The following is a 57,671-nucleotide window of genomic DNA, read 5'->3' as shown; positions in this document are numbered from 1 at the left end:
CCAGCCACTCTATCTAAGGCAGACAAGAAGAATGAAAGCTTACGCCGTACCTTTCGAAAAGTTCGTCAACCTGGCCGACGCCCGCCTGGGCACCAAGATCATCTCGGTGACCGATGACTGGTTCGCTGACGCCAACCGCCTGTTCCAGCCGACCCCGGCCGTGTGGAAGGAGGGCGTTTTCGATGACAACGGCAAGTGGATGGACGGCTGGGAGTCACGCCGCAAGCGCTTCGAAGGCTACGACAGTGCGGTGATCCGCCTGGGCGTGCCGGGTTCGATCAAAGGCGTGGACATCGACACTTCATTCTTCACCGGCAACTTCCCGCCGTCGGCTTCCCTGGAAGCCTGCTTCCTGGCCTCGGGCGAGCCGGATGCCAACACCCAGTGGGTGGAAGTGCTGTCAGCCGTCGAGCTGCAAGGCAACAGCCACCACTACCACGAGATCAACAACGACCAGGCGTTCAGCCACCTGCGCTTCAACATCTACCCGGATGGCGGCGTGGCCCGTCTGCGTGTGTACGGCGTGCCGTTCCGCGACTGGTCTTCGGTGGGCGACAACGAACAGGTCGACCTGGCTGCCGCGCTCAATGGCGGTCGTGCCCTGGCCTGTTCCGACGAACACTTCGGCCGCATGAGCAACATCCTCAACCCGGGCCGCGGCATCAACATGGGCGATGGCTGGGAAACCGCACGTCGTCGCACGCCAGGCAATGACTGGGTGATCGTCGCCCTGGGTCACCCGGGCGAGATCGAGAAAATCGTGGTCGACACCCTGCACTTCAAGGGCAACTACCCGGACACCTGCTCGATCCAGGGCGCCTTCGTGAAAGGCGGCACCGACAGCCAGATCGAAACTCAGTCGCTGTTCTGGCGCGAACTGCTGCCGGCGCAGAAGCTGGAAATGCACGCCGAACACACCTTCGCCGAGCAGATCAAGGCGCTGGGGCCGATTACCCACATCCGCTTGAATGTGTTCCCGGATGGTGGTGTGAGTCGCCTGCGCGTCCTGGGCAAGGTCGCCAAATAACACCCGATCGTCCCCACGCTCTGCGTGGGGATGCATCCCGTGACGCTCCGCGTCACACAGCGGACGCAGAGCGTCCAGGGCAGCGTTCCCACGCAGAGCGTGGGAACGATCTATAGACAAGACAAGAAGACAGCCATGCGCACACTGATGATCGAACCCCTGACCAAAGAAGCCTTCGCCCCTTTCGGAGACGTTATCGAAACCGATGGCAGCGATCACTTCATGATCAACAACGGGTCGACCATGCGCTTTCACAAACTGGCCACGGTCGAAACCGCGAAGCCGGAAGACCACGCCATCATCAGCATCTTCCGCGCCGACGCGCAGGACATGCCGCTGACCGTGTGCATGCTGGAGAGACACCCGCTGGGCAGCCAGGCTTTCATTCCGCTGCTCGGCAACCCCTTTCTGATCGTGGTCGCGCCACTTGGCGATGAACCTGTATCGGGCTTGGTCCGCGCCTTCGTCACCAACGGCAGGCAGGGCATTAATTACCATCGCGGCGTCTGGCACCACCCGGTGCTGACGATCGAAAAGCGGGATGACTTCCTGGTGGTTGATCGCAGTGGCACAGGCAATAACTGCGATGAGCATTTTTTCAAAGAGGATGAGCGTTTGATCCTCGCCCCCCACCAATAAGAGAAGGTCTGATCACCCGACAACAAGGGTGACAGGCGAGAGGTAAAGACTGTGGAAGCACATCTGTTGGAATGGCTGAACCTGAGCGTGCGCTGGGTTCACATGATCACTGGCGTCGCCTGGATCGGCGCTTCTTTCTACTTCGTCTGGCTGGAAAACAACCTTAATCGCGTCAACCCCAAGAACGGCCTGGCCGGTGACTTGTGGGCGATCCACGGTGGCGGTATCTACCACCTGGAAAAATACAAACTGGCCCCGCCGACCATGCCGGACAACCTGCACTGGTTCAAATGGGAAGCCTATTTCACCTGGATGTCGGGCGTCGCGCTGCTGTGCGTGGTGTTCTACCTCAACCCGACGCTGTACCTGCTCGCCCCCGGCAGCAGCCTCAGCGGCACCGAAGGCGTGTTGCTGGGCATCGGTTCACTGTTCGCCGGCTGGTTCATCTACTCCTTCCTCTGCGACTCGGCCCTGGGCAAACGCCCTGCCCTGCTCGGCTTGATCCTGTTCGTGCTGTTGATTGCGGCGGCTTACGGCTTCAGCAAGGTGTTCAGCGGCCGCGGTGCCTACCTGCACGTGGGTGCGGTGATCGGCACGATCATGGTAGGTAACGTGTTCCGTATCATCATGCCGGCCCAACGCGCGCTGGTGGCGGCCATCGCCGAGAATCGCACGCCCGACCCGGCGCTGCCGGCCAAAGGTCTGCTGCGCTCACGCCACAACAACTACTTCACCTTGCCGGTGCTGTTCATCATGATCAGCAACCACTTCCCGAGCACCTATGGCAGCCAATACAACTGGCTGATCCTGGCCGGGATCGCGGTGGCGGCGGTGTTGGTGCGCCATTACTTCAACACCCGGCATGACAGCCAGAAGTATGCGTGGACCTTGCCCGTAGGCGCCTTGGCGATGATCAGCCTGGCCTACGTGACCGGGCCCAAGCCGGCTGAACCGATTGCCAAGGCACCGGCTGCCATCGAGTACCAACCCCTGCCAGAAACCGCACTGGGCGGTGGCTTGAAACCGGCCGCGCCTGCCGCACCCGCCGCTGAACCGGCACCGGCCCAGGCCACCACGGACTTCGGCCAGGTGCACCACGTGATCGAGCAACGCTGCACCGTGTGCCATTCGGCCAAGCCCACCAGCCCGCTGTTCAGTACGGCACCGGCTGGGGTGATGTTCGACACACCGGCACAGATCCAGCAGCAGGCGGCGCGGATTCAAGCGCAGGCCGTGGCCAGCCAGATCATGCCGCTGGGCAACATTACCCAGATGACCCAGCAGGAACGGGATTTGATCGGCACCTGGATTAATCAGGGGGCCCGTACCAACTGACTGTTTCACACCGTTCCCATGTGGGAGCTGGCTTGCCTGCGATAGCGGCAGATCACCAACATTTTCGGTGACTGACACACCGCCATCGCAGGCAAGCCAGCTCCCACAAGGGAGATCAGTGATGGTTTGAAGATTAAGTTTCATCCGGCAATTGAATGCCAAACAACACAAAAATAAAAAGATTCGAGGTGTTGCATGTCCCAGTTAGAAACGCAGACTCCTGCCGCGCCCGCCATGGTGCGGCTGCCCCTCTTGCAACTGATCCTGGTAGGCCTGCAACACGTCTTGCTGATGTACGGCGGTGCCGTCGCCGTGCCCCTGATCATTGGCCAGGCCGCCGGCTTGAGCCGTGAAGAAATCGCCTTTCTGATCAACGCCGACCTGCTGGTAGCCGGTATCGCCACCATGGTGCAGTCGTTCGGCATCGGCCCCATGGGCATCCGCATGCCGGTGATGATGGGCGCCAGTTTTGCCGCCGTGGGCAGCATGGTCGCCATGGCCGGCATGCCCGGCATCGGTTTGCAGGGCATCTTCGGCGCGACCATCGCCGCCGGGTTCTTCGGCATGCTCATCGCACCGTTCATGTCCAAGGTGGTGCGCTTTTTCCCGCCGCTGGTGACCGGTACGGTGATCACCGCCATCGGCCTTTCGCTGTTCCCCGTGGCGGTGAACTGGGCCGGCGGGGGCAGCGCCGCCGCCACGTTTGGCTCGCCGGTCTACCTGGCGATTGCCGCCCTGGTACTGGCCACGATCTTGCTGATCAACCGCTTCATGCGCGGCTTCTGGGTGAACATCTCGGTACTGATCGGCATGGGCCTGGGTTACGCGCTATGTGGTGTGATCGGCATGGTCGACCTCAGTGGCCTGGCCCAGGCGCCGTGGGTGCAGGTGGTGACGCCGTTGCACTTTGGCATGCCCAAGTTCGAGTTGGCGCCGATCCTGTCGATGTGCCTGGTGGTGGTGATCATTTTTGTCGAGTCCACCGGCATGTTCCTCGCCCTGGGCAAGATCACCGGCCAGGAGGTCACGCCGAAGATGCTGCGACGCGGCCTGTTGTGTGATGCCGGCGCGTCGTTCTTTGCCGGCTTCTTCAACACCTTTACCCACTCCTCCTTCGCGCAGAATATCGGCCTGGTGCAGATGACCGGCGTGCGCTGCCGCTCGGTCACGCTCATGGCCGGCGCGTTCTTGATCGTGCTCAGCCTGTTGCCCAAGGCGGCCTATCTGGTGGCTTCAATTCCACCTGCGGTACTCGGCGGCGCGGCGATTGCGATGTTCGGGATGGTGGCCGCAACCGGGATCAAGATTCTGCAGGAAGCCGACATCGCCGACCGCCGTAACCAGTTGCTGGTGGCGGTGAGCATCGGCATGGGCCTGATCCCCGTGGTACGCCCGGAGTTCTTCGCACAGCTGCCGTTGTGGATGAGCCCGATTACCCACAGCGGCATCGCCATGGCCACCCTCAGCGCGCTGTCGCTGAACATCCTGTTCAACATCCTCGGCGGCGCTGAGCGCCCCGAAGTCGCGCATACGCATTGATTCCTTTGTTAGTACAAAAATAACAACAAACAGGGAACCCCCACATGCACAACCTTGACATGGGGCCGGCCACACGCCGCGCCCCATTCTTGCCCCTCGCGCTCTGTTACAGCGCACTTGAGCCCAGGCCTGGGAGCCAGTATTCTCCGCGCCCGCTCGAATCGACTCAAAAAAAAACAGCGAATGTAAAAGCTGACCTAAAGGCCAACTTATCCCGGCCTGATGTTTGCTGCCAAAGTGCACAAAAGTCCCCTGAATTCGACTGCATCCGCTGCAGCCGACGGGGATTTTTTGGCTTTTTCAGCACCTTGGCGCAGCTCTTGCTAAAAGCATCAAAGCTGACCGAACAGACGATTTTTGCAGCGAACCAAAAGGCGCCACACCAGAGCGCCTGCGTAGAAGAAAAACCATAAAATTTTAACTCGGGAGCAACCGAATGAAACCTATGTTCAAAGGCCTGATGCTGGCTGGATCACTGTTGGCCGGTGGCCAGGCCGTAGCCGGTGACTTGTTGCAGTGGCAAAACAACAGCCTGACTTATCTGTGGGGCAAGAGCTTTACCGTCAACCCGCAGATCCAGCAAACCGTCACCTTCGAACATGCCGACGCATGGAAGTACGGCGACAACTTCTTCTTCCTCGACCGTATCTTTTACAACGGCAAGGAAGACGGCAATGTCGGCCCGAATACTTACTACGGCGAGTTCAGCCCGCGTTTGTCGTTCGGCAAGATCCTGGACAAAGACCTGTCGTTCGGCCCGATCAAGGACGTGCTGCTGGCCTTCACCTATGAGTTCGGCGAGGGCGATAACGAGTCCTACCTGCTGGGTCCGGCATTCGACTTGAACATTCCCGGTTTCGACTACTTCCAGCTGAACTTCTACCAGCGCCAGACTGAAGGCAATCGCCCGGGTGACGGCGTGTGGCAGATCACTCCGGTATGGTCGTACACCATTCCCGTGGGTAATTCCGACGTGCTGATCGACGGTTTCATGGACTGGGTGGTGGATAACGACAAGAACGCCCGCGGCACTTATCACGCCAACCTGCACTTCAACCCGCAGGTCAAATACGACTTGGGCAAGGCGCTGCATTGGGGCGACAAGCAGTTGTATGTGGGTTTTGAATACGACTACTGGAAGAACAAGTACGGGATTGAAGACAGCGGCGCCTTCAAGACAACCCAGGACACAGCAAGCTTCCTGGTCAAATACCACTTCTAAAGGTTGATCGCGGTTCCCTGTGGGAGCTGGCTTGCCTGCGATCGCGATGTGTCTGTGCCAGCAGTGTTGGCTGGCATACCGCTATCGCAGGCAAGCCAGCTCCCACATTCAGTTCGGCGTCAGGCCCAGGAAACGGGTGATTTCTTCGCGCTTGGCCAGCGCATCCTTGCGCCCCAGTTCGATCAACTCGCTGCAATACCCCGCCTCGAACAACAGATAACTCAACACCCCTGCCCCGCTGGTCTTGGTTGCCCCAGGCCCCCGTAAAAACACACGCAACGCCGCCGGCAATTCTTGGCGATGTCGCGCGGCGATTTCATCGATGGGCTGGCTGGGGGCAATCACCAACACCTCTACCGGCGCCAGGCCCTGCACCGCCGCATCCGCAGGCACGACGCGGCTGAACTGGTTCAAGCGCTCCAGCAGTTCGATATCGCTTTCCAGGCTGTCAATGAAGGTGCTGTTGAGCATGTGCCCGCCGATTTGCGCCAGGGTCGGTTGCTGGCCGGTGTAGGTGCGTTGCGTCGAGGCTTCATTGCCCCTTGGGTTGCCGCTCACACCGACGACCAATACGCGGCTGGCCCCCAGGTGCAAGGCCGGGCTGATGGGCGCGGACTGCCGCACTGCGCCATCGCCGAAGTACTCTTCGTCAAGTTTGATCGGAGCGAACAACAGCGGAATTGCGGAGCTTGCCAACAGGTGCTCTACCGTCAGTTGGGTCGGTACCCCAATGCGCCGATGACGCAGCCAGGCATCGATGGTGCCGCCGCCCTGATAGAAGGTCACCGCTTGCCCGGACTCATAACCAAAGGCCGTCACCGCCACCGCCTGCAAGTGCTTGCGGCGGATAGCCTCGTCGATGCCGTCCAGGTTCAAGCGCGCTTGCAGCAAGTCACGCAGGGGAGAGCTATTGAGCAACGCCACCGGCACCTGGGCACCCAGGCCCAACAGGCTGTGGATCAGGAAGCGACTGGCCTGGCGTATCACCCCCGGCCAATCGCTGCGCAGCACCTGATGACTGCGAAAGCCCTGCCAGAACGCTGTCAGCCGTTGAACAGCCGCGCAGAAGTCACTGGCCCCACTGGCCAGGCTCACCGCATTGATGGCGCCGGCGGAGGTGCCGACGATCACCGGAAAAGGATTCGGTGCCCCTGGCGGCAGCAATTCGGCAATCGCCGCCAGCACCCCCACCTGATAAGCCGCTCGCGCCCCGCCGCCGGAAAGAATCAAGCCTGTGACCGGTTCGGCTGGGCGCATTGCGTCACTCCATGATGAGAAGGGGTTGGGATTATCGACGGCGCTTTTCGTACAGCTTGGGCTCACCCGGCGGCCGACTCTTGAAGCGGCGATGGGTCCACAGGTATTGCTCGGGACATTCGCGCACCGAGGCTTCGACCCACTGGTTGATGCGCAGACAGTCGATCTCGTCGGTTTCACCCGGGAAGTCGGTCAGCGGCGGATGGATCACCAGGCGGTAACCGCTGCCGTCAGCCAGGCGCTCCTGGGTAAACGGCACCACCAGCGCCTTGCCCAGGCGAGCGAACTTGCTGGTGGCGGTGACGGTAGCCGCCTGGATACCGAACAGCGGCACAAAGATGCTTTGCTTGGCGCCGTAGTCCTGGTCTGGCGCGTACCAGATGGCGCGGCCGGCACGCAGCAGCTTGAGCATGCCGCGCACGTCGTCGCGCTCCACGGCCAGGGAATCGAGGTTATGGCGTTCACGGCCACGGCGCTGGATAAAGTCGAACAGCGGGTTGCCGTGTTCGCGGTACATGCCGTCAATGGTGTGCTTCTGCCCCAGCAGCGCCGCGCCGATTTCCAGGGTGGTGAAGTGCAGCGCCATGAGGATCACGCCCTTGCCGTCCAACTGTGCCTGCGTGAGGTGCTCCAGCCCTTCGACATGGGCCAGGCGCGCCAGTCGCGGCTTGGGCCACCACCAGCTCATGGCCATTTCAAAGAAGGCAATGCCGGTGGAGGCGAAATTTTCCTTGAGCAGGCGTTTGCGTTCCTTGGCGGATTTTTCCGGGAAGCACAGCTCTAGGTTGCGCGCCGCGATACGGCGACGATCACCTGCCACGCGGTACATGCCCGCGCCGAGCAGGCGACCAATGGTCAACAGCGCCCGATACGGCAACTGGGTGACCAGCCACAGCAGGCCGAGCCCCAGCCATAGCAGCCAAAAACGCGGGTGAAGAAATACAGCTCGAAAACGCGGGCGATCCATTACAGATTCCGGTAAAGACAAGGGCCGCGCATTCTACAACGGTTCGACTCGGCTTGCGGCGGGTGAGTGTTCTCGTTATAAGTCTCGACACTTTTCGTGACAAGCCGCTTTCGCCGACCATGAGCCAAACCGAACCGCTAGACCAAGATCCCGTGTTCCAGCTAAAAGGCAGCATGCTCGCCATTACCGTGCTGGAACTGGCCCGCAATGACCTCGACGCCCTGGACCGCCAACTGGCCGCCAAGGTCGCCCTGGCGCCGAACTTCTTCAACAACGCCCCGCTGGTGCTGGCGCTGGACAAGCTGCCGGCTGGCCAGGGCGTGATTGATTTGCCCGGCCTGATGCGCGTATGCCGTTCCCATGGCCTGCGCACACTGGCGATTCGCGCCAGCCGCATCGAAGACATAGCCGCCGCCATCGCCATTGAACTGCCAGTACTGCCACCGTCCGGTGCCCGCGAGCGTGCGCTGGAGCCATTGGTCGGCGAAGAAAAGAAAAAACCGGAAAAACCACCGGAGCCTGCGATCAGGCCTACAAAGATCATCACCTCGCCGGTACGCGGCGGGCAGCAGATTTACGCCCAGGGCGGCGACCTTGTGGTGGTCTCCTCGGTCAGCCCGGGGGCGGAACTTCTTGCCGATGGCAACATCCATGTATACGGCCCGATGCGCGGACGCGCCCTGGCCGGCATCAAGGGGGATACCAAGGCACGTATTTTCTGCCAGCAGTTGACCGCCGAGCTGGTTTCCATCGCGGGTCAGTACAAGGTTTCCGAAGATTTGCGCCGCGATCCACTGTGGGGCGCTTCGGTACAGGTCAACCTGTCGGGCGATGTGTTGAACATCATCCGTCTTTAACGGATACTGCCGCATTTTCCAAGCATCTCTAGACTCTGATAGCAAAGCGAAACCGGCAAGACTTGTGTAGGACTAATTGGAAGTTGGTGTTTCCCCATGGAAACTCCTTCTTTTCCTGCAAAGGCTGTCCGCCTGCAGCGAGTTTCAAGAGATGTTTTTCAGGGACCGAAAGTCCTTTTTCCTTAGGGGTGAAACACCTTGGCCAAGATTCTCGTGGTTACATCCGGCAAGGGTGGTGTGGGTAAGACCACCACCAGCGCCGCTATCGGTACCGGCCTCGCTCTGCGCGGCCACAAGACAGTCATCGTCGACTTCGACGTCGGTCTGCGTAACCTTGACCTGATCATGGGCTGCGAGCGTCGCGTGGTGTATGACTTCGTCAACGTGGTGAACGGCGAAGCCAACCTGCAACAGGCCCTGATCAAGGACAAGCGCCTTGAGAACCTGTACGTGCTGGCCGCCAGCCAGACCCGTGACAAAGACGCGCTGACCAAAGAGGGCGTCGGCAAAGTGCTCGCCGAGCTCAAGGAAACCTTCGAATACGTGGTCTGCGATTCCCCGGCTGGTATCGAAACCGGTGCTCACCTGGCGATGTACTTCGCCGACGAAGCCATCGTGGTGACCAACCCGGAAGTCTCCTCGGTACGTGACTCGGACCGCATGCTCGGCCTGTTGGCCAGCAAGTCCAAGCGCGCCGAAGAAGGCCAGGACCCGATCAAGGAGCACCTGCTGCTCACCCGCTACAACCCGGAGCGCGTCAACAACGGCGAAATGCTGGGTGTTGAAGACGTGAAGGAAATCCTCGCCGTGACCCTGCTGGGCGTGATTCCGGAATCCCAGGCCGTCCTGAAGGCATCCAACCAGGGCGTACCGGTGATTCTCGACGACCAGAGCGACGCCGGCCAGGCGTACAGCGATGCCGTGGATCGCTTGCTGGGCAAGACCGTGGAACACCGCTTCCTCGATGTCAAGAAGAAGGGATTCTTCGAGCGTATCTTTGGAGGCAACTAAACAATGAAATTTCTCGACTTCTTTCGCGCCAACAAAAAGCCAAGTACCGCGTCGGTAGCGAAAGAGCGTCTACAGATCATCGTGGCGCACGAACGCGGCCAACGCAGCACGCCGGATTACCTGCCAGCCTTGCAGAAGGAACTGGTCGAGGTGATCCGCAAGTACGTCAATATCGGCAACGATGACGTGCATGTCGCCCTGGAAAATGACGGCAGCTGCTCGATTCTGGAACTCAATATCACCCTGCCCGATCGTTGATCGAACGGGCGGTCGCCACGGCGGCTCCACTGACGGCCCCCTCGCTCCTACAGGGTGAGGGGGCCGTCAGTGGAGCCGCCGTTGGCGTTTGTTACGAGGCTGTTTAATGCCGCTGTCCAATATCCACATCCTGCATCAGGACGACGCTGTCCTGGTGGTGAACAAGCCGACCCTGCTGCTCTCGGTGCCTGGTCGCGCCGACGACAACAAGGACTGCCTGATCACTCGCCTGCAGGAAAACGGCTACCCAGAAGCCCGCATCGTCCATCGCCTGGACTGGGAAACCTCGGGGATCATCCTGCTGGCCCGGGACGCGGATACCCACCGCGAACTGTCCCGCCAGTTTCACGACCGCGAGACAGAAAAGGCCTACACCGCCCTGGCCTGGGGCCAACCGGCACTGGACAGCGGCAGCATCGACCTGCCCCTGCGCTACGACCCGCCGACCAAGCCCCGCCACGTTGTCGACCATGAGTTCGGCAAACATGCCCTGACCTTCTGGAAAGTGCTGGAGCGTTGCGGCGACTGGTGCCGCGTAGAGCTGACACCCATCACTGGGCGCTCACACCAGTTGCGCGTGCATATGTTGTCCATCGGGCATCCGTTGCTGGGCGATGGTCTGTACGCCCATGAACAAGCCCTGGCCGCCTGGCCGCGCCTGTGCCTGCATGCAAGCATGCTCAGCTTCACCCATCCGCAAAGCGGCGAGCGCCTGCGTTTCGAGTGCCCAGCCCCTTTTTGAAGGGCTGATGCGGTCAAATGTGGGAGCTGGCTTGCCTGCGATATCGGCGTGCCAGCCAATACATCTGGCACAGAAAGACCGCTATCGCAGGCAAGCCAGCTCCCACAGGGTTTGGTGTGGTTCTCGGCCCTGCACGCTCACTCCAAATATCTGGCCAATACGGTAAACTCTCGCCACTGCTGTCTGGAGCTATTTATGCGCGAAGCGTTGAATCAAGGCCTGATCGACTTCCTCAAGGCCTCCCCTACTCCTTTTCATGCCACTGCCGCCCTGGCCCAACGCCTGGAAGCGGCCGGTTACCAGCGCCTCGACGAGCGCGACACCTGGGCCACCGAGGCCAACGGTCGCTACTACGTGACCCGCAACGATTCCTCGATCATCGCCTTCAAGCTCGGCCGCCAATCGCCGCTGCAGGACGGTATCCGCATGGTCGGCGCCCACACCGACAGCCCGTGCCTGCGGGTCAAGCCCCAGCCGGAGCTGCAACGCCACGGCTTCTGGCAACTGGGCGTGGAAGTCTACGGCGGCGCGCTGCTGGCGCCCTGGTTCGACCGCGACCTGTCCCTGGCAGGCCGTGTTACCTTCCGCCGCGATGGCAAGGTCGAGAGCCAACTGATCGACTTCAAGCTGGCGATCGCCATCATTCCCAACCTGGCCATTCACCTCAACCGTGAAGCCAACCAGGGCTGGGCAATCAATGCCCAGACCGAGCTGCCGCCGATCCTGGCGCAGTTTGCCGGTGACGAGCGCGTGGACTTTCGCGCCGTGCTCACCGAACAGTTGGCCCGCGAGCATGGTTTGAATGCCGATGTGGTACTCGACTACGAGCTGAGTTTCTACGACACCCAAAGTGCTGCCGTGATCGGCCTCAATGGCGACTTCATTGCCGGTGCGCGCCTGGACAACCTGCTGTCGTGCTACGCCGGTTTGCAAGCATTGCTCACCAGCGACACCGATGAAACCTGCGTGCTGGTGTGCAACGACCACGAAGAAGTCGGCTCCTGCTCGGCCTGCGGTGCCGATGGCCCGATGCTGGAACAGACCCTGCGTCGCCTGCTGCCCGAAGGTGAAGAATTCGTACGCACCATTCAGAAATCCCTGCTGGTGTCGGCAGATAACGCTCACGGTGTGCACCCCAACTACGCCGAGAAACACGACGCCAACCACGGCCCGAAACTCAACGCCGGCCCGGTGATCAAGGTCAACAGCAACCAGCGCTACGCCACCAACAGCGAAACCGCCGGGTTCTTCCGCCACCTGTGCATGGCCCAGGAAGTGCCAGTGCAAAGCTTCGTGGTACGCAGCGACATGGGCTGCGGCTCGACCATCGGCCCCATCACCGCCAGCCACCTGGGCGTGCGCACCGTGGACATCGGCTTGCCGACCTTTGCCATGCACTCCATCCGCGAGCTGTGTGGCAGCCATGACCTGGCGCATCTGGTCAAGGTGCTGGGGGCGTTCTACGCCAGTCGCGATTTACCCTGAGACCGAGGCGCGCCCATCGCGGGCAAGCCCGCTCCCACATTTGATCTGTGAATGCATTTCAGTGTGGGAGCGGGCTTGCCCGCGATGGGTTTCCAAACAGATATAAGGCTATCTGACTCACATCAACTGCACTTCTGCCAATCCGGCCTAGACTTGTCAGAACTTCCAGTCCCACAAGGCCGCCCCTCGCCATGATCTCAATGTCCTCATTCCACGCCATGCTGATCCCCATCGTGATCGGTATGATCATGCTCGCGGTCGGCTTCAACTTTCGCGACAAGCCTCTGGGCGTGTTTGGCATGTGGATCGGCATGCTGTTGATCCTCGGCACCGTGCTCTACAAGATCCTCGCCAAACTGGCGCAGTGACAAATGCGCTCGCATTGGGCATAGCGGCCTCGTACACTCGGTCAATTCGTCGTTTTCAAGGTTGACCGCCTCGTGTTCTCCCGTCTGTTTGCCCTGCCCTGCTACCTGCTGATCGCCCTGCTCACGCTGCTGCCAGTGATGCCCGCCCAAGCCGTGGGCCTGCCCGGGATGCTGGGCGGTTCCAGCAAGACCCAACCCCAGGCGGAAGTGCCCCTGGGGCAGTCGCTGGACGAAGTGATCAAAACCCTGGAAAACGACCAGCAACGCACCCAGTTGCTCAGCGACCTGAAAAAACTGCGCGCCGCCACGCAAAAGGCCCAGCCCGCCGCCGAACTCGGGGTACTCGGGTTGATCGGCAGTACGCTGTCGGGCTTTGAGCAGCAGTTTTCCGGCGCCGACAGCCCGTTGGGGCGCTGGTCCAATGAAGTTGACCTGGCCAAGGATGAACTGGCCGCCCTGATGTTGCCGGCCAGCGAATGGCTGCCGATCATCTTCGGTTTTGCCGTGATCCTGGCCGTATGGAGCCTGCTGGCCGCTGCGCTGATCTGGCTCAGCCATCGGGTGCGCGAGCGTTTCGGCCTGCCCGAAGAGCTGCCGCAGCACCCGCGCACCTGGGACATGCTGCGCTTTGCCCTGCGCAAGCTGGGCCCCTGGCTGATCGCTTTGGTGATTACGGTTTACCTCAGTTACGCCCTGCCTTCCTCCCTGGGCAAATCCCTGGCCATGGTGCTGGCCTATGCCTTGGTGGTCGGCACCTGTTTCTCGGCAATCTGCGTGATTGCCTTCTCCGTACTCGACGGCCCGCACCGCCACCGCGCCTTGTATATCCTGCGCCACCAGGCGTTCCGCCCGCTGTGGTGGATCGGCAGTTTTGCCGCCTTCGGCGAAGCCTTGAGCGACCCGCGCCTGGTTGCCGCGCTCGGCCAGCATCTGGCCCACACCGCCGCGACCGTGGCCAATGTCATGGCGGCGTTGTCCACCGGGGTGTTTATCCTGCGTTTCCGCCGGCCCATCGCGCACCTGATCCGCAACCAACAGCTGTCGCGCCGACTGACGCGCCGCGCCCTCACCGATACTCTGTCGATCATCGGCACCTTCTGGTACATCCCGGCTCTTCTGCTGGTGGGCATCTCACTGTTCGCCACCTTCCTGTCGGCCGGCGACACCAGCACCGCCCTGCGCCAGTCGTTGCTGTGCACGGTGCTGCTGGTGTTGTGCATGGTGATCAACGGCCTGGTGCGCCGCCACGCTCTCAAGCCGCAACGCGGGCACAAACGCCACGCGCTGTACTCCGAACGCCTCAAAGGCTTTGTCTACACCCTGGTGCACCTGGTGGTGTGGCTGGTATTCATCGAACTAGGGCTGCGGGTCTGGGGCCTGTCGATGATTCGCTTTACCGAAGGTGAAGGCCATGAAATAGCCGTGAAGCTGTTCGGCCTCGGTGGGACCTTGTTGTTCGCCTGGCTGATCTGGATCCTCAGCGACACCGCGATTCACCACGCCCTGACCCGTTCGCGCAAAGGCCTGGCCAACGCGCGTGCACAAACCATGATGCCGCTGATCCGCAACGTGCTGTTCGTGACCATCTTCATCATCGCCGCCATCGTCGCCCTGGCGAACATGGGCATGAACGTCACGCCCTTGCTGGCCGGTGCGGGTGTGATCGGTATCGCCATCGGTTTTGGTGCACAGTCGCTGGTGGCGGACTTGATCACCGGCCTGTTCATCATCATCGAAGACTCCCTGGCCATCGACGACTACGTGGATGTGGGCGGCCACCTCGGCACGGTGGAAGGCCTGACCATCCGTACCGTGCGCCTGCGCGACATCGACGGCATCGTGCACACCATCCCGTTCAGCGAAATCAAGAGCATCAAAAACTACTCCCGGGAGTTCGGCTACGCGATCTTCCGCGTGGCGATCCCTTACAACATGGAAATCGACGACGCGATCAAACTGATGCGCGAGGTCGGCCATGCCATGCGCAACGACCCGCTGCAACGCCGCAATATCTGGTCGCCGCTGGAGATCCAGGGCGTGGAAAGCTTCGAGTCCGGCAGCGCGATCCTGCGCGCACGCTTCAAGACCGCGCCGATCAAGCAGTGGGAAGTGTCGCGGGCATTCAACCTGTCGCTCAAGCGGCACCTGGATGAAGCCGGGCTGGACCTGGCGACACCGCGCTTGAGCGTGCAGGTGCAGACTGCCGGCAGCGTGCAGGAGAAAGATCCACAACAATAAGCAAGGAGAGGTTGGTATGCGAATGAACGGTCTGACACACCAATGGGTTTTGGGTCTGCTCGGCGCGGTCGCGAGCAGTGCAGTGATCGCCGCCAGCAGCGGCCAGGACAGTGCCCGGGAAACCATTGCCGCCCAGGCAAAAATCCTCGAACCCAGCCTGTTGGAAACCCGCCGCGATATCCACGCCCATCCGGAACTGGGCAATACCGAAACCCGCACCGCCGAGTTGGTCGCCAAACAGTTGCGCGAACTCGGCCTTGAGGTGAAGACCGGGGTGGCCCGCACTGGCGTCGTCGCCATCTTGAAAGGCGCCCTGCCCGGCCCGACCGTGGCCCTGCGCGCCGACATGGATGCGCTGCCGGTCAAGGAAGTCGCCGACCTGCCCTTCGCCTCCAAAGCCAAGGGCACCTACCTGGGCAAAGAAGTCGACGTGATGCACGCCTGCGGCCACGACGCCCATACCGCTATCCTGCTGAGCACTGCGAAGATTCTCACCGGGATGCGCGAGCGCCTGCCCGGCACCGTGGTGTTTTATTTCCAACCGGCCGAAGAAGGCCCCAGCGACTTTATCCCCGACGGCAAGAACACCTGGGGTGCGAAGATGATGGTGCAGGAAGGCGTGATGAAAGCGCCCAAGCCCGATGCGGTATTTGGCCTGCATGTGTGGGCCGGTGTGCCTGCCGGGCAAATCGCCTACCGCCCGGGCCCAACCCTGGCCAGCTCCGATGACCTGCGCATCAGGATCCTCGGCAAACAGACCCACGCCGGCCGCCCCTGGGACGGTATCGACCCGATCACCGTTGGCGCTCAAACCATTGTCGGCCTGCAGACCGTGGTCAGCCGCCGTACCGATATTTCGTCATTCCCCTCTGTGGTGAGCATCGGCACCATCAACGGTGGCACCCGCTATAACATCATCCCCGAGTCGGTGGACATGAGCGGCACCATTCGCTCCTACGACTACGGTATCCGCCAGAAGCTGCATGCAGACGTGCGTCAAACCGTAGAGAAAATCGCCGAAAGCGGTGGCGCCAAGGCCGAAGTGACGATCATCGAGAAGTACGACCCCACCATCAACAATCCGGCGCTGACCGAGAAAATGCTGCCGAGCCTGCGCTGGGCGGCTCAGGATGATGTGGTGCAAGGCCCGTTGGTGGGTGGCGCCGAAGACTTCTCGTTCTATGCCAAGGAGGCGCCGGGGCTGTTTGTCTTCCTGGGGGTGACCCCAAGGGACCAGGACATGAGCAAGGCGGCGCCGAATCACAACCCAGGGTTCTTTGTGGATGAGTCGGCGTTGGTGGTGGGCGTGAGGACGCTGGCGTCGTTGGCGACGGATTACCTCTATACCCATACCCCCCTGTAGGAGCGAGCTTGCTCGCGAAAAACTTCAGAACGCCGCGTTTATTCAGGGTACACGCGGCGTTCTTGCGTTCTTCGCGAGCAAGCTCGCTCCTACAGTGTATTGGGGTGAATCAGTTGGCGAGGGCCGCGCCATCCATTTTCTGGCGCAGGCTCAACGGCCGCATGTCGGTCCACACTTCCTCGATATACGCCAGGCATTCCTTCTTCATGCCACTCTTGCCCACGGTGCGCCAGCCTTCCGGCACGGCCTTGTAGTCGGGCCAGATCGAATACTGTTCTTCATGGTTGACCACTACCTGAAAGAGGATGTCGTCGCGGTCAAATACTGAGGTCATTGCTGTTCTCCGTCGCTCAAAGGCTGGCTGCGCACCACGCGCAGCACTGATATCTGTAGAAACGTACCAAGGGCCTGGAAAATTACAGGCTGGCCACGGCCGCCGCCAAGGCGCGCCCGAAAATCTCAGCCACCTGGTCGACTTCGCCAGCGGTGATCACCAGCGGTGGCAGGAAACGCACCACACTGCCATGGCGCCCGCCCAGTTCCAGGATCAGCCCGCGCTTGAGGCATTCGCGCTGCACCAGCGGCGCCAACTGGCGATGCACCGGTGGGTGGCCCTGACTATCAGGCGTGCCAGTCGGGTCTACCAGCTCCACCCCCAGCATCAGCCCACGCCCACGGATATCCCCCAGGTGCGGGAAGTCGCGCTGCAGGATGCGCAGGTGTTCGCCCAGGCGCTCGCCCATGGTCGCCGCATGGCCTGCCAGGTCGTGATCCTTGAGGTAGCGCATCACCGCCGAGCCCGCCGCCATCGCCATCTGGTTGCCGCGGAACGTCCCGGCATGGGCGCCCGGCAGCCAGGTGTCGAGCCAGTCGCGATACACCACCACCGCCAACGGCAGGCTGCCGCCAATCGCCTTGGACATGACCACCACGTCCGGAATGATGCCGGCGTGTTCGAAGGCAAACATTTTGCCGGTACGCCCAAAACCGCTCTGGATCTCATCGACGATCAGCGCCACCCCCGCTTGCGCGGTGATACGGCGCAGGCCACGCAGCCAGTCGAGGTCCGCCGGGATTACGCCGCCCTCACCCTGGACCACTTCGACAATCACCGCCGCTGGCAACAGCACGCCGGCTTCCGGGTCGTTGAGCAGGTTTTCCAGGTAATGCAGGTTGACCCGCACACCTTCGGCGCCACCCAGCCCAAACGGGCAACGGTAGTCATACGGGAATGGCAGGAATTGCACGCCATTGCCGAGCAAGGCGCCCAAGGGTTTCTTTGGCCCCAGGCTGCCCATCAAACTCAGCGCGCCCTGGCTCATGCCGTGATAGCCGCCCTGGAACGACAGCACGGTGCTGCGCCCGGTAGCAGTGCGCACCAGCTTCAACGCGGCTTCCACCGCATCAGTGCCGGTGGGGCCGCAGAACTGGATTTTCGCTTCTCGCGCCAGTTCCGACGGGAGCAAACCGAACAGGTCCTGCACGAATTGATCCTTGACCGGCGTGGTCAGGTCCAGGGTATGCAGGGGCAGTTCGTCGCTCAGCACTTGCTGGATGGCCTGGATCACAACCGGGTGGTTATGCCCCAGCGCCAGGGTTCCGGCGCCGGCCAGGCAGTCGATAAACCGCCGCCCCTCCACGTCCTCCACGTAAATGCCCTTGGCGCGTTTGAGTGCCAGGGGGATGCGCCGTGGGTAGCTGCGGGCGTTGGATTCCTGCTGGCGCTGGCGGGCCAGCAGCGGGCTTTCGTCAAACTGATAGAGCGTTTCCGCGGCCTGCACCGGGGCGTCTTCGATACGGCTGGTAGCGACTGACATCTGTGGATCCCTCAATACGCTGATGATCGTGACCAAACTGCCGATCCGTTGGCGTCTGGCCCAAGGGCATGCGCACGGATTTCCTGTTGTGGAGACGCTTCAGCGTGAAAAGGATTTAGGGGACGAGGGTTGTTAACTGATGAATGAAGATCCAATTGTAGGAGCGAGCTTGCTCGCGAAAAACTCCCCGGCGCCGCGTTTATCCAGAAAGCCCGCGGTATCGTTGACGTTTTTCGCGAGCAAGCTCGCTCCTACATTTGAACAGTGCTCGGTATTAAATCCCGCGGTACTTTTCGTTCAGGGCATACAAGATCGCGCACGTCTCTGCATCCAGGAATCCACAATAATCCCGTGGCCGAAAGTGCATCTGGAACGCCCGGGTGCGCTGTTCAAAGGCCCGGCGATTCTGCGCGGGCTTGTAGCCATAACGCTGAAACGCCCGCTCCACTTCGACCTCCGGCGGCAAGCCGAGACAAAAGCGGCGCTGGTACATCGCCCGGCTCGATTCATCAAACCAGGCCCCGATGCCGGCCTCATGCAGCACACGCCAGGGCAACCGAGGCCCAGGGTCGCTCTTGCGCCAGTAGGCCACGTCCGAATGCCCGAGCCAGTCAGTGGGGCCCACCTGTGGATAGCGCTCCAGCAGGTCGCGAAGCAATTCAATCAGTAGGTCAATCTGTGCCGGTGCGTACTCCGGAAAGGTAAAGACCCCCGCTTCATCCCGCGCCAGGTTGACGATTTCAATGCCCACCGAGCGGCTGTTGAGATCGGCCTTCCCCGCCCAATAGCTCACGCCTGCGTGCCAGGCGCGCTGGTCCTCGCCCACCAGGCGAAACACCCGCAGCTCTTCATAACCGGCAGCGCGGTAGCTGGGTTCAGCGGGATCGGGCAGCAGATAGTGAGCGCTGACGCCATCTTGGGTGAGGGTGCGTAGCGATGAAGCAAAGGGCGCAGCGGTGTAGTGCACAATCACCTGTTGCACGGATTCGCCGCGGCGGTCGTTGAAATCCCTGGCAGGGAAACTGGTGTCGATTACCAACATAAGAACAGTCCTTTTCAATTCAGGCCGACTCATTCGGCCCGTTCAAGCGCAAAAAAATTACCGCCATCCTGAAGGCTTGAGCCTCAGGCGGGCGGTAATTATTTGCCACGTGAATAGGACTGCTCAGCGCCGCAACGGCATGCCCAGATCGACCCGCATACCATCGGGCTGGCTGTCGAAGTGCAACGAGCAGGAACAGCGCTGCACGATCGCCTGGACAATCGCCAGGCCCAGGCCACAGCCTTCGCTGCTGCCATTGCGCCAGAAGCGTTGGGTGAGGTATTGCAGGTCTTCGCTGGAGATCTGCTGGCCATGGTCACGCACGCGGAACACCACGTTATCCGGGGTAGAAAACACCTGCAGTTCCACGCGGGTATCGGCGGGGGTATGGCGCAAGGCGTTGTCCAGCAGGTTACGCAAGGCCGCGACGGCAAGACCCACAGGCATTGCCACTGGAACAGGGGAAAGATCCGGCGTCAGGATCAGATCAATGCGTGAATTGTCACCGGCGTTGGCATCCTGGATCGCCAACCGGGCGACTTCCTCGGCACTGGACTGCAGGCCATCGTCAAACGACAGGCTGCCCTCCACCCGCGCCAGCAACAACAGTTGCTCCAGGGTGCGATGCAAGCGATCGGCGCCCTCCTCGGCGTGCTCCAGGGACTGGTCGCGGGCCGCGCCCTCGGTCATGCGTGCGACTTGCAGGTGGGTCTTGATCGCGGTCAATGGGCTGCGCAGTTCATGGGCGGCGTCACCGGTCAGGCGACGTTCGCGCTCGATGGTCTTGGCGATGCGCTGCAGCAGTTGGTTCTGGGTGTCGAGCAACGGCTTGAGTTCACTGGGCAGAGGGTGAATCTGCAGAGGCTCGAGGGAGTCGACACTGCGCCGCATCAGGGCATCCCGCATACGGTTGAGCGGCACCAGGCTCTGGCCAATGCCCAGCCACAGCAGGCACAGGCAGCCCAGCAATGCCACGCCGACCGGCACCGACGCCGCCAGCAGGATCGACAGGTTGAGGGCTTCACGCTCCACCTGGCGGTCGGCGGTGGTGATCAGCAAGTCGCCACGGGACAGGGTAAAGCTGCGCCAGCCCACGCCGTCGATGATCTGGTCGCGAAAACCGCTGCGGCGCGACTCCAGCCCTTCCTCCGGCGTGGTATGGCTGCGCGCCAGGATCTCGCCGCGCAACGAACTGACCTGGCAGGCCATGCCGCCCGGCACATTCAGTTGTTCGGTACGCAAATGCGCGCCACCGCTGACGCTGGCCAGGCCCGGCATCTGCTCGGTGAGCCCGGCTACCATGCGCGCCGAAGCCACCAGGCGCTGGTCGAGGGAAAACATCATCTGGTTGCGCAAATCGTTGAGCATCCAGGCGGCCGCCAGCACCCAGATCAGTACAAAAGCGGCGCCCAGCTTGAACGTCAGGCGCAGACGCAAGCTCTTCACGGCGTGTTTTCTCCCCCATCAGCCGTGCCGAGGCGATAGCCCAGCCCCCTGACGGTTTCCACGATGCCATTGCCCAACTTGCGCCGCAGGTGGTGGATATGCACGTTGAGGGCGTTGCTTTCCAGTTCGTCGCTGAAGCCGTAGACGCTGTCCTTGAGCTGTTCGCTGGACAGTACGCGGCCCTTGTTGTGCAACAGCGCCTGCAACAACGCCTGTTCACGCCGGGACAGGTCCACCGGCTGGCCGCCGAGGAAGGTCTCGCGGCTGCTGGGGTCGTAGGCCAGGCGCCCATGTTCAATCAGGTTGACGCTGCGCCCCGCCACGCGGCGTAACAGGGTTTGCAGGCGAGCGGCGAGTTCACGCAAGTCGAAGGGCTTGAGCAGGTAATCGTCGGCGCCGGCTTGCAGGCCGTCGACGCGGTTGGTCACCGAGTCCCGCGCGGTGAGGATCAGCACCGGAATGTCCAACCCCTGGCTGCGCTGTTGTTGCAGCAGCTTGAGGCCGTCTTCGTCGGGCAGGCCAAGGTCGAGCACCATGATGTCGAAGGCCGCGGCCTTGAGCATCGCCCGCGCCGCCGAGGCCGTGGCCACGCGCTCCACGGTAAAGCCCTGGGCGGTCAGGCCGGCCACGATGCCACTGGCGATCAGTTCGTCGTCTTCACAGACCAGTACGTGCATGGTTAACCCTTCATGAAAGATGGCGCGATTAGAAAAGCCACGGATTAAGCGCGCATTATGCCGCTAAAGTTCGCAACACCGGACAATCCCTACGCTCTAGAATAGCGGCGGTTAATCATCGGTTAATCAACGCCACACATTGTGTGCCTCACTTGCATCGAACTAAGGCTTGACCATGCGGCATCTGTTTACCTTTCTGCTGGTGTTGTTCGCGGGATTCGCCCAGGCAGCGCCGGGCAGCCCCTTCGAAACCAAACCCGACTTCCTCCCGGTAGGCAAAGCCTTCGCCTTTACCTCCGAACGTCTTGAAAGCGGCGAAACCCAGCTGTTTTGGCAGATTGCCGACGGTTACTACCTGTACCAGCAGCGCATGAAGTTCGACGGCCTGGCCGAAAAACCCGTGCTGCCCGAGGGTGAAGCCCATAGCGACGAGTTCTTTGGTGAACAACAGGTGTATCGCCAGGGCCTGGAAGTGAAGATCCCCGCTGGCACCACCGGCCAGGTCAAGCTCGGCTGGCAGGGCTGCGCCGATGCGGGCCTGTGCTATCCGCCGCAGTCGATCACCGTGGACCTGGGCGGCAACCCGGCCGTCGCCGCGACCGCGCAAGCCCAGGATCAAAGCCTGGCCAGCGGCCTGCAGCAGCGCAGCCTGGGGTGGAGCTTGCTGGTGTTCTTCGGCCTGGGCCTGCTGTTGGCGTTTGCGCCCTGCTCGTTGCCGATGCTGCCGATCCTCGCTGGCCTGGTGGTCGGTAGCGGCGCCAGCCCGCGTCGCGGCTTTGCCCTGGCCGGCAGCTACGTGGTGTGCATGGCGCTGGTGTATGCCGCCCTGGGGGTGATGGCCGCGTTGCTCGGCGCCAACCTGGCGGCGTTACTGCAAACCCCGTGGATCCTCGGCAGCTTTGCGGCTTTGTTCGTGCTGCTCGCCCTGCCGATGTTCGGCTTCTTTGAACTGCAACTGCCCGCCTTCCTGCGCGACCGCCTCGATAACGTCAGCCGCCAGCAAAGCGGTGGCAGCCTGGTAGGTGCCGGTGTGCTCGGCGCGTTGTCCGGCCTGCTGGTGGGGCCGTGCATGACCGCGCCCCTGGCTGGCGCCCTGCTGTACATCGCCCAGAGCGGCAATGCGCTGCACGGGGGGCTGATCCTGTTTGCCATGGGCATCGGTATCGGCATCCCGCTGTTGCTGCTGGTGACTGTGGGCAATCGCTTCCTGCCCAAGCCGGGCACCTGGATGAACGTGCTCAAGGGCATCTTCGGCTTCCTGTTCCTGGGCACCGCGGTGCTGATGATTCGCCCGGTGGTCGGCGACAGCCTGTGGATCGGCCTGTGGGGCGCCTTGGCGCTGGTGATGGCGTACTGTGGCTGGGCGCTGGCCCGTGAGTCCGGCCTGGCGGCCAAGGTATTCGGCGCTGGTTCCCTGGTGCTGGGTCTGTGGGGCGCGGTGCTGGTGGTGGGGGCGGCCGGTGGCAGCGATGAGCTGTGGCAACCCTTGAAGGTTTACAGTGGCTCAAAGGTCGCCGGTGCACCGAGCGCCCACGATGCCTTCACCACGATCAACGACCCGGCCGTGCTGCAAAGCCAGCTCGACAGTGCCAAGGCCCAGGGCCAATGGGTGCTGCTGGACTACTACGCCGACTGGTGCGTGTCGTGCAAGATCATGGAGAAACAGGTGTTCGGCAAACCCGAGGTGATGGACGCGCTCAAAGACGTGCGCCTGTTACGCCTGGACGTCACCGCCGACAACGCCGCCAGCCGCGAGCTGCTGGGCCGCTACAAAGTGCCAGGGCCACCGAGCTTCGTGTGGATCGGCCCGGACGGTGAAGAACGCCGCGCCCAACGCATCACCGGCGAAGTAGACGCCGCCGCCTTCCTGCAACGCTGGACCCAGACGCGGGACGCTCTCTGATGCTGACCCTCACCATCGGCACCTTCGCCATCGCCCTGAATCACCTGCTGCTGATCAGCGCGCTGATTCTCGCCACCCTGGTGGGCTGGCGCGTGGCCAAGCGCGGCGGCGAAAACCCGGAGTCGGTGCTGTTCAGCCTGTTTCTGCTGGGCCTGCTCGCCGCCCGCGTCAGCTTTGTGCTGATGTACTGGAGTTATTACAGCCACGACTGGGTGGAGATGGTCGACCTGCGTGACGGCGGCTTTCTCGCCTGGCCCGGGATCATCGCGCTGATCCTCGGCGCGCTGGTCTACGGCTGGCGTCGCCCTGCCCTGCGCAAGCCGCTCAGCGCCGGGGTGATCACCGGCCTGGTGTTCTGGGGCATGACCAGCCTGTCCCTCAGTCTGTACGAAAAAGGCACGCGCCTGCCGGATATCACCCTGCGCAATGCCAATGGCGAGGTGGTGCAACTGGCGGATTATCAAGGCGGCCCGTTGGTGATCAACCTCTGGGCCACCTGGTGCCCGCCATGCCGACGCGAAATGCCGGTGCTGGAAAACGCCCAGCGCATGCGCCCCGATGTGACCTTCCTGTTCGTCAACCAGGCCGAAAGCATGCAGAGCGTCAGCACTTACCTGGCCACCCAGGGCCTGAACCTCGACAATGTGCTGTTCGACGCCAGCGGCCGCCTCGGCCAGGCTGTGGGTTCCATGGCGCTGCCGACTACGTTGTTCTACCAAGCCGATGGGCGCCTGATCAACAGCCACCTGGGCGAACTCTCCGAAGCCAGCCTGGCCCGTGCCATGGAACCCTTCGACAACACCACGACAAGGAAACCGACATGCCTCGCCTCCGCCACCTGCTGACCCTGCTGCCTTTGACGCTAGCCGCTACGCTGGCCCAGGCCGAAGACCTGCCGGCCCCGATCAAACAGATCGAAGCCAAAGGTGCCAAGATCATCGGCAAATTCGATGCCCCCAGCGGCCTCACCGGCTACGCCGCCCAGTACCAGAACCGTGGCATGGCCCTGTACCTGACCGCCGACGGCAAGCACGTGATCGCGGGCAACCTGTACGACGCCCAAGGCAATGACCTGAGCACCGCGCCCCTGGAAAAACTGGTGTACGCGCCGATGGCCAAGGAAGTCTGGGCCAAGATGGAAAACAGCAGTTGGATCCAGGATGGCGATAAAGACGCCCCGCGCACCGTCTACCTGTTCAGCGACCCCAACTGCCCGTACTGCAACATGTTCTGGGAACAGGCCCGCCCGTGGGTGAAGGCCGGCAAGGTGCAGTTGCGCCACATCATGGTCGGCATCATCCGCGAAGACAGCCCAGGCAAATCCGCCGCCCTGCTCGCCGCCAAAGACCCGCAAAAAGCCCTGCAAGAACACGAAGCCGCCGGCAAGGGCAGCAAGCTCAAGGCGCTGGAAAAGATCCCGGCCGAGGTTGAGGCCAAGCTTGATGCCAATATGAAGCTGATGGATGAACTGGAGTTGTCGGCGACGCCGGCGATCTTCTATCTGGATGACAAGGGTGGGTTGCAGCAGCAGCAAGGGGCGCCTTCGCCGGATAAGTTAGTGAAAATTCTCGGGCCAAAATAAGCGCCGCCCTCGCGGGCGCCATCGCAGGCAAGCCAGCTCCCACATTTGAATGTATTCACAACTCAAAATGTAGGAACTGGCTTACCTGCGATGAGCATAGGTATCTACACAACTTCGGCACGACGCTAAATCTGTGGCGAGGGAGCTTGCTCCCGTGACGGCCTGGCAGCCGACACAGATATAACTGATGCCCCGCGATCCAATGTGCGAGCTGGCTTGCCTGCGATGAGCATAGGTATCTACACAACTTTGTGGGTTGTAACAGCAGACGGTAACCACGATGCGAAGCGAGTCGCTCTTGATCTGCTTTTGATCTTGATCTCAGGCGCCCCGTTAAACCACGCTGGCCGGACGCAGGCTTGAATTCGTGGGTAACCCGGCAGGACGCCGGGTTAGCCGCCCCGCGCCATGGATGGCGCGTGGCGGCGGCCCACGGATTCAAGCCTGTGTTCGGGCACACCGAGCCTAAGCGAGGTGCCGAGTGGTGGGGCAAGAGCGTTTTGCTTACTTTTGCGCTTTTCAAAAGTGAGCCGCTGTAAAAGCGGAACCCTAAGTGGCCGTTACCGCAGGAATGGATATGTACTCGGTATAACTGCGTCGGCTGTCAGGCCGCCATCGCAGGCAAGCCAGCTCCCACATTTGGATCGCGGTGCACCAGCTCGATCAGCGTCGGCTGCCAGGCCGTCACGGGAGCAAGCTCCCTCGCCACAGGTCCAGCTGTGTAGATGCCTATGCTGCAATGAGGCCCTGATAGACAACGAAGATCAAAGCCCCTCCAACTCCGCCATCAAATCACTCAACCGATCCACCTTCTCGGCACTGATCTCATTGCCTGCCACCCCCTCGATATACTCGGCCAACTCCGCCACGGTGCTGCACTCGAACATCGCCCGCAACGGCACATCGCGCTGCAGTGTCTTCTGCACCCGCGAGGCAATCTGCGTGGCCAGCAGCGAGTGCCCGCCCAGTTCGAAGAAGTTGTCCTGCACCCCGACCCGCTCGACCTTCAGCACCTCGGCCCAGATACCCGCCAACGTGGTTTCCAGTTCAGTGCACGGCGCCACATAGTCCTGATTGTGCAACTGGCCGATCTCCAGGGCCGGCAGGGCCTTGCGGTCGAGCTTGCCGTTGGCATTCAGGGGCAGGCGGTCAAGCCATAGCCAATGCAGTGGCACCATGTATTCCGGCAGTTCGGCACGCAGGCGTTGCTTGATGCGCTCCAACTGCTCGCTCGGGTCGAGTGTGGCATCGGCGGCCACCAGGTAGCCGACCAGATGTTTGCCATTGGCCCCCTCTTGCACACCCACCGCCGCGTCGCGCACGAGGGGTTGTTCATGCAGGCGCGCTTCGATTTCACCCAGTTCGATGCGGTAGCCGCGAATCTTCACCTGGTGGTCGATACGCCCGACATACTCCAGCACCCCATCGCTGCGACGCCGTGCCAGGTCGCCGGTACGGTAGAGGCGCTCACCAGGCGCGCCAAAGGGGTTGGGTACAAACACCTGGGCGGTGCGCAGCGGATCGCTGACATAGCCACGACCGACACCGGTGCCGGCGACGCACAACTCGCCCACCGCCCCTTGAGGCACCAGCTCTAAAGCGCCGTCCAGCAGGTACAAGCGGTTGTTGTCGGTCGGCGTACCAATCGGCAGGTAAGTGCCACGGGTCGACGCCAGATCGACGCGGAAGAACGCCACATCATCGGAGCATTCCGCCGGGCCGTAAGCATTCACCAGGCCAATCTGCGGGTAACGCAGCAGCCACTGATGGGCCAGCTCAGGTGGCATGGCCTCCCCGGTCGGCAACATCCAGCGCAGGCCCTCGAGGCTGATACGCTCCTGGGCCAGCATGCCCTGGATCAGCGACGGCACACTCTCCAGCACGGTGATGCCCTGTGCTTGAACATGGGCCAGCAACCCTTGCGGATCATGGGCGATGGTATTGGGCACAATGTCCACCCGTGCGCCAAACAGCGGCGCGGCGAGGAACTGCCACACAGAAATATCGAAGCTTTGCGACGCGGTCTGGGCAATCACATCGGCATCGCTCAGGTTCAGGTACGGCACCTTGCTCAACTGGTTATTGAGCATGCCACGCTGTTCGACCATCACGCCCTTGGGCAAGCCGGTGGAACCCGAGGTGTAGATCACGTAGGCAAGATTGTCCGGGCCGCTGTAGACACCGGGGTTTTCGCCACGGGCGGGCACTTCCTCCCACACCAGCAGTTGGCAATCAACCCCTTGCAGCAACTCGACGGCCTGCTCGCGGCACGCCTCGGTGCACACCAGCAGCGGCGTGCGGCTCATGTCGATGATGCGGCTCAGGCGCGGGCCGGGCAGCCCTGGGTCCAGCGGCAGGTAACCGGCACCGGCCTTGAAGCTGCCGATGATCATGCCGAGCAAGTCCAACCCACGTTCAGCCAGCAACGCCACCGGTTGGTCCAGGCCCACACCGGCCGCAATCAACGCGTGGCCCAGGCCGTTACTGCGGCGGTTCAGTTCGTCGTAGCTCCATTGCTGGTCCAGGCAACTGGCGGCGATGCGCTGCGGATGCTCTGCCACCTGGGCCTCGAACAGCTCGATGTAGCTCGTCTCCAGCGGATAGGCTCGCTCACTCTGGTTACAGCCCGCCACCAGAAATTCACGTTCCTGCTCGCCAATCAGCGCCAGCTCGGCCATGTCGCCATGGAAGCCCTGCACCAGCGCCAGCAACAGGCGCTTGAACTCAGCGAGCATGCCTTGCACGGTGCTTTCGTCGAAATAACGCTGGTCGTAGGACAGGTGCAAACCGAGGTCATCGCCGGGGTAGCACACCGCCGTCAGCGGGAAGTTGGTGTGGGTACGCCCGGAATCCGAGGTGGCGTTCAGGCTTTGTGCACGGTCCAGCACCGAGACTTCCACTGGCGCGTTCTCAAACACAAACAGGCTGTCGAACAGCGGCTGGCCTTTGGGCAATTCGCTGTGTTCCTGGATCGTCACCAACGGCAAGTATTCGTACTCGCGCAGTTGCATATTGCTGTCGAGCAAGGCGCTCAACCACTGGCGCACGCTGCAGCGCTCGCCGTCCTCGGGCAGTTTCACCCGCAGCGCAATGCTGTTGATAAACAGGCCGACGGTGCGTTGCATCTCGGGCATGTCCACCGGACGCCCGGCCACGGTGACGCCGAACAGCACGTCGCGATCGCCACTCAAACGCCGCAGCACCAGGGCCCACGCCGCCTGGGCGAAGGTGTTGACGGTGAGCTGATGCGCCTGGGCCAGTTCGCGCAACTGCGCACCGTCGCTGGCATCCAGGCGGGTGTAACAGTCGCCCACCACCATGCCGCCGCTGCCACCGGCGTGTTCGCGCAGGAACGGGCGGTCACTCGGGATCGGCGTGGCGCGCTCGAAGCCTTGCAAGTTTTGCTGCCACCACTGGCGCGCCTCGTTGAGGTCCTGGCGTTGCAGCCAGGCAATGTAGTCGCGATAGCGCGGCGGCGTCGCCAGTTGCGCATCGCGGCCTTCGCCCAGGGCTGTGTAGATATCGAAGAAGTCATTCATCAGCAGCGAACGGCACCAGGCATCGATCAGGATGTGGTGGTTGCTCATCATGAACCAGTAGCGCGCCTCGCCCACGCGAATCAGGCGCAAGTGGAAAGGCGCCTGGTTGAGCAGGTCAAAACCGGCTTCGCGCTCGGCCTTGAGCAAGGCTTGCAGACGCGGCTCCTGCTGATCCTGCGGGTCGGCGCTCCAGTCCAGGTACTCGATCGGCGTACTGCCGGGCTTGTGGATCACTTGCAGCATGTCTTCGCCGACGTTCCAGCAGAACGAGGCGCGCAAGGCCTCGTGGCGGGCAATCACCGCTTGCCAGGCCTGGGCAAAACGCTCCGGGTCCAGGGCGCTGTTGATGCGATAGCGGTCCTGCATGTAATACAGGCCGGTGCCGGGCTCCAGCAGGGTGTGCAGCAGCAAGCCTTCCTGCATCGGAGTCAGCGGGTAGACGTCTTCGATGGCGCTGGCCGGTACTGGCAAGGCGTCCAGTTGCACCTGGGTCAGGCGCGCCAGGGGGAAGTCGGACGGCGTGAGGCCACCGGCATCGTCCTGCAGGCAATGGGCGATAAGGCTGTGCAATTCGCCCAGGTAGGCCTCGGCCAGATCGCGAATCACCTGCTGATCATGCCGCTCACGGCTGAACGTCCAGCGTAGCACCAGCTCGCCGCCGTAGACCTGGCTGTCGATGCTCAGTTCATTGGGCAACGGCGCATCCGGGTCATGGGCCAGGCCGGCGGATTCCTCCAGCGGGTGGAACAGCGCGTCAGTGCCAAAGCTCTGGTCGAACTGACCCAGGTAGTTGAAGGTGACCTGCGCGCTCGGCAATGCGGCCATGCTCTGCTTGCACAGGTCATCGGCCAGGTAACGCAGCACGCCATACCCCAAACCTTTATGGGGCACGCCACGCAGTTGCTCCTTGATCGCCTTGATCGAGTCGCCCTGCTCGGCCTGCGGCGTCAGACGCAACGGATAGGCACTGGTGAACCAGCCCACGCTGCGGGTCAGGTCGATATCATCGAACAAGGTTTCGCGGCCATGGCCTTCCAGTTGGATCAGTGCCGAGGCCTGCCCGCTCCAGCGGCACAGTACGCGGGCCAAGGCGGTCAGCAACAGGTCGTTGACCTGGGTGCGATAGGCACTCGGCGCCTGTTGCAGCAACTGCCGGGTGCGCTCGGCATCCAGGCGCACGCTGACCGTTTCGGCATCGCTATTGCGCCGTGCGCCTTGGGGACGCTGTACTGGCAAGGCCACGGTGGGGCCAGCTAGTTGCGCTTGCCACAGGCTCAGCTCTTCGCGCAGTGACTCACTGTGGGCATAGGCTTGCAAACGTGCAGCCCAATCACGCAGCGCGCTGGTTTTGGCCGGCAGGCTGACGGACTGGCCTTCACTGAGTTGGCGATAAACATTTTGTAGGTCTTCCAGCAGGACGCGCCACGACACGCCGTCCACCACCAGGTGATGGATGGCGATCAGCAAGCGCTGCTGGCCTTGCGGCCCGTCCACCAGCAAGGCGCGCAGCAGCGGCCCCTGTGCCAGGTCGAGGCTGCGCTGAGTGTCGGTGAACAACGCCGTGCACGCCTGCATGTCACGCACCTGCGCCTGCAGCAGCACGCCGCCTTCCGGCACGCCCAGGTGTTCGGCATGCCATTGCGCATCGCGCGGGGTAAAGCTCAAGCGCAGCGCGTCGTGGTGTTCCAGCACCGCCAGCAGCGCTTGCTCCAGGCGATGGGCATCGAGCAGTTGCAGTGGCTTGAGCACCAATGCCTGGTTCCAGTGCTGGCGCGCCGGGATATCGGTGTCGAAGAACCAGTGCTGAATCGGCGTGAGGCCCGAGGGGCCGGTCAGCAGCCCTTGCTCGGCGATGACGCGTTCCGAGCGGGTGGCCACGGCAGCCAGGCTCTGAACCGTCTGGTGCTGGAACAGGTCACGGGGGCTGAAATGAATCCCGGCCTGGCGCGCACGGCTCACCACCTGGATCGACAGGATCGAGTCGCCGCCCAGTTCAAAGAAGTTATCGTCGAGGCCCACTTGCTCCACGTTCAGCACCGCGCACCAGATGGCGGCCAGGCTGTGTTCCAGCTCGCTGCGCGGCGCCACGTAGGCTTGGCGATTGGCCTCTGGGTCCGGCTCAGGCAAGGCGCGGCGGTCGAGCTTGCCGTTGGCGGTCAGCGGCATGCTCTGCAGCACGATCAGATGCGCGGGCACCATGTAGTCCGGTAGTTGCGCCTTGAGGTGCGCCTTCAACGCGTCGCGCAAGGCGGCGTGCTCGGCATCGCTGACCAGGTACGCCACCAATTGCTTGCCGCTCGGCGCATCCAGTGCCAGCACCACCGCTTCGCGCACAGCGTCATGTTCGAGCAAGCGCGTTTCGATTTCGCCCAGTTCGATGCGAAAACCGCGGATCTTCACCTGATGATCGATGCGCCCCAGGTACTCCACCAGGCCATCGGCGCGTTGGCGTACCAGGTCGCCGGTGCGGTACAGGCGCCCGCCCTTGCCAGCAAACGGGTCTGCGACAAAACGCTCCGCCGTCATCCCCGGCCGCTGGTGATAACCCTGGGCCAGGCCGGCACCACCGATGTACAGCTCACCGCTGGCGCCCTGGGGCACCAGCGCCAGGTCGGCGTCGAGAATGTAAGCCACGCGCTCGCCGACGATGCTGCCGATCGGCACACTGCCAGCGCCCTCCTCCAACTGCTCGGGCGCCAGGCTGGCCAGGGGCATCACCACGGTTTCGGTGGGGCCGTAGGCGTTGAAGAACAGCTGGGGCGTGAACGCTGCGCGGATGCGTTGCAGGTGTTCGCCGGTCAAGGCTTCGCCACCGGTGATGCACATGCGCACCGGCAGCGTCTGTTGCTGGGTCGCCAGCCACTGCGCCAACTGGCTGCCGTAGCTCGGGGTGAAACCGAGCACATTGATGCGATGGGTACGGATCAGCGCGCAGATTTCTTCGGCATCCCACTGGCCCTGGGCGCGCAATACCACCCGCGCCCCGCACAGCAGCGGCACCAGCAAACGCTCGGTGGCAGCATCGAAGTTGATCGAGTAAAAGTGCAGCTCGCAGTCATCCGGGCGCATATCAAAGCGCTCGATCACCGCCTGGCAATGCATGGCGATCTCACCGTGGGACACCACCACGCCTTTGGGCTTGCCCGTGGAACCCGAGGTGTAGATGAGGTACGCCTGGTGTTGCGCCAGACTCACGAACGGCAGCGCTTCGGCGGGGTAATTCGCCAGCACCGGCGAGTCATCCTCCAGGCACCAGCACGCCACCGTCGCCGGCAATTCACCCAGGGCTTCGAACAGGGCCGCATCACTGAGCAGCAGGCCGATGCTACTGTCTTCGATCATGTAATGCAGGCGGTCCAGCGGATATTCGGGGTCCAGCGGCACATAGGCACCGCCGGCCTTGAGGATCGCCAGCAAACCGACGACCATTTCCAGCGAACGCGGCAGCGCCAGGCCCACGCGCACCTGCGGGCCCACGCCACGCTCGCGTAGCATCCAGGCCAGGCGGTTAGCGCGCTCATCCAGTTGCGCATACGAGAGGGTCACACCGGCAAAGGTCAGCGCCGGGGCATCCGGCCGCTGGCTGGCCTGCTGGCTGAACAGTTGATGGATGCACTGGTCGAGGCGATGCTCGCCCTTCTCCACCCCCAGGCTGTCTTGCAAGGCGCGTTGTTCATCTGCGCTCAGCAACGGCAATTCGCTCAGGCGCTGGCCAGGATCGGCGACCAACGCTTCAAGCAAGTTGCGCCAATGCTCGGCCATACGCGCAATACGCGGCTCGTCGAACAGGTCGGTGCTGTAGGTCAGGCAGCAACCCAGGCGATGGTCGAGGTCGGTGACTTCCAGGTTGAGGTCGAACTTGGTCGCCCGCGCATCGTTGGCCAGGTACTCCACGGTCATGCCAGCCAGTTGGCGGCTTTGCTGGAATTCCCAGCGCTGCACGTTGCACATCACCTGGAACAACGGGTTGTACGCCGCGCTGCGCGGCGGTTGCAGGGCTTCCACTAGATGGTCGAACGGCAGGTCCTGGTGGGACTGGCCCTCGATCACGGTATGGCGCACCTGCTCGAACAGCTCGCTGACCCGCATCTGCCCAGTGAGCTGGCAACGCAGCACCTGGGTATTGAGGAACGCGCCAATCAAGCCTTCGCTTTCCGGACGGATACGGTTGGCCACTGGCGCGCCGATGCGCAGGTCGGTCTGGCCGCTGTAGCGGTAGAGCAACACCGCCAGGGTCGCGGTCATGGTCATGAACAGCGTGAGGCCGTGCTGGGCGTTGAAGGCTCGCACGCGGGCGGCCAGCTCATCGCTCAAATCAAACCGGTACAGCTCGCCCCGATGGCTTTGCACCGGTGGCCGCGGACGGTCGCCGGGCAATTCCAGCAACGGGTGTTCGTTGCCCAGTTGGGCGGTCCAGTAGTCCAGCTGACGCTGGCGCTCACCGGCTTCCATCCACTGGCGTTGCCATACGCTGTAGTCGAGGTACTGCACCGGCAACGCTGGCAGCGGTGAGTCGCGCTCGTCGATAAAGGCTTCGTACAAGGCGCTGAGTTCACGGGCAAAGATGTCCATGGCCCAGCCTTCGGTGACGATATGGTGCAGGGTCAGCACCAGGTAATGTTCCTGCTCGCCGGCCTTGACCAGGCAGGCGCGCAAAAGCGGCCCGGTTTCCAGGTTGAACGGCGTGTGCGCCTCGACATCGGCCAGTTGCTGCAAACGCTGCTGGCGCTGCGGCTCATTCAGCGCGGAGAAATCCTGCCAGTCCATGCGCACATTGGTTTGCGCCGAGACCTTTTGACAGGCCACACCATCGACACTTGGGAAAGTGGTGCGCAGGGTTTCGTGACGCATGATCAAGGCCTGCAAGGCGGCCTCGAAACGCCCCACATCCAGCACGCCGCGCAGGCGCGCCATGCCGCCGACGTTGTAGGCCGGGCTGTCCGGTTCCATCTGCCAGAGGAACCACATGCGCTGCTGGGAATAGGACAAAGGGACCGGCTGGCTGCGGTCGACTTTGGCGATGGCAGTCTGTTGGTTGCGCTGGCCCGCCGCCTGCATCAGCCCGACCTGCTGGGCAAAATCGCCCAGCTCGCTGGCTTCGAACAGCGTGCGCAGGGGCAGTTCGACGTCGCAGGCCTGGCGGGTGCGGGAGATGATTTGCGTGGCCAGCAACGAGTGCCCGCCGAGTGCGAAAAAGTCATCGCGCAGGCCGATGCGTGGCAGGCCAAGCACCTCGCGCCAGATCGCGGCGATTTGCAGTTGCAAAGGTGTGTGCGGTTCGACGTGTTCGCGGGTTTGCCATACCGGCTCTGGCAAGGCACGCCGGTCGAGCTTGCCGCTGGGGCTCAGGGGCATGGCGTCAAGGCGCATCAGCAGCGCGGGCACCATGTACTCCGGCAACTCGGCGGCCAGGGCGGTTTTGACCCTTTGCTCATCCAGTTCGGTGTCGGCGGTGTAGTAGCCGATCAACTGTGCATCACGCTCCAGCACCACGGCCTGGGCAACGCCTACCTGGGCCAGCAGGCGCGCTTCGATTTCTTCCGGCTCCACCCGGAACCCCCGCAGTTTGACCTGCTGATCGAGGCGTCCGAGGTATTCGAGCACGCCATCGGCGTTCCAGCGCGCACGGTCACCGGTGCGATACAAGCGGGTGCCCGCCGCGCCCAGCGGGTCGGCGACAAAACGTTCGGCTGTCAGCCCGGCACGGCCCAGGTAACCCCGCGCCAGGCCGATACCGCCGATGCACAGTTCGCCCGGCACACCGGCCGGCAACGGGTTGAGCTGCTCGTCCAGTACGCGGCAGATCACATTGCCCAACGGCCGGCCAATCGGCGAGCGCTCGCCATCCGAGGCGGCGCACTGCCAGTGGGTGACGTTGATCGCGGTTTCGGTCGGGCCATAGCGGTTGTGCAACTGCACCGCTGGCAAGCGCGCCAGTACACGGTTACGCAGTTCGGCGGGCAAGGCTTCGCCGCCGGAGAACAGGTGACGCAGGCTGGTGCATTCGGCCACCAGCGGCTCGTCGATAAACAGCTGCAACAGCGGCGGCACGAAGTGCAGCGTGGTCACCCCATGTTCCTGCACAAGCTGCGCGATGCGGTGCGGGTCGCGATGTTCGCCCGGCCCGGCCAATACCAGGCGGCAGCCGGCAATCAATGGCCAGAAGCATTCCCACACCGACACGTCGAAACTGATCGGCGCCTTTTGCATCAGCACATCGGTTTCGTTCAGTTGATAGGTGGCCTGCATCCACTGCAAACGCTCGGCCAGGGCGCCGTGGGTGTTGCCCACGCCTTTGGGTTGGCCGGTGGAACCGGAGGTGTAGATCACGTAGGCGAGGTTATCGCCATGCAGGTGCAAGCCTGGCGCCTGGGTCGGCCAGCTGTCGAGGTGCAGGCTGTCCATGGCAATCACGCACACGCCTTCGGCGCTGGGCAGTTGGGGCAGCAACGCGGTCTGGGTGAGCAGCAGTTGCACGCCGCTGTCCTTGAGCATGTAGGCCAGGCGTTCGGCGGGGTAATCCGGGTCCAGCGGCACGTAGGCGCCACCGGCCTTGATGATGGCGAGCAGGCCGATCAGCAGTTGCGGCGAACGCTCGGCGGCGATGGCCACGCACACGTCCGGGCCGACGCCTTTGTCGCGCAGGTAATGGGCCAGGCGGTTGGCCTGGGTGTGCAATTGGGCGAATGTCAGGCTGCCGTCCTGCCAGACCAATGCGGTGGCGTCCGACGTCTGTTGGTTGAGCAGCTCGGGCAGCCAGTGCCGGGCCGGCGCGCAGGGGGCCTCGCTCCAGGGTTGCTGCTCGTCAGCCTGCATCAACGGCAGATCGCCGATGGCGTGTTGTGGTTGCGCGCACACAGCGTGAAGTAGATGGATGAAGTGCTCGGCCAGACGCTGGATGGTCGCGCAATCGAACAGCTCGTCGGCGTAGTCGAACGACAGGCTCAAGCGCCCATTGCGGTCTTCTTCGCTGTGCAGTTGCAGGTCGAACTTGGCTTCGCGGCTGTGCCAGGGCAACTCATCGGCCAGCAGGCCCGGCAGGCGGCGCAAGGCACTGAGGTCGCGCTGCTGGTGGTTGAACATGACCTGGAACAGGCCCTGCTCGCGGGCCTGGGGGAAGGCTTCCAGCAGTTGTTCGAAGGGCAGGTCCTGATGCGCCTGGGCGGCCAGTGTGGTCTCGCGGGTGGCGGCCAACAGCTGGTTGAACGGCAGGCGCCCGTCCAGCTCGGCGCGCAGCACCAGGGTGTTGATAAAGAAGCCGATCAGGCCCTGGGTTTCATGGCGTGGGCGGTTGGCATTGGGCACGCCGATACGGATGTCGCGCTGGCCGCTGTAGCGATAGAGCAAGGTCTGGAACGTCGCCAGCAGCAGCATGAACGGTGTTGAGTCATGGGCCTGGGCGGTCTGGCGGATCGCCGCACTGAGGCGCGCATCCAGGCGCTGGCTATGGCGCGAGGCGCTGTGCCGATGCTGGGCGGCACGCGGGTGATCGGTGGCCAGGTTCAGGGCCGGATGCTCGTCACCCAACTGCGCTTTCCAGTACGTCAGCTGTCGCTGGCCCTCGCCTTCGGCCAGCCATTGGCGCTGCCAGCTGCCGTAGTCGGCGTATTGCAAGGCCAGCGGCGGCAGCTCCAGAGACTGGCCTTGGGCGGCAGCGGCGTACAGGCGCGAGAACTCGTCGATCAGGATATTCAGCGACCAACCGTCAGCAATGATGTGGTGCAGCGTCACCAGCAGTTGGTGCTCTTCATCGCCCAGGCGCACCAGGGTAACCCGAAGCAACGGGCCTTTTTCCAGGTCGAACGGGCTGCGCGCCTGGTCTTCGCGAACCTCTTGCGCACGGGCTTCGCGCTCGGTGTTGGGCAGGTCACTGAGGTCGATGATCGGCAGTTCGAAATCCGCCGTAGCCTCGACACGCTGGAACGCCTGGCCGTCGCGCTCGCAGAAGCGCGTGCGCAGGGCTTCGTGACGCTGGATCAGTTGCTGGAAGCTGTGGCGCAGTGCGTCTTCATCCAGCTCGCCGCGCAGGTGCAAGGCGCCGGGAATGGTGTAGGCACTGCTGTGAGGGTCCAATTGCCAGGTGATCCACAGGCGGTTCTGTGCCAGGGATTGGGGCAGGTCTTCTTGACGTGACAGCACGTGGATTGCGCCTTGGGCCACGCCGCCATCCTGTTGCAGTTGCGCGACGGCCGTGGCGAAGGCGGCGAGGGTCGGCGCTTCGAACAGCAGGCGCAGGCTCAGTTCCAGCCCCAGGCTTTCGCGCAGGCGGGCGACCACTTGGGTCGCGGTGATGGAGTTGCCCCCCAGCAGGAAAAAGTGATCGTCGCCCGCCACATGAGCCAGTTGCAGTTGTTCGCACCAGATCGCCGCGATCTGCTGTTGCAGGTCCGATTCCAGCGCCACTTCGCTCGCCTGCCCCGGCTGCCCGGGGAACTGCGCGTAGCTGTCGAGGCTGCCATCGGCATGCCGAATCGCACAGGCCGCACGCTGCACTTTGCCGCTGGAGGTCTTCGGCAAAGCGCCTGGGTTGAGCAGCACCACCACGCTCGGAGCTTGCTGGCAGGCCTCGGCCACGGCTTGGCGGATCGCTTTGATCAGCGCTTCGGGCGGCAGGATTTTCTGCACGCTGCGGCTGATTTCCGCGGCGATGCCGATGCCTTCCAGGCCCTGGTCATTGACCGCAAACGCGGCGACCCGACCCTTGCGCACCACTTCCACTTCGCGCTCGATGGTCTGTTCGATGTCCTGGGGGTAAAGGTTGTGGCCGCGCACGATCAGCAGGTCTTTCAGGCGCCCGGTGATGTACACCTCACCGTCGCGGATAAAACCCAGGTCACCGGTGCGCAACCAGGTGCGGCCAGCATGCTGAACGAAGGTCTTGGCGCTGGCTTGCGGGTTGCGCCAGTAGCCGTGGGCGATGCTCGGGCCCGTGGCCCAGAGTTCGCCGACGCACTGGTCGGGCAGCTCGGTGAGGGTGTGCGGGTCGGCGATCAGCACGGCGTGGTCCGGCTGGCTGGTGCCGCAACTCATGATCGCAGGGCCCTGCCCCGGTTCGGCACGGTTGGCGGCCAGCGCCTGTTCGTCCAGGCGCAGGGCGGGAATGCCATGGCCACGGGTGCCGCCGGCGACAAACAGGGTGGCTTCGGCCAGGCCGTAGGAGGCGAAGAAATTATTCGGGGTGAAACCACAGGCCGCGAATTTTTCCGCGAAGCGTTCCAGGGTGTCGAGGCGGATCGGCTCGGAACCCGAATAGGCGACGCGCCAGCGACTCAAATCCAGGCGCTCCAGGGCCGACTCACTGACCCGTTCGCTGCACAGGCGGTAGGCGAAGTCCGGGCCACCGCTGATGGTGCCGCCGTATTCGCTGATCGCCTCCAGCCAGCGCAAAGGTCGGCCAAGGAAGTAGGCCGGCGACATCAACACGCAGGGCACGCCGCTGAAGATCGGTTGCAGCAGGCCGCCGATCAGGCCCATGTCGTGGTACAGCGGCAACCAACTGACGATCACGTCGTCGGGGTTGAGGTCGATGCCAAAACCACGGCGGATCAGCACTTCGTTGGCCACCAGGTTGCCGTGGCTGACTTGCACGCCTTTGGGCAATGCGGTGGAGCCAGAGGTGTATTGCAGGAACGCGATGTCGTCGGCCTTGAGGTCGGGCTCGACCCACTGGTCGGCCTGCTGCGCCTCCAGGGTGTCGACGCTCAACACCTTGGGCGCGTTTTCAATCTGCGCCAGGCCCTCGCTGAGGCTGGCAATGGTCAACAGCAGCCGCGGCTCGGCATCGCTGATGATCGACAGCAGGCGCTCCTGGTGATGACGACGCGTGGATTCCGGTGGATACGCCGGCACCGCGATCACCCCGGCGTACAGGCAACCAAAGAACGCCGCCACATAGTCCGGGCCGCTCGGGAACAGCAACACCGCACGCTCGCCCAGGCCAGCGTTGGCTTGCAAGGCAGCGGCGATGGTGCGGGCGCGTTGGTCGAGGTCGCGATAACTGAGCACCACACTGTGCTCGGCACTCTCGGCGAGGAAGCGCAACGCCACCTGGTCCGGCGTCTGCGCAGCACGCTGTTGAAGGGACTGGACCAGGGTGCGGGGGAGTTCGAAGGCGTCCATCATGGGGTTCCTGCCTGAAATCGGCTTACGGGAAATTCGGGAAGAAGTCGGTGGGGTTCAGCCGGCGACGAGCTGCCGCGTCGCACCAATGCGCCAGCGCGCCAAGTGCTCGTCGGCATAGCGACGCACGCAGCGCAGCACGGCGCTTTCGTGCTGCACGAGGAAGAAGTGATGGCCGTCAAACATGTCCAGGGAAAACCCACTGGCGGCGTCGAGTTGCCAGTCGAGCAACTGGTCGGCACGCACGCTGTCTTGCTTGCCACCGAACACGTGAATCGGCAGCGTCAGAGGCTGACGCTCGCCATAGGTGAAACTGCCGCACAGCAGGAAATCAGCGCGCAGGATCGGCAACATCAGTTGCATCAGCTCGGGGTTGGCCAGGGCTTCTTCGGCGGTGCCCTGCAATTCGCGCAGCCGGGCAATGAGTTGGGCATCGGTCTTTTCGACGGCGTACTCGCTCACATCACGACGCGCCGGGCCCGCCGTGCCGGACACGAACAACGCCAGGGGCGCGGGCAGATTGCGCGCGTTTAAAGCGTGAGCCAATTCAAACGCCAACAGCCCGCCAAGGCTGTGGCCGAACAAGGCATAGGGGCCATCCAGATCACGGCTGATTTCTTCAGCAAGCTGCGCGGCCAAGGCCTTGATATCGCGCTGCAATGGCTCGTCCATGCGCATGCCGCGTCCCGGCAATTCCAGCGGGCACACTTGCAGCCAGTCCGGCAGGACCCGGCGCCAGCGAGCGTAGACCGAGGCGCTGGCGCCTGAGTGGGGCAGGCAAAACAGGCGCAGCCGCAGGGACGTACTCATCCCGTGAGGACTCCGAACTGAAACACGCTGAATGCACGATAAAAACCCATCTGGTCCTCCTGCGGGTGCTGATCCTTGGCCGTTGTACTAACGAACCTGTCACCCATGAGAACGGACGGAGCCTTCAAATAATTAGTCGCCGGGGGCGAGCGAGACGTGGTTCACACCTTTGCCCAAGGCATAAGATTAGTTCGTCTTCTCATTTGACAATCATTATCATTAAGCATAATTTGTTGCCCGATATGTAGGAGGCCTCAGCAGGGATGCCCTCCCCTAACCTATTCGCAGCAAGGTGATTTCCATGACGGAACAAGTATCCACAGGCAGGTGCGATTCACCCCTTCTCCAGGCGTTCGTCGACAATCGACTGATTTTGGTGAAGATCGCGGCCCGTATCACCGGGTGCCGCTCCCGCGCCGAAGACGTGGTGCAGGACGCCTACTTCCGGCTGCAGTCGGCGCCGACCATCACCTCATCGTTCAAGGCCCAACTGAGTTATCTGTTTCAGATCGTGCGCAACCTGGCGATCGATCATTACCGCAAGCAGGCCCTGGAGCTCAAATACTCCGGGACCGAGGAGGAAGGCTTGAATGTGGTTATTCACGGCGCTTCACCGGAAACCTCGCACATCAATTTCAACACCCTGGAAAACATCGCCGACGCCCTGACGCAACTGCCCCAGCGCACCCGCTACGCGTTCGAGATGTACCGCTTGCATGGCGTGCCGCAAAAAGACATCGCCAAGGAGCTTGGGGTGTCTCCGACCTTGGTGAACTTCATGATTCGCGATGCGCTGGTGCATTGCCGCAAGGTGTCGGGCAGTCATAGCGATACGTTTGCGCGGCGGGTTTAATGCAGCGCCGACATATGTGGGTAAGGGCTCCACGGAAACTACGATGCGAAGCGAGCCGCTCTTGATCTTGATCTGCTTGTGATCTTGATCTGCTTGTGATCTTGATCTGGCTTTTGATCTTAGGCGCCCCGTTAAACCACGCTGGCCGGAATTCGACAGGGATTTGGGGGGTAAACCGGCAGGGATGCCGGTTTAGCCGCCCCGCGCCATGGATGGCGCGTGGCGGCGGCCCCCCAAATCACTGGCGGATTACGGGCACACCGAGCCTAGGCGAGGTGCCGAGTGGTGGGGCAAGAGCGTTTTGCTTACTTTTGCGCTTTTCAAAAGTGAGCCGCTGTAAAAGCGGAACCCTAAGTAGCCGTTACCGCAGGAATGGATATGTACACGGTCCAACTGTGTTGACTGTCAGGCCGTCTTCGCAGGCAAGCCAGCTCCCACAGTTGATCCCACTGAGCCCGAAGGATTTTACTTGCTAAGACCTCAGGGCAGCGCCGTCACATCAATACGATACGGCTCAAAAATCTTCAGCATCTGGCCACTGTCGCGCAGACGCTTGAGCAGTTCGGCAAACGCCGGACCAGTGATCGGTGCCTTGGGCCGCAACAACGCGTAGTGGTGATACACCTGGTCAATACGCTCCGACACCAAAAACTGCCCCGCCATGTCTGCGTTGCGCACCATGAAATCACTCAGGTACGAACGGGTAACCAGCGCAATATCCGCACGCCCACGAGCAACCATCAGCAGATTACTGTCATGGGAATAGGTCAACGTCGCATTGAAACGCTCGGCCATGTTCTTGGGATCGGGATTGAAGTCGGCAAAGGCATAGTGATACCCGCTGAATACCGCCAGGCGCTTACCGGTGAGGTCGGTGAAGTAGCTCTGGTCGCGCCCGGGTTGACGCTGGGCAACGAATATTTCCGCATCTTCCAGCCCCATATCAACACTGGTATGGGCAATATTCTGCCAACCCCAGGACGGGTTTTCGAAGATGGCCATGTCGACCCGGCCTTGCTCGAAGTCACGAAAACGCCGGGGGATGGAGGTAGGCACCACCACGAACTGGTAATCCGTTTGCGCAGCGTTCAACGCCTCGACCAATTGCGGCAGCAACCCGGTGTCGGCGCCTTGTTCAGGGCGTACGGTGTAGGGCGGAAAATGCGCCGCGCCGATTCTCACCAACTGCGCGGCACCGGCCTGCGTCCACGCGGCGGTGCCCAGTGCCCATAAAGTAAGTCCTGCAGCCAGCCGCCATGGCGAAAACATCGAGGCACGCACCGTTGAAGAGTTCAATGCCGATAAGCTAGGCGTTTTTACTGGGGGAGACAACTTTCGCCAGCAAATTAATAACTTGCGCCTCAGTCCGACTTCAGCACCATCAACAAGGCCTCTTCGGCCAACTCCTCAAGGGTCAGGCTGCCTTGGGCGCGAAACCAGGTGGTGGTCCAGGACAAGGCGCCAGTGAGGAAGCGCCGGGTGATAAACACATCGCCCCGGATGTAGCCAGCGGCCTTGGCCTCGCCCAGTACCTGCAACCAGATCTGCTCATACACGTCACGCAGGGCCAGCACGTGCGCCTGGCCTTCGGCCGACAGCGAGCGCCATTCGTAGACCAGCACCGCCATGGCCTCGCCACTGCCACCCATGATCGACTGCAACTCGCAGCGGATCAGCGCCAGCACGCGTTCGCGCACCGTGCTCGCCTCCTCCAGTGAAGCGCGCATCATCGCGGTGTTGTAATGGATGGTTTCCTCCATCACCGCACGCAATATCTCATCCTTGCTCTTGAAGTGATGAAAGATGCTGCCGGACTGGATGCCCACGGCGCTGGCCAGATCTCGCACAGTGGTGCGCTCGAAACCCTTGTTGCGAAACAGATGAGCTGCGGTTTGCAGCAACTTGCCGCGGGCGCTCTCGGGGTCGGTCAATTGGCCACCATCGACCATGGTGCGCATCACCCCCAGGGCTTTGTGCTCATCCATGCTGCTCTCCTTCACGTCTACTGTCGTCTTGGCCGGCAATTTAGGCCGTGACTGCCACCCAAGCAAGCGCTTGGGTAAAACTTGTGACTGGAGTTTACAAACCAAGCGCTTGCTTGGTAGTCTCGGCACCAGCCCTTGGAGGAAGGATTTCTCATGAGCAAGACGGTACGTATCGGCTGCGCCAGCGCCTTCTGGGGCGACACCTGCACCGCCGCCGCCCAATTGGTGCAGGGCGGTGCCTTGGATTACCTGGTGTTCGATTACCTGGCGGAAGTCACCATGTCGATCCTCGCCGGTGCCCGCCTGAAAGACCCCAAGGCCGGTTACGCCACGGATTTTGTCGAGGTGCTTACGCCCCTGCTGGCGGATATCCAGCGCCAGGGCATCCGAGTGATCAGCAATGCCGGCGGTATCAACCCCCAGGCCTGCGCCGCCGCCCTGCAAGCGGCCTGCGATAACGCCCACATCCCGCTGAAAATCGCCGTGTTGCTGGGTGATGACCTGCACCCTCAACTCAAACAGCTGCCGACTGTCACCGACCTGTACAACGGGGCCCCGCTGCCGCCCCTGTGCGTGTCCGCCAACGCCTACCTCGGCGCACCGGGCATTGCCCAGGCATTGGGGCTCGGCGCCGATATTGTCATCACCGGCCGGGTGGTCGACAGCGCAGTGGTCAGCGCGGCACTGGTGCATGAATTCAATTGGTCATGGCAGGACTACGATCACCTGGCCCAGGCCGCCCTGGCCGGGCATATCATCGAATGCGGCGCCCAATGCACCGGCGGTAACTTCACCGACTGGCGTGACGTGCCCGACTACGAACACATCGGCTTCCCTATCGTCGAAGTCAGCGCCGACGGCCAGTTCACCGTCAACAAGGTCGAAGGCAGCGGCGGGCTGATCAGCGAACTCAGCGTGGCCGAACAACTGCTGTATGAAATCGGTGACCCGCGCGCCTATGTGCTGCCGGACGTGATCTGCGATTTCAGCCAGGTCAAACTGCAGCAACAAGGCAAACACGCGGTGCGCCTGCACGGCGCCAAGGGCCTGCCACCCACCGACCAGTACAAGGTCAGCGCCACTTACCCCGATGGCTTTCGCTGCACCGCCAGTTGCCTGCTCGCCGGCATCGACGCGGTGGCCAAGGCCGAGCGGGTCAGCCAGGCGCTCATCAACAAGACTTCGGAGCTGTTCAGCCAGCGCGGCTGGGCGCCCTACACCGACGTCAACATCGAACTGCTTGGCAGCGAAGCCACCTACGGCGCCCACGCCCGGCGTGCGGATTGCCGTGAAGTGGTGATGAAGCTGGCGGTGCGGCATCCGAACAAGCAGGCGCTGGTGCTGTTCGCTCGCGAGATCGCCCAGGCGGCCACCGGCATGGCACCGGGGCTGACCGGCATTGTTGGCGGGCGGCCGACGGTGTATCCGCTGATTCGGCTGTTTTCGTTCCTGGTCGACAAATCACGGTGTAGCGTCGCCATCGAGTACCAAGGCCAACGTCATGCCGTCGAGCTGCCCGCCTCCGCGCCTCTGCTCACGCCGGCTGTGCCCATCGAGCCGGCCAAGCCGGAGGGCCGTGCCGATGCCAGTGTGCCGCTGGTGAAACTCGCCGTGGCGCGCTCTGGTGACAAGGGCAACCACAGCAATATTGGCGTGATCGCCCGCCACCCCGACTACCTGCCGTGGATCGCCGAAGCCCTGACCCCGGAGGTGATCGTCGACTGGATGGACCACGTGCTCGACCCGATCCATGGCCGCGTCGAACGCTGGTACTTGCCCGGCAGCCACAGCCTCAACTTCCTGCTGGAAAACGCCCTGGGCGGCGGCGGTATCGCCAGCCTGCGCATCGACCCGCAAGGCAAAGCCTTCGCTCAGCAACTGCTGGAAATCCCCATCGCCGTGCCGCAATACATTGCCGATCAACTCACCTAAAGGACCGTCGCCGTGGCCTTCGACTCGATCTTCAAAGCCGACCTGTTCAAGGGGCAAACCGTGATTGTCACCGGCGGCGGCAGTGGCATTGGCCGCTGCACCGCCCATGAGCTGGCGGCCCTTGGTGCCTGCGTGATCCTGGTGGGGCGCAAGCCAGAAAAACTGCAGAAGGTCGCGGCGGAAATTGCTGAAGATGGCGGCGTCGCCCATTGGCATGCCTGTGACATTCGTGAGGAAGAGGCGGTGAAAGCGCTGGTCACGCAGATCCTGCACGACCACGGCCCCATCCATGGCCTGGTGAATAACGCGGGCGGCCAATACCCGTCGCCACTGGCGGCGATCAATCAGAAGGGCTTTGAAACCGTACTGCGCACCAACCTGGTGGGCGGTTTCCTGATGGCGCGGGAAGTGTTCAACCAGTCGATGAGCAAGCACGGTGGCGCGATCGTCAACATGCTCGCCGACATGTGGGGCGGCATGCCCGGCATGGGCCACTCCGGCGCGGCGCGCTCCGGCATGGACAACGTCACCAAGACCGCCGCGTTTGAGTGGGGCTATGCCGGGGTGCGCGTCAACGCCGTGGCGCCTGGCTGGATTGCCTCCAGCGGCATGGACACCTACGAAGGCGCGTTCAAGGCGGTGATTCCCACCCTGCGTGAGCATGTACCGCTCAAGCGCATCGGCACCGAGTCGGAAGTCAGCGCGGCCATCGTCTTCCTGCTCAGCCCGGCTGCGGCCTTTATCAGCGGTAGCACCCTGCGCATCGACGGCGCCGCCAGCCTGGGCAGCCGCGCATGGCCGCTGCACAAGGCGCAGGCGCCGAGCGAGCCATTCAACGGGTTCCACCGCGCCTACCTGCCGGATGTGCTCAAGGCGGAGCAATAACGCCATGTCAGTCATTGAAACCATGATCGAGCCTAACAGCCCAGCGTTCGCGCAAAACCGCGAAGCCATGCTGGCGTCCATTGCCCAGCTACGCCAACTGGAACACACCCTGCTGGCCAAGGCCCAGGAAGCCAAGCCCAAGTTCGACAAGCGCGGCCAATTGCTGCCCCGTGAGCGCCTCAACCTGCTGCTGGACCCCGGCGCGCCTTTCCTGGAGCTGGCCAGTCTGGCCGGCTACAAACTCCACGACGACAAGGACGGTAGCGCCGCCGGTGGCGGGCTGATCGCTGGTATCGGCTATGTCAGCGGCGTGCGCATGCTGGTGGTGGCCAACAACAGCGCGATCAAAGGCGGCACCATTTCCCCCTCCGGGCTGAAAAAATCCCTGCGCCTGCAACAGATCGCCATGGAGAACAAACTGCCAGTGGTGACCCTCGCCGAAAGCGGCGGCGCCAACCTCAACTACGCAGCCGAGATTTTCGTCGAAGGCGCGCGCAGCTTTGCCAACCAAGCCCGCATGTCCGCCATGGGCTTGCCGCAGATCACCGTGGTGCACGGCTCGGCGACGGCCGGCGGTGCGTATCAGCCGGGGCTGTCGGATTACGTGGTGGTGGTGCGCGGCAAGGCCAAGCTGTTCCTCGCCGGGCCACCGTTGCTCAAGGCCGCCACTGGCGAAGTCGCCACCGATGAAGAACTGGGGGGTGCGCAGATGCACGCGCAAACCGCCGGCACCGCTGAGTACCTGGCCCAAGACGATGCCGACGGCGTGCGCATCGTGCGTGAAATTGTGGGCCTGCTGCCCTGGAATGATCGCTTGCCGCACGCGCCACCCCGCGCCTATCGCGAACCGCTGTACCCGATTGAAGAGCTGTTGGGGCTGATCCCCGATGACCCGAAAAAGCCCTATGACGTGCGCGAAATCCTGGTGCGCCTGGCCGACGGTTCCAACCTGCTGGAATTCAAAGGCGAGTTCGACCCCCACACCGTCTGCGCCCATCTGCATATCCAGGGGCGCGCCGTGGGAGTGATCGGCAATAACGGCCCCATCACGCCGAAGGGCGCGAGCAAGGCCGCGCAGTTTATCCAGCTGTGCGACCAGAGCCGCACGCCGCTGCTGTTTTTGCACAACACCACCGGCTTCATGGTGGGCACCGAGTCGGAACAGCAAGGGGTGATCAAGCACGGCGCGAAGATGATCCAGGCGGTCGCCAATGCCCGTGTGCCTAAACTCACCATCGTGGTCGGGGGTTCCTACGGTGCCGGCAACTACGCCATGTGCGGTCGCGGCCTGGACCCGCGCTTTATCTTCGCCTGGCCCAACAGCCGCACCGCGGTGATGGGCGGCGCACAAGCGGGCAAGGTGCTGCGCATTGTCACCGAGGCCAAGCAACTCAAGGACGGCCTGGTGCCCGACCCCAAGGTGCTCGACATGCTCGAACAGGTCACCGCGCAGAAGCTCGACAGCCAGTCCACCGCCCTCTACAGCAGCGCCAACCTGTGGGACGACGGGCTGATTGATCCACGGGATACCCGCACCTTGCTCGGGTTTGTGCTGGATATCTGTCACGAAGCCGAACTGCGGCAACTGCAACCGAACAGCTTTGGCGTGGCGCGCTGATCGTTCCCACGCTCCACGTGGGTGATCGTTCCCACGCTCCGCGTGGGAATGCAAACCAGGACGCTCCGCGTCCCAACAGGGAGAACAATAAAAATGATCTTCACCCAGGAACACCAGGAACTGCGCCGCACCGTGCGCGCCTTCGTCGACCGCGAGATCAACCCGTACGTGGATGAATGGGAAAAAGCCGGGCGCTTCCCCATTCACGAAATCTTCCGCAAGGCCGGCGACCTCGGCCTGCTGGGCATCTCCAAACCGGAAAAATTCGGCGGCATGGGCCTGGACTACAGCTACTCCATTGTCGCCGCCGAAGAGTTCGGCACCATCCGCTGCGGCGGCATCCCCATGTCCATTGGTGTGCAGACCGATATGTGCACTCCGGCCCTGGCGCGCTTCGGCTCCGATGAACTGCGCGAAGAGTTCCTGCGCCCGGCCATCAGCGGCGAACAAGTGGGCTGCATCGGCGTCTCGGAAACCGGCGCCGGCTCCGACGTGGCCGGGCTCAAGACCCATGCGCGCAAGGACGGCGACGACTACGTGATCAATGGCAGCAAGATGTGGATCACCAATTCGCCCAGCGCTGACTTCATCTGCCTGCTGGCCAACACCTCGGACGACAAGCCGCACATCAACAAATCCCTGATCATGGTGCCGATGAACAGCCCCGGCATCAGCGTCAGCCCGCCGTTGGAAAAACTCGGCATGCACAGCTCCGAGACCGCCCAGGTGTTTTTCGACGGCGTGCGCGTACCGCAACGCAACCGCATCGGCCACGAAGGCGCGGGCTTCATGATGCAGATGTTGCAGTTCCAGGAGGAACGCCTGTTTGGCGCGGCCAATATGATCAAGGGCCTGGAGTACTGCATCGACAGCACCATCGAATACTGCAAGGAGCGCCAAACCTTCGGCAAGGCGTTGATCGACAACCAGGTGATCCACTTCCGCCTGGCGGAACTGGCCACCGAAATCGAATGCCTGCGCGCCTTGGTCTACCAGGCCACCGAGCAGTACATCAAGGGCCAGGATGTCACGCGGCTGGCCTCCATGGCCAAACTCAAGGCCGGGCGCCTGGGCCGTGAGGTCAGCGACAGTTGCCTGCAATATTGGGGCGGCATGGGCTTCATGTGGGACAACCCGGTGGCCCGCGCCTATCGCGACGTGCGCCTGGTGTCGATTGGCGGCGGTGCCGACGAAATCATGCTGGGCATCATCTGCAAACTGATGGGCACCCTGCCCGGTAAAAAGCCATGAGCACCTTGCTGCTAGAAGCCCACAACGGCGTGCTGCATATCACCCTCAACCGGCCCGAATGCCGCAATGCAATGAGCCTTGAAATGGTCAATGAGCTGCGTGCGGTACTGGCGCAGTTGGACAGCCAGGTGCGCGCCGTGGTGATCAGCGGCGCGGGCGGGCATTTTTGCGCGGGGGCCGATGTGAAGGACCTGGTCAGCGCGGGGGATCAACTGCAAGCGTTGAACCGCGCATTTGGCACCTTGCTGCAAGAGGTGCAGGCACTGACACCCGTGGTGATCGCGGTGCTGCAAGGCGCGGTGCTGGGCGGTGGGTTCGGGCTGGCGTGCGTGAGTGATATTGCGATTGCAGAGGGCCAGGCGCAGTTCGGCTTGCCCGAGACCCGCCTGGGGTTGTTGCCGGCACAGATTGCGCCGTTTGTGGTCAAGCGTATTGGCCTTACTCACACGCGGCGCCTGGCGCTGACGGCGGCGCGGTTTGATGGGGTGGAGGCTGGGCGGCTGGGAGTGGTGCATTTTGTCGAGCACGACGCCCAGGCATTGGCGCAGCGGGTGGATGAGGTATTGGGGCAGGTGTTGCAGTGTGCGCCGGGGGCGAACGCACGGACTAAAGCGCTGTTGCTGGCCAGTGTGGATGAGCCCCTTGAGGCCGTGCTGGATCGCGGGGCGCAGTGGTTTGCCGAGGCGGTGAGGAGTGAAGAAGGGGTCGAGGGGACGCAGGCGTTTGTGCAGAAGCGAAAGCCGAGTTGGTCTCGATGACGCCATCGCAGGCAAGCCAGCTCCCACAGGGGGAGACATTTCAAATGTGGGAGCTGGCTTGCCTGCGAAGAAGCCCCAACACACGCCACATCCACCAAGGGATAACCCAATGCCCGCATTCACCAAGATCCTGATCGCCAACCGCGGTGAAATCGCCTGCCGCATCCAGCGCACTGCCCAGGCCCTCGGCTACCGCACCGTGGCCGTGTACAGCGACGCGGATACCGATGCCCTGCACGTGCAGATGGCCGACGAAGCCGTACACATCGGCCCGGCGCCCGTCCACCAGTCCTACCTGAACACAGAGGCCATCCTCGCCGCCGCCCAACTGACCGGCGCCGACGCCATTCACCCCGGCTACGGCTTCCTCTCGGAAAACCCCGACTTCGCCCGCGCCTGCCAGCAGGCCACGCTCACCTTCATCGGCCCCAGCGCCGAGGCGATCGAACTGATGGGCAGCAAACGCCTGTCCAAACTCGCCATGCTCGACGCCGGCGTACCTTGCATCGCCGGTTATCAAGGCAGTGCCCAGGACGATGCCACCCTGCAACGGGAAGCCGAACGCATCGGCTTCCCACTGATGATCAAGGCCAGCGCCGGCGGCGGTGGGCGTGGCATGCGCCTGGTGCACCAGCGCGAACAGCTGCTGGAGCAACTGCGCACCGCACGCTCGGAAGCCATGAATGCGTTCGGCAGCGACGAGCTGATCCTTGAACAGGCGCTGATCGACCCGCGCCACGTGGAAGTGCAGCTGTTCGGCGACAGCCATGGCAACCTCATTTACCTCGGCGAACGCGACTGTTCGATACAGCGCCGCCATCAGAAAGTCATTGAAGAAGCGCCCTGCCCCGTGATGACGCCCGATCTGCGCCAGGCCATGGGCGAAGCCGCGCTCAAGGCCGGGCGGGCGGTGAACTATGTAGGTGCCGGCACCGTGGAGTTTCTGCTCGACCGCAACGGCCAGTTTTATTTCCTGGAAATGAACACGCGCCTGCAAGTCGAACACCCCGTCACCGAGATGATTACCGGCCTCGACCTGGTGGACTGGCAGTTGCAGATCGCCGCCGGCCAACCGCTGCCACTCACCCAATCACAGGTGACCCTGACCGGCCACGCCATGGAAGTACGCCTGTACGCCGAAGACCCGGCCCAGGGCTTCCTGCCGCAAACCGGTGACGTGTTGCGTTGGGAACCAGCCCCCGGCGTACGCATCGACCATGGATTGCTTGAAGGCCAAACCGTCAGCCCGTTCTACGACTCGATGCTGGGCAAGATCATCGCCCACGGCGCCAGCCGCGAAGAAGCCCGGCGAAAACTGCTGCGGGCCGTGGAAGACAGCGTATTGCTGGGCGTGGCGACCAACCAGCGTTTGCTCATCGACCTGCTCAAGCACCCGGACTTTATCAATGGCGACTTCAGCACGGGGTTGATCGCCGAACACTTCAGCGTCATCCCACAGCAGACGGCGACCGCTGAACAGCTCAAGCTGGCCGCCGCGCTGTTTTATCAACACAGCGCCAACCAGCACACCCAAACACTTGCGCGCTGGCGCAATACGGCGAGTGTCCCGGTAACGTACCGTCTGGAGGCCAACGGCCAACTCCACAGCGTCAGCGTTGACGACCTGCAACTCACCACCGACGGCCGCCACGCCAGCCTGGTCATCAAGGGGGTCCGCCGACGCATCGCTTATCACCTGGACGGCAACCGGCTATGGCTACCAGGGCTGACTGTCACAGACCGCACCCAGCAAGTCGCCAGCCGCCAGGCCGACGCCAGCAGCGGCACGGTCCAGGCGCCCATGGACGGCGCCATCGTCGATATACGGGTGTGCGTCGGTGAGACCGTCAGCAAAGGCCAACTGTTGCTGGTGCTCGAAGCGATGAAAATGGAGCACCCGTTGAAGGCCGGCATCGATGGCACCGTCAAGGAGATGCGCGTCATGACGGGCGACCAGGTGCGCAACCGTCAGGTTTTGCTGGAGATCGAATAACGCCCCTAGGCGGAACTACAGGGCCGGGCTACGCTCTATCCCCATCAGGAAGGGACGAGTACGGGAACCTGCACATGCCTCATTGGCTGATTATTGACCTTGAAGCCACAACGGATGACGGCGGCTGGCCCGTGACAGAGATGGAAGTCATCGAGATCGGCGCCAGCCTGGTCAACCGCCAGGGCCGCGAACTGGACCACTTCCAGCGCTTTGTGCGGCCCTTGCGCCGGCCGTTGCTGACACCCTTTTGCCGCAAACTCACCCATATCACCCAGGCCAATATCGACATGGCCGCGCCGATCACCGAGGTGTGGCCGCTGTTCGAGCGCTGGCTGGGCCAACATCAGCCACGCCTGGAAGGCTGGGCCAGTTGGGGTGACTATGATCGCGTGCAGCTTGAGCTGGAGTGGCAGCGCCATGGCCTCGCCAGCGCCCTGGGCGATACGCCGCATGTGAACCTCAAGCAACGCTTTGCCAAGGCCCGGCGCCTGGACAAGCCGCTGGGGCTCAATGGTGCGCTGCAATTGGCAGGAATGCAGTTCAATGGCCAGCAGCATCGCGCCCTGGAGGATGCACGCAACACCGCACGCCTGCTGCCGCTGATATTGCCGGTCTAGGCAGCGCTTGCAGCCTTGGGCATACTGGCCAGCCAATTTCCTTTGATGCTGCCCACCTGCACCAACGAAATCCTGTGGCGAGCAAGCTTGCTTGCGCTGGGGTGCGAAGCTCCCCCAAAAAACGGGGACTGCTACGCAGTCAACGGGAGCAAGCTCCCTCGCCACAGAAGCCCGCGCCTGCAGTGATGAGCGTAAGCATCCATCTTTTCCGAGGATTCACCCATGTTCAAAGTCAACGAGTACTTCGACGGCACCGTCAAGTCGATCGCTTTCGGCACCGCAGAAGGGCCGGCGACCATCGGCGTGATGGCTCCGGGTGAATACGAATTCGGCACCGCCCAACGTGAAATCATGCACGTGGTCTCCGGCGCCCTGACCGTGAAGCTGCCCGACAGCAGCGACTGGGAAACCTTCGCTGCCGGCAGCCAGTTCAACGTACCGGCCAACAGCAAGTTCCAGTTGAAGGTTGCGGTGGACACCGCCTACCTGTGTGAATACCGCGGCTAAGCGGTACCCGGCACACAAAAAGCCCGTCTCCCACGAGACGGGCTTTTTTATTCCAGCACCGTTACCGGCATGCCGACTTCCAGGCGCCCGATGCCATCGTTGACCAGGTTCTGGCCGAACATCGCGCCCTTTTCGGTCTGGCGGTAGGTTTGCAGCGTCGCGAAAGGCTCGCGGTCGGGGCTGCGCTCACCGGTCTGGGGGTCGACTGTGGTGAGGATGCACCGCGAGCACGGCTTGACCACCCGAAACTCCACGTCGCCGATGCGCAAGCGCTTCCAGCCGTCTTCGGCGAAAGCCTCGGCGCCCTCGATGACCAGGTTGGGACGAAAACGCAGCATCTCCATCGGGCGGCCGATCTTTTCACACAAGTCGTCGAGGGAGCCCTGGCCGATCAACAGCAACGGGTAGCCGTCAGCGAAGCCGACCTTGTCGTCATCCTTGCCATACCCGGCTTCGGTGGTGCGCGCACGTTCCAGGGGCAGTTGCACCAAGCGCGTCGGCTTGCCAATGAATGCACTGACCCAGGCCGCGGCCTCATCGCCAGCATCCGGCACACGCAGGGTGTCGCGCCAGATGGTCACACCACGCAGTTCGCTGGCGCTGCCCGGCAATGCCACATCCAATGGCGCGTAGCCCGGCGAACTCAGGGTCAGGCCCCCGCTGCTGTTCCACAACGCCGAGAGCTGGCTCATCTTCGCCACGGCCCGTTGCGTCAGGAACCGCCCGCTGGCTTCATCCACCAGCATCCAGCGTCGATCCCCGTCCAACCCGAGTTTATCCAGGCCAATCTGCTGCAAGGCTTCGGCCTTGCCGGACTTCAAGGGGTAACGGTACAACGCGCTGAGACGCAGCATGGGCCTGCCTTCCTAGGAAACAAAGTGTCATCCTAAAGTCAGGCGGGCATTTCGTCCAACATCAGTCGCTGGCGTACCACGTCCACCAGCTTGTCCGGCTGGAATTTGGAGAGGAAATTGTCGCAGCCGACCTTCTTGACCATCGAGTCATTGAAGCTGCCCGACAGCGAGGTGTGCATCACCACGTACAGACCACGCAGGCGCGGGTCGTTGCGGATTTCGGTAGTGAGACGGTAGCCATCCATCTCGGGCATTTCGGCGTCGGTGAAGATCATCAGCAGTTTGTCGGTCATCACCTGGCCGCTGTCGGCCCAAGCCTTGAGCATGTTCAGTGCCTTGAGACCGTCGCTGGCGACGTGCATCTTCACGCCCAACTGGCCCAGGGTGTCACGCAACTGCGACAACGCCACGTTGGAATCATCCACCAGAAGCACTTCGCGGCCACGGGCACGCTCCAGCACCGGGTCTTCAAGTTTGTCCCGGGAGACCTTGGCGTTGTAGGGCACGATCTCGGCGAGGACTTTTTCCACGTCGATGATTTCCACCAGTTGCTCATCGACCTTGCTGATGGCGGTGAGGTAGTGCTGGCGACCGGCGCTGGTCGGCGGCGGCAGGATGGCTTCCCAGTTCATGTTGACGATGCGGTCGACGCCGCCCACCAGGAACGCCTGCACCGAGCGATTATATTCGGTGACGATAATGGTGCTGTTGGGGCCCGGCACCAAAGGACGCATGCCGATGGCCTGGGACAGATCGATCACCGGCAGGGTCTGGCCACGCAGGTTGACCACCCCACACACGAACGGGTGGCGCTGGGGCATCAGGGTCAGCTTGGGCAACTGCAGCACTTCCTGCACTTTGAACACGTTGATCGCGAACAACTGCCGTCCGAAGAGGCGGAACATGAGAATTTCCAGGCGATTCTCACCCACCAATTGCGTGCGTTGATCTACCGTGTCGAGAATGCCGGCCATTAAAAGCTCCTGGAGTACACGCCGCAGGCGCGTGAAAGGGTATGCAGCTGTATAAGCACGTTATCGGCGGCAAGCGCCGGACCTTGACCCCAATAAAATGCCATGTAAATCCATTGATGTCACACTGACATCATGCTTTACTGCTTGGGCCCTTGATGCTCTATCAAGCCGCCTTGCGCGACAGTCGAATTGACGTGCAGTTCCGCCACATAGGGGATTCCCCTATACGCAATCAGGCCCAACCTGATATTCGCGATATCTAATAGCCATTAATGTGACGCCATTCTCATTGCATGAATGGAGTCAGGCTTTTGTTTGCCCACCCAAGCCCTTGGTCTACGGGCCTTTCAGGCACTCACGTATCGGCAACTGAAGTTGCGTCATCCCGCCTAACAGCGGTTAAAGGCGGCATTCGTGAGTTTTTCAATAAACGTCCTACTGGATTATCGGAAGCAACCTACACGCCCCAGTCGTATTTCAGCGCTAGTTTTAAGCCATTCACCCGGTGCGACATCTCATCACCCGACCTTAAGTTGTGGAGACTTGCATGATGAATAGCGCGAACGAATGGCAAACCGCGCTTCCCGAGTTTTTGCTGGAAGCCGAAATGCTGCTGGCCAAGTCCGAGGAATGCCTGAACCACCTGCATTTGATCCGCAATGACAGCGACGCCATCGACTGCATGAAAACCAGCTTGGCCAAACTGGCAGAAAAAGCCGATGGCCTGGCCTTGCAGGCGATCAGCGAGTTCTCCCGGCATATTCAATACCTGATCGCCAATGCCGTGAGCCCGGTGCAACTGCATGACCAGGCCCTGGAGGCGTTGCACGACTGCCTGAGGTTACTGGCTTGGCAACTGGAGCTGATTGACATCCGTACCGGGGAACTGGGCCTGGATGACAGTGAGCAAACTTCGCTGATTGCCACGGTGACCTCGCAGATTCCGCAAAAAGACTACGGCCATCAGCAGCGTCTACAGCAGAGGTCTTAAATCAAGGAGAGGTCGTATTTAATACCGTGTTATCTAAAAGCGACCGTTTAAGCCAAAGATGAAACACTTCTAGAGACTGAAGAAATATCAATTAGCCAGCACCTTAAAAATTGTACAAATCAGTCTAACTAATACAACTCAAGAGCGCTGGCCTGACCGTCAGGGCATTGACGTGGTTAATATATCGAGGGAGGAATATGCCAGGCGACCAACGGTAATAGTGGTGGTACCATGCCCCGCTCGAAATGAAGCAACTTCATTATGGATAACCACGATCCGGCACCGCACTCTCGACAGAGCCCAGTCAACCGCCGTGACCGGTCTTCGCGCAGTGAACCCTCATTGGCTCCATCCGCTATGTACGCCAGCCTCAAGTCACTCATCGCAAGGTTCGTGTCCCGCCGCCATGTGCGCCCCCTCATCCTTGCCCTGTGCCTGTGCTCACTGCTGGTCAGCCTGTGGGTTTACCTGAAAGGCGCGCCGCTGCCATTAGTGATTGTGTTGCTCAACCTGGTCACGTTGGCAGTGGTCGCCCTGCACCAGTGGCGCTCGCGCAAAGCCATCAAGTTCCAGCCCCAGGAGCTGGCCGACCGCCTGCTGCAAGTCCAGGAAAACGAACGCCACCGCCTCAGCCGCGAGCTGCACGATGACATCGGCCAACTGCTGACCGCCGCCAAGTTGCAGAGCGAATGGTTGCAGCGTCGACTGCCCCAAGACCTGCAAATTCATTGCTCGGTGCTATGCAATACGCTCAATGAAACCCTGGCCAAGGTGCGCGACGTGTCCGCCATTCTCAACCCTCGCCAACTGGCAAGCCTGGGGCTGGAAGCCAGCCTGCGCGCGCACCTGCTCAAGGCCCTGGAAAATACCCAGGTGTGCTGGAGCCTGGAGTGTCAGCAACGCCTCACCGGCATTCCCGAAGAAATGGCCGTGGCGGCCTTTCGCATCACCCAGGAAGCGGTCACCAACATGCTGCGCCATGCGAAGGCACACAACCTGCTGGTGCGCCTGCAACGCTTGCCGGAAGGGCTGTCCCTGACGATATGCGATGACGGCCAGGGCTTCGCACCTGCCGCCGACCCCGGCAAGGAAGGCCAACGGGGCATGGCCGGCATGTGCGAACGGGCCCACCAGTTGGGCGGCACCGTGTCCGTCAGCAGCCAGCCGGGCAACGGCACACGCATCCACGCACTTTTCCCCTGGGCCCCCCGCGCCCTCGAACGGGCCAGTGCCCATAAGGTTCTCCGGTGACCTGCAATCTGCTCCTGGTCGATGACCATGCCTTGATCCGCGCCGGCGTGCGCGCGCTGATCCTGGATATCCCCGGCTACGCCGTCGTTGGCGAGGCCAGTGACGGCGCGCAACTGCTTGAGAAATTCTGCGCCCTGCAGCCCGACATTGTGCTGCTGGACCTGTCGATGAAACACACCGGGGGCCTGGATGCCTTGCAGCAACTCAAGCGCGCCTACCCCAAGTGCAAAGTGCTGATCCTGTCGATGCACACCGATCCCGAGATGATCATGCGCGCCCTGGAGTCTGGTGCCCACGGCTACCTGCTCAAGGACACCACCGCCAACGAGCTGGAACATGCCCTGCTGGCCCTGCGTAACAACGAACGCTACCTGAGCCCCGCCATCGCCCACACAGTGATCAACCAGGCGCTGATCCGTAGCCAGGCCCCCAGTGCGCCTGTCGCCCACAGCCACAGCCTGACGGCGCGGCAACTGGAAATCCTGCGCTTGATCGTGCGCGGCAAATCCACCCGGGAAATTGCCCACGGCCTGGGCCTGAGCATCAAGACTGTCGAAGCCCACCGCTCGCAGATCATGAAGCGCTTGCAGATTTTTGACGTGGCGGGCCTGGTGTTATTTGCCGTGCGTGAGCAGATCATCAGCCTGGACGACTAACGGCGAACCCAGCGGCAAGTGCACGCGCAGGGCCTTGGGCAGCGCCTCGAAGTGCAGGTCGTCGCCTTCCAGCGGCTCGCCGTCGAGGTTGATGTACAAGCCTTGTGCGACCTTGATCTTCACCCACGGCAAGCGTGCGCGCACGAACATGGTGTCCAGGCCCCAGCCGTTGTTCATCAACTCACGCAACGTGCCCACCACTTCCTGGGGCGCCGGCAGGATGCTGACATCCAACAGCCCGTCATCAGCCAATGCACCGGGGCACAGCACATGCCCGCCACCGGCCTGGCGACCGTTACCGATGCCCAGCGCGAGCAACTCGCCTTTCCAATGGAAATCCGGGCCTTCCAATTCACCGTAGGCGGCTTTCAATTCACTGAAGCGGGTTAAACCGGTAAACAGGTACGCGGCACCGCCCAGGACCTTCTTCAGGTCTTCGGACGTGTTGGCCGTGACCTGGCTGCCAAAACCACCGGTGGCCATGTTCAGGAAGATTTGCCCACCGACCTGGCCCAGGTCAATCGCCTTGGGCTGTACGTCCAGCAAGGCCAGGGCGCCTGCCGGCTCCAACGGCACGCCGGCGGCCTTGGCGAAATCATTGGCGGTGCCCAGGGGCATCAGCACCAGGCTGGCGTCAGTGTTGGCATGGGCCATGGCTTCGGCCACATCGCGCAAGGTGCCGTCGCCACCGCCGGCAATGATATGGGTGTACCCCTCGGCCAGGGCTTCATTGACCAGTCGCCGGGCATCGCCGCCCTCCCAGGTCACCCGCACCGCCAACTCCCCACCCTGCTCACGCCGCGACAGCACAGCAGCGCGCACATCCTCGTTGAGGGCTTGTTTGCCGTGGAGGATCAACAGGGCTTTGGGGGCGGTCATTTGGGAGAATCTCCTGGGTCAAGGTGCTTGAAGGATGTTGACCTTTGGGGAACAGGAAAAGTCTGTAGCTGGAGAAAATTGATTGAGGTATGCAGATCAAAATGTGGGCTGTCAGGCAGATAGATGTCGGCTGGCAGGCCGTCATCGCAGGCAAGCCAGCTCCCACAGTTGGATCGTTGGGCGCAAGGTAGAGAAGCGTCGGCTGCCAGGCCGCTATCGAGAATCAGCCCTTGTGCAACTTACTCATCAACTGCGCCTCAGCCTGGGTCAGCCCACATGACTGGGTCAGCTCATCCACCGTCGCCCCCATGCCGACCAGCTTGGCCGCCTGGGCAAACGACAGGTTCGACGGATCACGCTGCTCCAACTGCACCAACCTGTCGGGCAACGGCGCGAGAATCGCGCGCAGTTCATGCACTTCATC

44 protein-coding genes (1 of these 44 only partly in view) are annotated in these 57,671 nt (G+C 62.5%); 29 read left to right on the top strand and 15 right to left on the bottom strand.

What is annotated here, in order from left to right; translation table 11 throughout:
- The first annotated feature begins 31 nt into the window (after positions 1-31).
- The 6 genes from alc (at position 32) to GIW79_RS07850 (ending at position 5,762) form a co-directional block, all read left to right on the top strand.
- Positions 32-1,027, top strand: coding sequence for an allantoicase (gene alc, locus GIW79_RS07875; protein ID WP_017137848.1), 996 nt, complete (start codon positions 32-34; stop codon positions 1,025-1,027).
- A 135-nt stretch (positions 1,028-1,162) separates the two neighbouring features.
- Positions 1,163-1,666, top strand: a complete 504-nt coding sequence (locus GIW79_RS07870; RefSeq protein WP_003192823.1) for an ureidoglycolate lyase — start codon at positions 1,163-1,165, stop codon at positions 1,664-1,666.
- Positions 1,667-1,717: 51 nt separating this feature from the next.
- The gene (locus GIW79_RS07865; protein WP_003192825.1) at positions 1,718-3,001 is read left to right on the top strand and encodes a urate hydroxylase PuuD; all 1,284 of its coding nucleotides are present in this window, start codon (positions 1,718-1,720) and stop codon (positions 2,999-3,001) included.
- A gap of 195 nt (positions 3,002-3,196) precedes the next feature.
- Positions 3,197-4,540, top strand: a complete 1,344-nt coding sequence (locus GIW79_RS07860) for a nucleobase:cation symporter-2 family protein (protein WP_032896003.1) — start codon at positions 3,197-3,199, stop codon at positions 4,538-4,540.
- A 44-nt stretch (positions 4,541-4,584) separates the two neighbouring features.
- Complete coding sequence (locus tag GIW79_RS07855) at positions 4,585-4,953, top strand: hypothetical protein (RefSeq protein WP_125919870.1); 369 nt, start codon at positions 4,585-4,587, stop codon at positions 4,951-4,953.
- Positions 4,954-4,976: 23 nt separating this feature from the next.
- Positions 4,977-5,762, top strand: a complete 786-nt coding sequence (locus tag GIW79_RS07850; RefSeq protein WP_003192827.1) for an outer membrane protein OmpK — start codon at positions 4,977-4,979, stop codon at positions 5,760-5,762.
- Between the two features lie 108 nt (positions 5,763-5,870).
- Here GIW79_RS07850 and GIW79_RS07845 read toward each other — a convergent pair whose 3' ends face one another.
- Together GIW79_RS07845 and GIW79_RS07840 are read right to left on the bottom strand one after the other, a co-directional pair.
- Positions 5,871-7,019 carry a patatin-like phospholipase family protein gene (locus GIW79_RS07845; RefSeq protein ID WP_197884174.1) on the bottom strand — a complete coding sequence of 383 codons (1,149 nt, stop codon included), beginning with the start codon at positions 7,017-7,019 and terminating at the stop codon, positions 5,871-5,873.
- Between the two features lie 31 nt (positions 7,020-7,050).
- Positions 7,051-7,986 carry a lipid A biosynthesis lauroyl acyltransferase gene (locus GIW79_RS07840; protein WP_116667578.1) on the bottom strand — a complete coding sequence of 312 codons (936 nt, stop codon included), beginning with the start codon at positions 7,984-7,986 and terminating at the stop codon, positions 7,051-7,053.
- 119 nt (positions 7,987-8,105) lie between these two features.
- On the opposite strand from GIW79_RS07840, the gene minC reads away from it, so the two are divergent.
- The 8 genes from minC to GIW79_RS07800 all read left to right on the top strand — a co-directional run bounded on the left by minC (position 8,106) and on the right by GIW79_RS07800 (position 16,308).
- Positions 8,106-8,843, top strand: a complete 738-nt coding sequence (gene minC / locus GIW79_RS07835) for a septum site-determining protein MinC (RefSeq protein WP_003192832.1) — start codon at positions 8,106-8,108, stop codon at positions 8,841-8,843.
- A 198-nt stretch (positions 8,844-9,041) separates the two neighbouring features.
- On the top strand, positions 9,042-9,854 hold the full coding sequence (gene minD, locus GIW79_RS07830) for a septum site-determining protein MinD (protein WP_003192835.1): 813 nt from the start codon (positions 9,042-9,044) through the stop codon (positions 9,852-9,854).
- A 3-nt stretch (positions 9,855-9,857) separates the two neighbouring features.
- On the top strand, positions 9,858-10,112 hold the full coding sequence (gene minE / locus GIW79_RS07825; RefSeq protein ID WP_003175252.1) for a cell division topological specificity factor MinE: 255 nt from the start codon (positions 9,858-9,860) through the stop codon (positions 10,110-10,112).
- A 106-nt stretch (positions 10,113-10,218) separates the two neighbouring features.
- Positions 10,219-10,854, top strand: coding sequence for an RluA family pseudouridine synthase (locus tag GIW79_RS07820; RefSeq protein WP_003192838.1), 636 nt, complete (start codon positions 10,219-10,221; stop codon positions 10,852-10,854).
- A gap of 195 nt (positions 10,855-11,049) precedes the next feature.
- Positions 11,050-12,339: a M18 family aminopeptidase gene (locus GIW79_RS07815; protein WP_070415420.1), complete on the top strand. Its 1,290-nt coding sequence runs from the start codon at positions 11,050-11,052 to the stop codon at positions 12,337-12,339.
- A gap of 191 nt (positions 12,340-12,530) precedes the next feature.
- Entirely contained in the window at positions 12,531-12,707 is a 177-nt protein-coding gene (locus GIW79_RS07810; RefSeq protein ID WP_164692207.1) for a hypothetical protein, read from the top strand.
- A gap of 72 nt (positions 12,708-12,779) precedes the next feature.
- Positions 12,780-14,945, top strand: coding sequence for a mechanosensitive ion channel family protein (locus GIW79_RS07805; RefSeq protein ID WP_236454911.1), 2,166 nt, complete (start codon positions 12,780-12,782; stop codon positions 14,943-14,945).
- 16 nt (positions 14,946-14,961) lie between these two features.
- Positions 14,962-16,308, top strand: coding sequence for an amidohydrolase (locus GIW79_RS07800; protein ID WP_054896340.1), 1,347 nt, complete (start codon positions 14,962-14,964; stop codon positions 16,306-16,308).
- A gap of 109 nt (positions 16,309-16,417) precedes the next feature.
- Here the strand turns inward: GIW79_RS07800 and GIW79_RS07795 are convergent, their stop codons facing one another.
- The 5 genes from GIW79_RS07795 to GIW79_RS07770 form a co-directional block, all read right to left on the bottom strand.
- Entirely contained in the window at positions 16,418-16,642 is a 225-nt protein-coding gene (locus GIW79_RS07795) for an MbtH family protein (RefSeq protein ID WP_003192847.1), read from the bottom strand.
- 82 nt (positions 16,643-16,724) lie between these two features.
- Positions 16,725-18,125 (bottom strand): aspartate aminotransferase family protein, encoded by a 1,401-nt coding sequence (locus GIW79_RS07790; RefSeq protein ID WP_054896341.1) that lies wholly within the window; start codon positions 18,123-18,125, stop codon positions 16,725-16,727.
- Between the two features lie 274 nt (positions 18,126-18,399).
- A complete protein-coding gene (locus GIW79_RS07780) occupies positions 18,400-19,167 on the bottom strand; it encodes an N-acetylmuramoyl-L-alanine amidase (RefSeq protein WP_236454908.1) in 768 nt (255 codons plus the stop codon).
- A 123-nt stretch (positions 19,168-19,290) separates the two neighbouring features.
- Entirely contained in the window at positions 19,291-20,613 is a 1,323-nt protein-coding gene (locus GIW79_RS07775; RefSeq protein WP_236454906.1) for an ATP-binding protein, read from the bottom strand.
- Positions 20,610-21,290, bottom strand: a complete 681-nt coding sequence (locus GIW79_RS07770; RefSeq protein WP_014719307.1) for a response regulator — start codon at positions 21,288-21,290, stop codon at positions 20,610-20,612. Before GIW79_RS07770 ends, GIW79_RS07775 begins: the two co-directional genes overlap by 4 nt.
- A 175-nt stretch (positions 21,291-21,465) precedes the next feature.
- Between GIW79_RS07770 and dsbD the strand changes: the two genes are divergently transcribed.
- Genes dsbD through dsbG form a run of 3 tightly spaced genes read left to right on the top strand, consistent with a single transcriptional unit; the run spans position 21,466 to position 24,775 of the window.
- On the top strand, positions 21,466-23,193 hold the full coding sequence (gene dsbD, locus GIW79_RS07765) for a protein-disulfide reductase DsbD (protein ID WP_034126123.1): 1,728 nt from the start codon (positions 21,466-21,468) through the stop codon (positions 23,191-23,193).
- Positions 23,193-24,038 (top strand): TlpA disulfide reductase family protein, encoded by an 846-nt coding sequence (locus GIW79_RS07760; RefSeq protein WP_034126122.1) that lies wholly within the window; start codon positions 23,193-23,195, stop codon positions 24,036-24,038. The genes dsbD and GIW79_RS07760 overlap by 1 nt, the downstream gene beginning before the upstream one ends.
- A complete protein-coding gene (gene dsbG / locus GIW79_RS07755; RefSeq protein ID WP_054896344.1) occupies positions 24,014-24,775 on the top strand; it encodes a thiol:disulfide interchange protein DsbG in 762 nt (253 codons plus the stop codon). The genes GIW79_RS07760 and dsbG overlap by 25 nt, the downstream gene beginning before the upstream one ends.
- Before the next feature lie 764 nt (positions 24,776-25,539).
- Here dsbG and GIW79_RS07750 read toward each other — a convergent pair.
- Both GIW79_RS07750 and GIW79_RS07745 read right to left on the bottom strand, forming a co-directional pair.
- The gene (locus tag GIW79_RS07750) at positions 25,540-38,436 is read right to left on the bottom strand and encodes a non-ribosomal peptide synthetase (RefSeq protein WP_236454905.1); all 12,897 of its coding nucleotides are present in this window, start codon (positions 38,434-38,436) and stop codon (positions 25,540-25,542) included.
- A 54-nt stretch (positions 38,437-38,490) separates the two neighbouring features.
- Positions 38,491-39,243, bottom strand: a complete 753-nt coding sequence (locus GIW79_RS07745) for a thioesterase II family protein (RefSeq protein WP_057976982.1) — start codon at positions 39,241-39,243, stop codon at positions 38,491-38,493.
- Between the two features lie 301 nt (positions 39,244-39,544).
- Here GIW79_RS07745 and GIW79_RS07740 point away from each other — a divergent pair, with 301 nt between their 5' ends.
- Positions 39,545-40,096: an RNA polymerase factor sigma-70 gene (locus GIW79_RS07740; RefSeq protein ID WP_032904207.1), complete on the top strand. Its 552-nt coding sequence runs from the start codon at positions 39,545-39,547 to the stop codon at positions 40,094-40,096.
- Positions 40,097-40,576: 480 nt separating this feature from the next.
- Here the strand turns inward: GIW79_RS07740 and GIW79_RS07735 are convergent, their stop codons facing one another.
- Together GIW79_RS07735 and GIW79_RS07730 are read right to left on the bottom strand one after the other, a co-directional pair.
- The gene (locus GIW79_RS07735) at positions 40,577-41,365 is read right to left on the bottom strand and encodes a substrate-binding periplasmic protein (protein WP_236456548.1); all 789 of its coding nucleotides are present in this window, start codon (positions 41,363-41,365) and stop codon (positions 40,577-40,579) included.
- A gap of 92 nt (positions 41,366-41,457) precedes the next feature.
- Positions 41,458-42,081, bottom strand: coding sequence for a TetR/AcrR family transcriptional regulator (locus GIW79_RS07730; RefSeq protein ID WP_034126813.1), 624 nt, complete (start codon positions 42,079-42,081; stop codon positions 41,458-41,460).
- Between the two features lie 153 nt (positions 42,082-42,234).
- Here GIW79_RS07730 and GIW79_RS07725 point away from each other — a divergent pair, with 153 nt between their 5' ends.
- The 8 genes from GIW79_RS07725 to ppnP all read left to right on the top strand — a co-directional run bounded on the left by GIW79_RS07725 (position 42,235) and on the right by ppnP (position 51,642).
- A complete protein-coding gene (locus GIW79_RS07725; RefSeq protein WP_236456546.1) occupies positions 42,235-44,013 on the top strand; it encodes an acyclic terpene utilization AtuA family protein in 1,779 nt (592 codons plus the stop codon).
- Positions 44,014-44,025: 12 nt separating this feature from the next.
- Positions 44,026-44,898, top strand: a complete 873-nt coding sequence (locus GIW79_RS07720) for an SDR family oxidoreductase (RefSeq protein ID WP_034126811.1) — start codon at positions 44,026-44,028, stop codon at positions 44,896-44,898.
- Between the two features lie 4 nt (positions 44,899-44,902).
- Positions 44,903-46,516, top strand: coding sequence for an acyl-CoA carboxylase subunit beta (locus tag GIW79_RS07715; RefSeq protein ID WP_236477362.1), 1,614 nt, complete (start codon positions 44,903-44,905; stop codon positions 46,514-46,516).
- Positions 46,517-46,609: 93 nt separating this feature from the next.
- Complete coding sequence (gene atuD, locus GIW79_RS07710; RefSeq protein WP_054896351.1) at positions 46,610-47,767, top strand: citronellyl-CoA dehydrogenase; 1,158 nt, start codon at positions 46,610-46,612, stop codon at positions 47,765-47,767.
- Positions 47,764-48,525 (top strand): enoyl-CoA hydratase/isomerase family protein, encoded by a 762-nt coding sequence (locus GIW79_RS07705; protein ID WP_072448050.1) that lies wholly within the window; start codon positions 47,764-47,766, stop codon positions 48,523-48,525. Before atuD ends, GIW79_RS07705 begins: the two co-directional genes overlap by 4 nt.
- A 109-nt stretch (positions 48,526-48,634) precedes the next feature.
- Positions 48,635-50,518, top strand: a complete 1,884-nt coding sequence (locus GIW79_RS07700; RefSeq protein WP_197901268.1) for an acetyl/propionyl/methylcrotonyl-CoA carboxylase subunit alpha — start codon at positions 48,635-48,637, stop codon at positions 50,516-50,518.
- A 74-nt stretch (positions 50,519-50,592) separates the two neighbouring features.
- Positions 50,593-51,135, top strand: a complete 543-nt coding sequence (locus GIW79_RS07695) for an exonuclease domain-containing protein (protein WP_019818536.1) — start codon at positions 50,593-50,595, stop codon at positions 51,133-51,135.
- 222 nt (positions 51,136-51,357) lie between these two features.
- Entirely contained in the window at positions 51,358-51,642 is a 285-nt protein-coding gene (gene ppnP, locus GIW79_RS07690; RefSeq protein ID WP_003226701.1) for a pyrimidine/purine nucleoside phosphorylase, read from the top strand.
- A gap of 47 nt (positions 51,643-51,689) precedes the next feature.
- Here ppnP and GIW79_RS07685 read toward each other — a convergent pair whose 3' ends face one another.
- Both GIW79_RS07685 and GIW79_RS07680 read right to left on the bottom strand, forming a co-directional pair.
- Entirely contained in the window at positions 51,690-52,496 is an 807-nt protein-coding gene (locus GIW79_RS07685) for an MOSC domain-containing protein (protein WP_089041952.1), read from the bottom strand.
- A 38-nt stretch (positions 52,497-52,534) separates the two neighbouring features.
- Positions 52,535-53,470 carry a chemotaxis protein CheV gene (locus GIW79_RS07680; protein ID WP_034126805.1) on the bottom strand — a complete coding sequence of 312 codons (936 nt, stop codon included), beginning with the start codon at positions 53,468-53,470 and terminating at the stop codon, positions 52,535-52,537.
- Between the two features lie 547 nt (positions 53,471-54,017).
- Between GIW79_RS07680 and GIW79_RS07675 the strand changes: the two genes are divergently transcribed.
- The 3 genes from GIW79_RS07675 to GIW79_RS07665 all read left to right on the top strand — a co-directional run bounded on the left by GIW79_RS07675 (position 54,018) and on the right by GIW79_RS07665 (position 56,368).
- Positions 54,018-54,461 carry a hypothetical protein gene (locus GIW79_RS07675; RefSeq protein ID WP_169918712.1) on the top strand — a complete coding sequence of 148 codons (444 nt, stop codon included), beginning with the start codon at positions 54,018-54,020 and terminating at the stop codon, positions 54,459-54,461.
- Between the two features lie 357 nt (positions 54,462-54,818).
- A complete protein-coding gene (locus GIW79_RS07670) occupies positions 54,819-55,712 on the top strand; it encodes a sensor histidine kinase (RefSeq protein WP_089041951.1) in 894 nt (297 codons plus the stop codon).
- Positions 55,709-56,368: a response regulator transcription factor gene (locus GIW79_RS07665; protein ID WP_054920408.1), complete on the top strand. Its 660-nt coding sequence runs from the start codon at positions 55,709-55,711 to the stop codon at positions 56,366-56,368. Before GIW79_RS07670 ends, GIW79_RS07665 begins: the two co-directional genes overlap by 4 nt.
- Here GIW79_RS07665 and yegS read toward each other — a convergent pair.
- Together yegS and GIW79_RS07655 are read right to left on the bottom strand one after the other, a co-directional pair.
- Positions 56,327-57,247 carry a lipid kinase YegS gene (gene yegS / locus GIW79_RS07660; RefSeq protein ID WP_072448056.1) on the bottom strand — a complete coding sequence of 307 codons (921 nt, stop codon included), beginning with the start codon at positions 57,245-57,247 and terminating at the stop codon, positions 56,327-56,329. The genes GIW79_RS07665 and yegS overlap by 42 nt on opposite strands.
- Positions 57,248-57,470: 223 nt before the next feature.
- Positions 57,471-57,671: the 3' portion of a DUF2802 domain-containing protein gene (locus GIW79_RS07655; protein WP_054896355.1), read on the bottom strand. Its footprint extends 192 nt past the window's final position; the window shows 201 of its 393 coding nt (coding positions 193-393); the start codon falls outside the window, past its right edge; the stop codon is at positions 57,471-57,473.

The sequence above is a fragment of the Pseudomonas sp. PA-7-1E genome, assembly GCF_021605325.1.
GTDB classification, from domain to species: Bacteria; Pseudomonadota; Gammaproteobacteria; order Pseudomonadales; family Pseudomonadaceae; genus Aquipseudomonas; species Aquipseudomonas fluorescens_BV.
The sequence above is the reverse complement of the archived record's forward strand: the minus strand, read 5'-3'. Positions and strand labels throughout refer to the sequence as shown.

Excerpts from the sequence above, each read along its gene's own strand:
- alc (WP_017137848.1), top strand. The coding sequence starts at position 32 with ATGAAAGCTTACGCCGTACCTTTCGAAAAGTTCGTCAACCTGGCCGAC.
- GIW79_RS07870 (WP_003192823.1), top strand. The coding sequence starts at position 1,163 with ATGCGCACACTGATGATCGAACCCCTGACCAAAGAAGCCTTCGCCCCT.
- GIW79_RS07860 (WP_032896003.1), top strand. The coding sequence starts at position 3,197 with ATGTCCCAGTTAGAAACGCAGACTCCTGCCGCGCCCGCCATGGTGCGG.
- GIW79_RS07855 (WP_125919870.1), top strand. The coding sequence starts at position 4,585 with ATGCACAACCTTGACATGGGGCCGGCCACACGCCGCGCCCCATTCTTG.
- GIW79_RS07850 (WP_003192827.1), top strand. The coding sequence starts at position 4,977 with ATGAAACCTATGTTCAAAGGCCTGATGCTGGCTGGATCACTGTTGGCC.
- GIW79_RS07845 (WP_197884174.1), bottom strand. The coding sequence starts at position 7,019 with ATGCGCCCAGCCGAACCGGTCACAGGCTTGATTCTTTCCGGCGGCGGG.
- GIW79_RS07840 (WP_116667578.1), bottom strand. The coding sequence starts at position 7,986 with ATGGATCGCCCGCGTTTTCGAGCTGTATTTCTTCACCCGCGTTTTTGG.
- minC (WP_003192832.1), top strand. The coding sequence starts at position 8,106 with ATGAGCCAAACCGAACCGCTAGACCAAGATCCCGTGTTCCAGCTAAAA.
- minE (WP_003175252.1), top strand. The coding sequence starts at position 9,858 with ATGAAATTTCTCGACTTCTTTCGCGCCAACAAAAAGCCAAGTACCGCG.
- GIW79_RS07820 (WP_003192838.1), top strand. The coding sequence starts at position 10,219 with ATGCCGCTGTCCAATATCCACATCCTGCATCAGGACGACGCTGTCCTG.
- GIW79_RS07815 (WP_070415420.1), top strand. The coding sequence starts at position 11,050 with ATGCGCGAAGCGTTGAATCAAGGCCTGATCGACTTCCTCAAGGCCTCC.
- GIW79_RS07810 (WP_164692207.1), top strand. The coding sequence starts at position 12,531 with ATGATCTCAATGTCCTCATTCCACGCCATGCTGATCCCCATCGTGATC.
- GIW79_RS07800 (WP_054896340.1), top strand. The coding sequence starts at position 14,962 with ATGCGAATGAACGGTCTGACACACCAATGGGTTTTGGGTCTGCTCGGC.
- GIW79_RS07795 (WP_003192847.1), bottom strand. The coding sequence starts at position 16,642 with ATGACCTCAGTATTTGACCGCGACGACATCCTCTTTCAGGTAGTGGTC.
- GIW79_RS07790 (WP_054896341.1), bottom strand. The coding sequence starts at position 18,125 with ATGTCAGTCGCTACCAGCCGTATCGAAGACGCCCCGGTGCAGGCCGCG.
- GIW79_RS07780 (WP_236454908.1), bottom strand. The coding sequence starts at position 19,167 with ATGTTGGTAATCGACACCAGTTTCCCTGCCAGGGATTTCAACGACCGC.
- GIW79_RS07770 (WP_014719307.1), bottom strand. The coding sequence starts at position 21,290 with ATGCACGTACTGGTCTGTGAAGACGACGAACTGATCGCCAGTGGCATC.
- dsbD (WP_034126123.1), top strand. The coding sequence starts at position 21,466 with ATGCGGCATCTGTTTACCTTTCTGCTGGTGTTGTTCGCGGGATTCGCC.
- GIW79_RS07760 (WP_034126122.1), top strand. The coding sequence starts at position 23,193 with ATGCTGACCCTCACCATCGGCACCTTCGCCATCGCCCTGAATCACCTG.
- dsbG (WP_054896344.1), top strand. The coding sequence starts at position 24,014 with ATGCCTCGCCTCCGCCACCTGCTGACCCTGCTGCCTTTGACGCTAGCC.
- GIW79_RS07750 (WP_236454905.1), bottom strand. The coding sequence starts at position 38,436 with ATGATGGACGCCTTCGAACTCCCCCGCACCCTGGTCCAGTCCCTTCAA.
- GIW79_RS07745 (WP_057976982.1), bottom strand. The coding sequence starts at position 39,243 with ATGAGTACGTCCCTGCGGCTGCGCCTGTTTTGCCTGCCCCACTCAGGC.
- GIW79_RS07740 (WP_032904207.1), top strand. The coding sequence starts at position 39,545 with ATGACGGAACAAGTATCCACAGGCAGGTGCGATTCACCCCTTCTCCAG.
- GIW79_RS07735 (WP_236456548.1), bottom strand. The coding sequence starts at position 41,365 with ATGTTTTCGCCATGGCGGCTGGCTGCAGGACTTACTTTATGGGCACTG.
- GIW79_RS07730 (WP_034126813.1), bottom strand. The coding sequence starts at position 42,081 with ATGGATGAGCACAAAGCCCTGGGGGTGATGCGCACCATGGTCGATGGT.
- GIW79_RS07725 (WP_236456546.1), top strand. The coding sequence starts at position 42,235 with ATGAGCAAGACGGTACGTATCGGCTGCGCCAGCGCCTTCTGGGGCGAC.
- GIW79_RS07715 (WP_236477362.1), top strand. The coding sequence starts at position 44,903 with ATGTCAGTCATTGAAACCATGATCGAGCCTAACAGCCCAGCGTTCGCG.
- atuD (WP_054896351.1), top strand. The coding sequence starts at position 46,610 with ATGATCTTCACCCAGGAACACCAGGAACTGCGCCGCACCGTGCGCGCC.
- GIW79_RS07705 (WP_072448050.1), top strand. The coding sequence starts at position 47,764 with ATGAGCACCTTGCTGCTAGAAGCCCACAACGGCGTGCTGCATATCACC.
- GIW79_RS07700 (WP_197901268.1), top strand. The coding sequence starts at position 48,635 with ATGCCCGCATTCACCAAGATCCTGATCGCCAACCGCGGTGAAATCGCC.
- GIW79_RS07695 (WP_019818536.1), top strand. The coding sequence starts at position 50,593 with ATGCCTCATTGGCTGATTATTGACCTTGAAGCCACAACGGATGACGGC.
- ppnP (WP_003226701.1), top strand. The coding sequence starts at position 51,358 with ATGTTCAAAGTCAACGAGTACTTCGACGGCACCGTCAAGTCGATCGCT.
- GIW79_RS07685 (WP_089041952.1), bottom strand. The coding sequence starts at position 52,496 with ATGCTGCGTCTCAGCGCGTTGTACCGTTACCCCTTGAAGTCCGGCAAG.
- GIW79_RS07680 (WP_034126805.1), bottom strand. The coding sequence starts at position 53,470 with ATGGCCGGCATTCTCGACACGGTAGATCAACGCACGCAATTGGTGGGT.
- GIW79_RS07675 (WP_169918712.1), top strand. The coding sequence starts at position 54,018 with ATGATGAATAGCGCGAACGAATGGCAAACCGCGCTTCCCGAGTTTTTG.
- GIW79_RS07670 (WP_089041951.1), top strand. The coding sequence starts at position 54,819 with ATGTACGCCAGCCTCAAGTCACTCATCGCAAGGTTCGTGTCCCGCCGC.
- yegS (WP_072448056.1), bottom strand. The coding sequence starts at position 57,247 with ATGACCGCCCCCAAAGCCCTGTTGATCCTCCACGGCAAACAAGCCCTC.